The organism is Brevundimonas pishanensis, from assembly GCF_022750635.1.
In the GTDB taxonomy this organism is placed as follows: domain Bacteria; phylum Pseudomonadota; class Alphaproteobacteria; order Caulobacterales; family Caulobacteraceae; genus Brevundimonas; species Brevundimonas pishanensis.
This window is the reverse complement of record NZ_JAJKBG010000004.1, coordinates 1-56,193: the sequence shown is the minus strand read 5'-3', so window position 1 is coordinate 56,193 and position 56,193 is coordinate 1. Positions and strand designations below refer to the sequence as shown.

50 protein-coding genes (1 of these 50 only partly in view) are annotated in these 56,193 nt (G+C 61.9%); 18 read left to right on the top strand and 32 right to left on the bottom strand.

The genetic code is table 11. From position 1 onward, the window contains the following. From alr to rpsF, 7 genes are all read right to left on the bottom strand, one after another. Positions 1-1,037 carry the 5' portion of an alanine racemase gene (alr, locus tag LOX95_RS08870; RefSeq protein WP_242914127.1) on the bottom strand. Its footprint begins 4 nt before the window's first position, so only the first 1,037 of its 1,041 coding nucleotides appear in the window; the start codon lies at positions 1,035-1,037; the stop codon falls past the left edge of the window. A gap of 61 nt (positions 1,038-1,098) precedes the next feature. Beyond that, a complete protein-coding gene (locus LOX95_RS08865) occupies positions 1,099-2,589 on the bottom strand; it encodes a replicative DNA helicase (RefSeq protein ID WP_242914126.1) in 1,491 nt (496 codons plus the stop codon). A 120-nt stretch (positions 2,590-2,709) separates the two neighbouring features. After that, complete coding sequence (locus LOX95_RS08860; protein WP_242914125.1) at positions 2,710-3,108, bottom strand: hypothetical protein; 399 nt, start codon at positions 3,106-3,108, stop codon at positions 2,710-2,712. A gap of 149 nt (positions 3,109-3,257) precedes the next feature. Next, positions 3,258-5,699 (bottom strand): TonB-dependent receptor plug domain-containing protein, encoded by a 2,442-nt coding sequence (locus LOX95_RS08855; protein ID WP_242914124.1) that lies wholly within the window; start codon positions 5,697-5,699, stop codon positions 3,258-3,260. 499 nt (positions 5,700-6,198) lie between these two features. Then, entirely contained in the window at positions 6,199-6,783 is a 585-nt protein-coding gene (gene rplI / locus LOX95_RS08850; RefSeq protein WP_242914123.1) for a 50S ribosomal protein L9, read from the bottom strand. A gap of 1 nt (position 6,784) precedes the next feature. Next, positions 6,785-7,060: a 30S ribosomal protein S18 gene (gene rpsR / locus LOX95_RS08845; RefSeq protein WP_003167100.1), complete on the bottom strand. Its 276-nt coding sequence runs from the start codon at positions 7,058-7,060 to the stop codon at positions 6,785-6,787. Positions 7,061-7,071: 11 nt separating this feature from the next. Further along, positions 7,072-7,449: a 30S ribosomal protein S6 gene (gene rpsF, locus LOX95_RS08840; RefSeq protein ID WP_242914392.1), complete on the bottom strand. Its 378-nt coding sequence runs from the start codon at positions 7,447-7,449 to the stop codon at positions 7,072-7,074. Between the two features lie 272 nt (positions 7,450-7,721). Between rpsF and LOX95_RS08835 the strand changes: the two genes are divergently transcribed. Then, entirely contained in the window at positions 7,722-9,014 is a 1,293-nt protein-coding gene (locus LOX95_RS08835; RefSeq protein ID WP_242914122.1) for an Nramp family divalent metal transporter, read from the top strand. 79 nt (positions 9,015-9,093) lie between these two features. Then, on the top strand, positions 9,094-10,038 hold the full coding sequence (gene fabD, locus LOX95_RS08830; protein WP_242914121.1) for an ACP S-malonyltransferase: 945 nt from the start codon (positions 9,094-9,096) through the stop codon (positions 10,036-10,038). A 58-nt stretch (positions 10,039-10,096) separates the two neighbouring features. Here fabD and LOX95_RS08825 read toward each other — a convergent pair whose 3' ends face one another. Continuing rightward, complete coding sequence (locus LOX95_RS08825) at positions 10,097-11,383, bottom strand: serine hydrolase domain-containing protein (protein WP_242914120.1); 1,287 nt, start codon at positions 11,381-11,383, stop codon at positions 10,097-10,099. An 87-nt stretch (positions 11,384-11,470) separates the two neighbouring features. Between LOX95_RS08825 and fabG the strand changes: the two genes are divergently transcribed. From fabG to gmk, 6 genes are all read left to right on the top strand, one after another. Continuing rightward, positions 11,471-12,211 (top strand): 3-oxoacyl-[acyl-carrier-protein] reductase, encoded by a 741-nt coding sequence (gene fabG, locus LOX95_RS08820; RefSeq protein ID WP_242914119.1) that lies wholly within the window; start codon positions 11,471-11,473, stop codon positions 12,209-12,211. A gap of 193 nt (positions 12,212-12,404) precedes the next feature. Further along, positions 12,405-12,644, top strand: a complete 240-nt coding sequence (locus LOX95_RS08815; protein ID WP_167177928.1) for an acyl carrier protein — start codon at positions 12,405-12,407, stop codon at positions 12,642-12,644. Between the two features lie 202 nt (positions 12,645-12,846). After that, positions 12,847-14,127 carry a beta-ketoacyl-ACP synthase II gene (gene fabF, locus LOX95_RS08810; RefSeq protein WP_242914118.1) on the top strand — a complete coding sequence of 427 codons (1,281 nt, stop codon included), beginning with the start codon at positions 12,847-12,849 and terminating at the stop codon, positions 14,125-14,127. A gap of 1 nt (position 14,128) precedes the next feature. Further along, on the top strand, positions 14,129-15,316 hold the full coding sequence (gene mltG, locus LOX95_RS08805; RefSeq protein ID WP_242914117.1) for an endolytic transglycosylase MltG: 1,188 nt from the start codon (positions 14,129-14,131) through the stop codon (positions 15,314-15,316). Then, positions 15,316-16,200, top strand: a complete 885-nt coding sequence (locus LOX95_RS08800) for a YicC/YloC family endoribonuclease (RefSeq protein ID WP_242914116.1) — start codon at positions 15,316-15,318, stop codon at positions 16,198-16,200. The genes mltG and LOX95_RS08800 overlap by 1 nt, the downstream gene beginning before the upstream one ends. 105 nt (positions 16,201-16,305) lie before the next feature. After that, on the top strand, positions 16,306-16,947 hold the full coding sequence (gmk, locus tag LOX95_RS08795) for a guanylate kinase (protein WP_242914115.1): 642 nt from the start codon (positions 16,306-16,308) through the stop codon (positions 16,945-16,947). A 6-nt stretch (positions 16,948-16,953) separates the two neighbouring features. On the opposite strand, the gene LOX95_RS08790 is transcribed toward gmk, so the two are convergent. The 8 genes from LOX95_RS08790 to LOX95_RS08755 form a co-directional block, all read right to left on the bottom strand. After that, positions 16,954-18,657, bottom strand: a complete 1,704-nt coding sequence (locus tag LOX95_RS08790; protein ID WP_242914114.1) for an MHYT domain-containing protein — start codon at positions 18,655-18,657, stop codon at positions 16,954-16,956. 69 nt (positions 18,658-18,726) lie between these two features. Continuing rightward, complete coding sequence (locus LOX95_RS08785) at positions 18,727-19,851, bottom strand: pyridoxal phosphate-dependent aminotransferase (protein ID WP_242914113.1); 1,125 nt, start codon at positions 19,849-19,851, stop codon at positions 18,727-18,729. Continuing rightward, complete coding sequence (gene rsmA / locus LOX95_RS08780; protein ID WP_242914112.1) at positions 19,852-20,661, bottom strand: 16S rRNA (adenine(1518)-N(6)/adenine(1519)-N(6))-dimethyltransferase RsmA; 810 nt, start codon at positions 20,659-20,661, stop codon at positions 19,852-19,854. Positions 20,662-20,671: 10 nt separating this feature from the next. Next, positions 20,672-21,709, bottom strand: coding sequence for a 4-hydroxythreonine-4-phosphate dehydrogenase PdxA (gene pdxA, locus LOX95_RS08775; RefSeq protein WP_242914111.1), 1,038 nt, complete (start codon positions 21,707-21,709; stop codon positions 20,672-20,674). Beyond that, positions 21,706-23,058: a peptidylprolyl isomerase gene (locus LOX95_RS08770; RefSeq protein ID WP_242914110.1), complete on the bottom strand. Its 1,353-nt coding sequence runs from the start codon at positions 23,056-23,058 to the stop codon at positions 21,706-21,708. Before LOX95_RS08770 ends, pdxA begins: the two co-directional genes overlap by 4 nt. 93 nt (positions 23,059-23,151) lie before the next feature. Beyond that, the gene (locus tag LOX95_RS08765) at positions 23,152-25,623 is read right to left on the bottom strand and encodes an LPS-assembly protein LptD (protein WP_242914109.1); all 2,472 of its coding nucleotides are present in this window, start codon (positions 25,621-25,623) and stop codon (positions 23,152-23,154) included. 48 nt (positions 25,624-25,671) lie between these two features. Continuing rightward, complete coding sequence (lptG, locus tag LOX95_RS08760; RefSeq protein WP_242914108.1) at positions 25,672-26,769, bottom strand: LPS export ABC transporter permease LptG; 1,098 nt, start codon at positions 26,767-26,769, stop codon at positions 25,672-25,674. Next, the gene (locus LOX95_RS08755; protein WP_242914107.1) at positions 26,769-27,899 is read right to left on the bottom strand and encodes an LptF/LptG family permease; all 1,131 of its coding nucleotides are present in this window, start codon (positions 27,897-27,899) and stop codon (positions 26,769-26,771) included. Before LOX95_RS08755 ends, lptG begins: the two co-directional genes overlap by 1 nt. A gap of 159 nt (positions 27,900-28,058) precedes the next feature. Between LOX95_RS08755 and LOX95_RS08750 the strand changes: the two genes are divergently transcribed. The 4 genes from LOX95_RS08750 to LOX95_RS08735 are packed head-to-tail and all read left to right on the top strand — an operon-like array spanning position 28,059 to position 30,762. After that, on the top strand, positions 28,059-29,534 hold the full coding sequence (locus LOX95_RS08750; RefSeq protein ID WP_242914106.1) for a leucyl aminopeptidase: 1,476 nt from the start codon (positions 28,059-28,061) through the stop codon (positions 29,532-29,534). 24 nt (positions 29,535-29,558) lie between these two features. Further along, complete coding sequence (locus LOX95_RS08745) at positions 29,559-30,020, top strand: DNA polymerase III subunit chi (RefSeq protein ID WP_242914105.1); 462 nt, start codon at positions 29,559-29,561, stop codon at positions 30,018-30,020. A gap of 44 nt (positions 30,021-30,064) precedes the next feature. Continuing rightward, entirely contained in the window at positions 30,065-30,427 is a 363-nt protein-coding gene (locus tag LOX95_RS08740; RefSeq protein ID WP_242914104.1) for a hypothetical protein, read from the top strand. A gap of 23 nt (positions 30,428-30,450) precedes the next feature. After that, complete coding sequence (locus LOX95_RS08735; RefSeq protein WP_242914103.1) at positions 30,451-30,762, top strand: hemolysin; 312 nt, start codon at positions 30,451-30,453, stop codon at positions 30,760-30,762. 45 nt (positions 30,763-30,807) lie between these two features. Here LOX95_RS08735 and LOX95_RS08730 read toward each other — a convergent pair whose 3' ends face one another. Next, the gene (locus tag LOX95_RS08730; RefSeq protein ID WP_242914102.1) at positions 30,808-31,047 is read right to left on the bottom strand and encodes a DUF2164 domain-containing protein; all 240 of its coding nucleotides are present in this window, start codon (positions 31,045-31,047) and stop codon (positions 30,808-30,810) included. Continuing rightward, entirely contained in the window at positions 31,047-32,945 is a 1,899-nt protein-coding gene (locus LOX95_RS08725; protein ID WP_242914101.1) for an ABC-F family ATP-binding cassette domain-containing protein, read from the bottom strand. The genes LOX95_RS08730 and LOX95_RS08725 overlap by 1 nt, the downstream gene beginning before the upstream one ends. Before the next feature lie 136 nt (positions 32,946-33,081). Between LOX95_RS08725 and ndk the strand changes: the two genes are divergently transcribed. Continuing rightward, a complete protein-coding gene (gene ndk / locus LOX95_RS08720; protein WP_242914100.1) occupies positions 33,082-33,501 on the top strand; it encodes a nucleoside-diphosphate kinase in 420 nt (139 codons plus the stop codon). Positions 33,502-33,628: 127 nt separating this feature from the next. On the opposite strand, the gene LOX95_RS08715 is transcribed toward ndk, so the two are convergent. Both LOX95_RS08715 and purN read right to left on the bottom strand, forming a co-directional pair. Beyond that, positions 33,629-35,665, bottom strand: a complete 2,037-nt coding sequence (locus tag LOX95_RS08715; RefSeq protein ID WP_242914099.1) for a M13 family metallopeptidase — start codon at positions 35,663-35,665, stop codon at positions 33,629-33,631. Positions 35,666-35,770: 105 nt separating this feature from the next. Further along, positions 35,771-36,388, bottom strand: a complete 618-nt coding sequence (gene purN, locus LOX95_RS08710; RefSeq protein WP_242914098.1) for a phosphoribosylglycinamide formyltransferase — start codon at positions 36,386-36,388, stop codon at positions 35,771-35,773. A gap of 183 nt (positions 36,389-36,571) precedes the next feature. Here purN and LOX95_RS08705 point away from each other — a divergent pair, with 183 nt between their 5' ends. Then, entirely contained in the window at positions 36,572-38,143 is a 1,572-nt protein-coding gene (locus LOX95_RS08705) for a S10 family peptidase (protein ID WP_242914096.1), read from the top strand. A 60-nt stretch (positions 38,144-38,203) separates the two neighbouring features. Here LOX95_RS08705 and purM read toward each other — a convergent pair whose 3' ends face one another. After that, positions 38,204-39,241: a phosphoribosylformylglycinamidine cyclo-ligase gene (gene purM / locus LOX95_RS08700; RefSeq protein ID WP_242914095.1), complete on the bottom strand. Its 1,038-nt coding sequence runs from the start codon at positions 39,239-39,241 to the stop codon at positions 38,204-38,206. A gap of 79 nt (positions 39,242-39,320) precedes the next feature. Between purM and rnd the strand changes: the two genes are divergently transcribed. Beyond that, positions 39,321-40,475 carry a ribonuclease D gene (rnd, locus tag LOX95_RS08695; protein ID WP_242914094.1) on the top strand — a complete coding sequence of 385 codons (1,155 nt, stop codon included), beginning with the start codon at positions 39,321-39,323 and terminating at the stop codon, positions 40,473-40,475. 68 nt (positions 40,476-40,543) lie between these two features. Here the strand turns inward: rnd and LOX95_RS08690 are convergent, their stop codons facing one another. Genes LOX95_RS08690 through LOX95_RS08675 form a run of 4 tightly spaced genes read right to left on the bottom strand, consistent with a single transcriptional unit; the run spans position 40,544 to position 45,508 of the window. Then, positions 40,544-41,035, bottom strand: coding sequence for a hypothetical protein (locus LOX95_RS08690; RefSeq protein ID WP_242914093.1), 492 nt, complete (start codon positions 41,033-41,035; stop codon positions 40,544-40,546). 22 nt (positions 41,036-41,057) lie between these two features. Next, complete coding sequence (locus tag LOX95_RS08685) at positions 41,058-42,542, bottom strand: Ppx/GppA phosphatase family protein (RefSeq protein ID WP_242914092.1); 1,485 nt, start codon at positions 42,540-42,542, stop codon at positions 41,058-41,060. Continuing rightward, on the bottom strand, positions 42,542-44,770 hold the full coding sequence (locus tag LOX95_RS08680) for an RNA degradosome polyphosphate kinase (RefSeq protein ID WP_242914091.1): 2,229 nt from the start codon (positions 44,768-44,770) through the stop codon (positions 42,542-42,544). Before LOX95_RS08680 ends, LOX95_RS08685 begins: the two co-directional genes overlap by 1 nt. Positions 44,771-44,824: 54 nt before the next feature. Then, positions 44,825-45,508, bottom strand: coding sequence for a P-loop NTPase family protein (locus tag LOX95_RS08675; protein ID WP_242914090.1), 684 nt, complete (start codon positions 45,506-45,508; stop codon positions 44,825-44,827). Between the two features lie 330 nt (positions 45,509-45,838). Here LOX95_RS08675 and aspS point away from each other — a divergent pair, with 330 nt between their 5' ends. After that, positions 45,839-47,674 (top strand): aspartate--tRNA ligase, encoded by a 1,836-nt coding sequence (gene aspS / locus LOX95_RS08670; RefSeq protein WP_242914089.1) that lies wholly within the window; start codon positions 45,839-45,841, stop codon positions 47,672-47,674. 78 nt (positions 47,675-47,752) lie between these two features. Here aspS and LOX95_RS08665 read toward each other — a convergent pair whose 3' ends face one another. From LOX95_RS08665 to LOX95_RS08655, 3 genes are all read right to left on the bottom strand, one after another. After that, on the bottom strand, positions 47,753-48,526 hold the full coding sequence (locus LOX95_RS08665) for a pentapeptide repeat-containing protein (protein ID WP_242914088.1): 774 nt from the start codon (positions 48,524-48,526) through the stop codon (positions 47,753-47,755). 85 nt (positions 48,527-48,611) lie between these two features. Beyond that, on the bottom strand, positions 48,612-49,112 hold the full coding sequence (locus LOX95_RS08660) for a pentapeptide repeat-containing protein (protein ID WP_242914087.1): 501 nt from the start codon (positions 49,110-49,112) through the stop codon (positions 48,612-48,614). Between the two features lie 56 nt (positions 49,113-49,168). Further along, positions 49,169-51,670 (bottom strand): TSCPD domain-containing protein, encoded by a 2,502-nt coding sequence (locus LOX95_RS08655; protein ID WP_242914086.1) that lies wholly within the window; start codon positions 51,668-51,670, stop codon positions 49,169-49,171. 207 nt (positions 51,671-51,877) lie between these two features. Here LOX95_RS08655 and LOX95_RS08650 point away from each other — a divergent pair, with 207 nt between their 5' ends. Beyond that, entirely contained in the window at positions 51,878-52,270 is a 393-nt protein-coding gene (locus LOX95_RS08650; RefSeq protein WP_242914085.1) for an NADH:ubiquinone oxidoreductase subunit NDUFA12, read from the top strand. Next, positions 52,267-52,926, top strand: coding sequence for a DUF2155 domain-containing protein (locus LOX95_RS08645; RefSeq protein WP_242914084.1), 660 nt, complete (start codon positions 52,267-52,269; stop codon positions 52,924-52,926). Before LOX95_RS08650 ends, LOX95_RS08645 begins: the two co-directional genes overlap by 4 nt. Here the strand turns inward: LOX95_RS08645 and aat are convergent. From aat to aroQ, 4 genes are read right to left on the bottom strand one after another with little or no spacing between them, the layout of a single operon-like run. Further along, a complete protein-coding gene (aat, locus tag LOX95_RS08640) occupies positions 52,868-53,605 on the bottom strand; it encodes a leucyl/phenylalanyl-tRNA--protein transferase (RefSeq protein WP_345791445.1) in 738 nt (245 codons plus the stop codon). The two genes, LOX95_RS08645 and aat, sit on opposite strands and share 59 nt — an antisense overlap. A 4-nt stretch (positions 53,606-53,609) precedes the next feature. Then, the gene (accC, locus tag LOX95_RS08635; RefSeq protein ID WP_242914083.1) at positions 53,610-54,962 is read right to left on the bottom strand and encodes an acetyl-CoA carboxylase biotin carboxylase subunit; all 1,353 of its coding nucleotides are present in this window, start codon (positions 54,960-54,962) and stop codon (positions 53,610-53,612) included. 8 nt (positions 54,963-54,970) lie between these two features. Continuing rightward, positions 54,971-55,453 carry an acetyl-CoA carboxylase biotin carboxyl carrier protein gene (gene accB / locus LOX95_RS08630; protein WP_242914082.1) on the bottom strand — a complete coding sequence of 161 codons (483 nt, stop codon included), beginning with the start codon at positions 55,451-55,453 and terminating at the stop codon, positions 54,971-54,973. 37 nt (positions 55,454-55,490) lie between these two features. Then, positions 55,491-55,934 (bottom strand): type II 3-dehydroquinate dehydratase, encoded by a 444-nt coding sequence (aroQ, locus tag LOX95_RS08625; RefSeq protein WP_242914081.1) that lies wholly within the window; start codon positions 55,932-55,934, stop codon positions 55,491-55,493. Positions 55,935-56,193: the final 259 nt, after the last annotated feature.

Here is a 56,193-nt window from a genome sequence, read left to right as displayed (position 1 = left end):
CCGACGTAGAGGCGCGGCACGCGCGGGGTGATCGAAGTCAGCAGCTCATAGCTGATGGTGCCAGCCGCTGTTGCGGCTTCATCGATATTGCGGTTGGTACCGAAGATTTCGACGCTGTCGCCCGCCTTCACGTCCAGACCTGTTACGTCCACGGCCAGAACGTCCATGGACACGCGTCCAATGATCGGGCGCAGGCCGCCGTTGATCCAGACCTGACCTTTGGGCGAATAGGAGCGCAGCACGCCGTCGGCGTAGCCTGCGCCGCAGGTGGCAACCGTAACGGGCGTTTCGACCTTGAAGCCTTGGGAATAGCCGACCGTTTCGCCAACGGGCACATCGCGTACCTGCATGACCTGAGCGGTCAGCGTGGCAACGGGCGCGATCTTGTCATGCGGTTTGCCCTCGGGGCCACCGCCGTAGAGGCAGATGCCCGGACGCACGACGTCAAAGCCGAAATCCTCACCGAGGAAGCAGCCGCCTGAGTTGGCAAAGCTGCGGGTGACGCCCGGATACTTCTGGCTAACCGCATCAAAGGCGTCGCGCTGTTGGCGGTTCAAAGGATTGGACGGCTCATCGGCGCAGGCGAGGTGGGTCATCACCAGTTCGAGACCCTCGAACGGTTCAGGGGCGTTCTCGACGCGATAGCCGAGGCGGTTCATGGCCGTGTCGATCTGAAGACCGCACGCGCCGCCGCCGGAAGACAGCCAGTTCTCGACCTGCACCGGCTGGTTGAGCACCGGGCGAAGGTTGGCCGCCCGGATCAGGCCGACGTTTTCCCCATGGGCACCGTCCAGCACATAGATGGTTGGCTCTGCACCCAGCGCATCACGCAGGATCACGCCCTCGGCGGCCCGTGCGACAAAGAAGGTTCGCGCGCCCTCAGCCATCAATCGCTTGGCCACCGCTATCGCGCCGAGGCCATAGCCGTCGGCCTTCACGACCGGATTCACCGGACGACCGGTCAGGGCTTCCAGCGTGTGATAGTTGCGGGCCAAAGCGCCCAGATCAACGGTTAGGGTGGCAGGCAGGGAGGACATGGGGCGAATGTTTACGCCCCCATATCCATGACTTCCAGCCCGTAAAGGGCAGGAAATGCCCTTATTCCGGAATATCGGCGAACGAGCCGCCGTAGCGGCCGTCGTGGGCAAGGTTGCCGAAGCGGGTAGTGTTCGCGTCGAACGCCAGCTTCACGATACCAATGGGGCCGTGACGCTGCTTGCCGATGACGACTTCGGCCTGATGCTGCAGGCGGTCCATGTCTTCCTGCCACTTCAGGTGTTCTTCAGTGCCTTCACGAGGCTCCGCACGGCCGAGGTAGTAGCTTTCGCGGTACACGAACATCACGCAGTCGGCGTCCTGCTCAATCGAGCCCGATTCACGAAGGTCGGACAATTGCGGGCGTTTGTCTTCGCGCTGTTCGACCTGACGAGAGAGCTGCGACAGGGCGATGATCGGAACGTTTAGTTCCTTGGCCAGTGCCTTCAGGCCGCCGGTGATTTCGGAGACTTCCTGCACGCGGTTCTTGCCGCTGCCTTCGCCGACGGTGACCAGCTGAAGGTAGTCGACCACGATGAGGTCGAGGCCATGTTCCATACGGGCAAGGCGTCTAGCGCGCGCGGCCAGTTTGGAAATGGAGATACCACCGGTGGCGTCGATGTAGAGCGGGCTTTCGCCGATTTCGATGGCGGCTTCGCGCAGCTTGCCAAAGTCGCTGGCGTCGATCTCGCCCTTACGCAGCTTGTCCGAAGACACGCCCGAGGCATCGGCCAGAATACGCATCGCCAACTGTTCGGCGCTCATTTCCAGCGAGTAGAAGGCCACGACGCCGCCATCGACGGTTTTGCGGCCACCGTCCGGGGTCGGCTCCCACTTGTAGTTACGGGCGACGTTGAAGGCGATGTTGGTCGCCAGCGCTGTTTTACCCATCGACGGACGACCTGCGAGGATCAGCAAGTCGGACGGGTGCAAGCCACCGAGCTTCTGGTCGAGGTCATCGAGGCGAGTGGCCAGACCAGCCAGCTTGCCTTCGCGTTGATAGGCTTCGCCCGCCATCTCCACTGCACCCGCGAGGGCGTGAGAGAAGGAGACGAAGCCCGACGACGGCTTGCCCGTTTCGGCCAGCGAATAGAGGGTCTGTTCGGCCTGTTCGATCTGGTCTTCGGCAGGGCGCTCGGGATCGGGGGCTTCCTTGGCGATCTGGCCACCGATGCGGATCAGTTCGCGGCGCAGGGCCAGATCATAGATGACGCGGGCATAGTCCGGCGCATTAGCCGCGGGCGGAGCACGATCCACCAGATCGGCGAGGTAGCGCAGGCCGCCGAACTCGGCGAAGGCCGGATCCTGCTTGAAACGTTCCATCAGGATGGTCGGCTCGGCCAGCAGGCCCTGACGGATGTGCTCTTCGATGGCCTTGTACAGGCGCTGGTGGAAGGGTTCGTAGAAGTGGATATCGCGCAGGCGATCGCTGAGGCGTTCGAACACCCCGTTGTCGAACATCAGCGCCCCCAGAAGCGCCTGCTCGGCTTCCAGGTTGTGAGGCATGGCGGTGACGGAAACAGAGGTGTCGGGAGCCGAAGCGAGGTAATTCATGAGGCCAGTCAAACAGAGGAAGCCGACCCATGGACAGGGCCGGCTCCTATAAACCTTGGACCGTCCACAACGGCTGTTGTCCACAGCCTGTTAAGAACGGGGATAGCGTGGAGGGGTGGCTTAGCCGCGGCAGGGGTAACGTTCAACCATCCAATCGCGGATGGCTTGGGTTACCGTCACATTTCTGCGTCCGGCAGGCATGGCTTCGAAGCGCGCCACCAGAGTTTCCGGGGTGATGCCCGTGCCGGTGGAAGGGATGCAGTGGTTGGGGCGTCGACCTGCGCGCTCGGCGGCGGCTTGCTCGGCCTTGATCTGGTTCACGGCACCGGTCGCTACACGCACCAGACGACGCGTGTCGGAGCGCAGCATCGCGGCGGCGCGATTGCGAGGGATGTCACGCCCGTCCTCGAGGAACTGGGCCACGGTCATCTGCGACTGGGCCAGCGCGGGCAGGCTGGAGCAAACAACTGCCAGAGCGGCAGAAAGGCCGAGGGCCTTCACAGCGATGCGGTGGGTCATGCGGCGGGAATGCTCCGATGAGGGTCTGGATGCAAGACGCGTATATAAGATGCTGCTTGGACTAAGGTCCACTGCCTGAACGGTTGCTGAATATGAAAAAGGGCGTCCCCGCAGGAACGCCCTTTCATTAGTTTAGCCGTTACTGTGACTTACCACTTCAGGCTCAAACGGCCGTAAACGTAGCGGCCGTTGAAGCCATAGGGCGAGAAGTTCGAGAACGGGAAAGCACCCGTCGTGTTGTTCTCGCGCAGGCTTTGACGCGGGTACTGGTCCAGAATGTTGTCAGCACCCACCGACAGGGTAACATTGTCGGTGAAGCGATAGCGGGCTTCGACGTCCGCGATCAGGGCATTGCCCAGTTCCAGATCGGTCGCCTCGGTGGCACCTGCGGCCAATACGTCACCATAGCCGGTCAGGCGGAAGGTGCCGCCCAGCTTCTGGGCTTCCCAGTCGGTCTGGAAGACGACCTTCCACGGCGGCGTACCTTCTTCAAAGCGGGCCACGGCCTGACGTCCGAACAGCGAGGTCGGGGTCGGCAGGACGCCACTCTCGGTTACCGGTGTCTTGGTGACCTTGAAGTCGTTGACGTTACCGGCCAGCGTGAAGTCGAGGCGGTTGCCCGCTGCGGTCTCGGAACGGTAGCGCGCGACAACATCCAGACCCGTGGTCTCGGTATCCACGCCGTTGATGAAGAAGCGGGCTGCGGATGCACCGTAAGGAGCCAACAGGTCGAAGATGGTGCGGGCATTGGTGCCGGGCGCTGCCGTGGCCGTGCCAGTCAGGGTTTCCGACAGGATGATGCGGTCGCTGATGTCGATACGATAGGCATCTGCCGTCAACTCGAACGGACCCGAGCGGGCGACAAAGCCCAGCGAATAGTTCACCGACTCCTCGGCCTGAAGTGGCGATCCGCCCAGCGCCTCGCCCACTTCGCTCACGGACGGATAGGTGCCCGTCTCATAGGCGATGTTGTTGATGTAGAGGATCGAGGTCTGGGTGTAATACTGCTGTTGCAGGCTGGGCGCGCGGAAGCCGGTCGAGACCGCGCCACGGATGGCGAAGTTCGGATTGAAGTCATAGCGAGCAGCCAGCTTGCCCGAGACGTTGTCGCCAAAGTCCGAATAGTTTTCGTAGCGGACTGCGCCCGACAGGGTCAGGCCCTCGGTCACTTCGCCTTCCAGATCGAGATAGACGCCGACGTTACTGCGGTCCTCGTCGACCTCGTTGCTCGGGGTAAAGCCGGTGAAACCGCGCGAGCCGAAGGTGAGGGTGTTGCCTCCTGCGACCAGTACCGGACCGCGCGCGTAGGAAGCCTCTTCGCCCGCGCCGATCTTGTAGTTCTCGCGGCGAGCCTCGAGGCCGACAGCGACGTTCAGCGGGCCGTGCCAGCCAAGGTCGTATTCGCGGCTGGCGTCCACGCCGAGGACCAGTTGGCTGTATTCCAGCGAACCGGCGTAAAACTCGGTCGGGCCGCTCAGGCCATAGGTCGGGTTCATGGTGTTCTCGGCACCGAACTCGATCTTGTTGGAGCCGTAGCCCAGATTGATGTCCAGACCCCATTCGCCCACGTTGCCGCGGATACCGCCCGCAGCCGTCCAGTCGGTCGTCTCGGTCAGGATAAGGGGCAGGTAGCCGTCCGGATATTTACGGCCGTTACCATAGTCGGGGTTTTGGGTCGCGTCGGTCGGGGTGCGGTAGAAAGCGGCTGCCGAAGCATCGCGCTTCTGATAGCCGGCCCAGCCATAGGCTTCCCAACCTTGGGACAGCGGGATGCCCGCATTAAGATAAACCGACAGATCTTCGGCCTGCGCGTCGCCCTGACCGCCGGTGATACGGCCCAGGGTTGGGTTGATGTCCGAGCGGTTGGTGCGGTCGCGGTCACGATACTCGACCGACGCGGTCAGGAAGCCCTCGTCGCCGAGAGCAAAACCTTGCCATCCCGAAACGGTCAGGGTGTCGCCATCGCGGATCTTGTCGTCGCGACCATAGAAGCCGGTGAAGTCGGTGATGTACTGGCCATAGGTGAGAGTGGCTCCACCACCTTCGCGGGCTTCGCGAAGGCGCAGGTTGAGCACGCCAGCAATCGCGTCAGACCCGTATTGGGCGGCCGCGCCGTCGCGCAGCACTTCAATGCGATCAACCGCCGAGGATGGAATGGCATTCAGGTCCACAGCGGACGAACCACGGCCAACCGAGCCGTTCAGGTTCACCAGCGCCGTCTGGTGGCGGCGCACGCCGTTGACCAGCACCAGCGTCTGGTCAGGCCCCTGACCGCGCAGGGTGGCCGGGCGGATGGAGTCGGTACCATCGGTGGCCGACGGGCGCGGGAAGTTCAGGGCCGGAACGGTCGCGGCCAGCTGGGTGGCCAGTTCGGTCGAGCCGCGTTGCTCAAGGGTCTCGGCGGTAACCACATCGACCGGTGCGACGGTGTCGAGGCGCGAGCGGTTGGCGACGCGGGTACCGGTGACGACGATATCGTCCACACTGGTGGCGTCCTGGGCCTCCTGTGCGCTGGCGGCACCGGCGATCAGCAGCACGGAGGCGGAAGCCGCAGCAAACAGGGACGAGCGATAGGCGAATTCACGGATCATCTTGAAATCAGGCTTTCTGGTGTGGCCCGTCCGGAGGAGGGACGCGCCGTCATCCGCGGCAGGCGCGGACAGGTCAGGTTTCAGCTGGGTTATGAAAAGGCGTCAGGCCGGCTTGCGGCCGAGACAACTCGGGATCCGCCACTCCGGATCGTGACCGTGTTTCGGCATCTCATATCTCCCCACGTAGTAGCCCCCGTCGGACGGAGCCTGCCTGAGAGGGAGGAAGCATGCGTCGGCGGAAAGGGCACATGGAGAAGGTGCCTTTTGGCACCGCCCCCACAGACTGAACCGCAGCACCCTGCGGCGCTTCATTTCAAAGCGATATCGAGATTATCTGAATTAACGTGAAGAGAAACTAAATTCTAATTTAGAGGATAATATGCGTCGCAAATGGACGATCTTACCGCCACGCTTGGTTTGGACTAAAGAAAAAGGGCACCACCCGAAGGTGATGCCCTGATCCTTGATCGCTTGGTCAGCGAAGGACGGTTTGGAAGCTTTAGGCTTCTTCGCCGAAGCCTTCTTGCTGGCCAGCGCCGCCTTCGATGAGCTCTTGAGCAGCTTCTTCAGCCGCTGCACGCTCGTCGTCGAACTGAGCGCGGATGACATCCTCGCCCTTCGCTTGACGCTCGGCTTCATCAGCCGAACGAGCGATGTTCATCTTGACGGTGGCCGACACTTCAGCGTGCAGGCGAACCAGCACTTCGTGAACGCCCAGGGTCTTGATGGCGGTGTTCAGAACAACCTGCGAACGGGTCACGTTGCCGCCTTCAGCCTTGATGGCTTCAGCGACGTCGCGGCCTGCAACCGAACCGTACAGTTGGCCGGTTTCGCCAGCCTGACGGATCATGATGTAGGTTTGACCGTCGATCTTGTCGGCGATGACCTGAGCGTCAGCCTTGTTCTTGTCGTTACGGGCAACGATAGCTGCACGTTCGATTTCGAAGGTCTTCAGGTTGGCTTCGGTAGCGCGGCGAGCCTTGTCGCGCGGAAGCAGGTAGTTACGAGCGAAGCCGTCCTTAACGGTGACGACGTCGCCGATGGCGCCGAGGTTCTCGACGCGTTCCAGCAGAACGACCTTCATCTTACTTCACCACGTACGGCAGCAGAGCCAGGTAGCGAGCGCGCTTGATGGCCTTGGCCAGTTCGCGTTGCTTCTTGGCGGAAACGGCGGTGATGCGCGAAGGCACGATCTTGCCGCGTTCGGAAACGTAACGCTGCAGCAGCTTCACGTCCTTGTAGTCGATCTTCGGCGCGTTGGCACCCGAGAACGGGCAGACCTTACGACGACGGTAGAACGGACGACGGGCCGGGCCGGAGCCAGCCGGAGCGCCCGGGATCGGAGCGGTGGTATCGGTCATCAATACGGTCCTTATTCCGAAGCCGCAGCGTCTTCGCTGCGGTTGCTGCTGCGATCGCGTTCGCGTTCACGGCGTGCCAGCAGCGGCGACAGCTCGAGGTCGAGCTCTTCGACGCGGATGGTCAGCCAACGCAGCACGTCTTCGTTGATCGACAGTTGGCGCTCAACTTCGGCCATAGCGGCCGGCGGTGCGTCAACGGCGAGCAGGGAATAGTGAGCCTTGCGGTTCTTCTTCACGCGGTAGGTAAGGTTGCGCAGACCCCAGTACTCGATCTTGGCGACAGAGCCGCCTTGTTCTTCGATCAGAGCCTTGATGGTGTCGTTCAGCGCTTCGGCCTGTTGCGCCGAGATATCTTGGCGCGTCATGACCGTGTGCTCGTAAAGAGCCATGCGGTATTCTCCCTTGGTGGACATCGGCGCAGGCGAACCGGGTAGTTCGTCTACGATGGCTCCTGATGTGGCGGACGGGAGTTTCCCGACACCTTGACGATCCACAGCAGGACCGAAGCCCTGGAAAGGGGCGGCCTATACGGGAAAAACGCTGAAAGGGCAAGGGACGGGGCTTTTGCGGACGGGTGTACGGTCAGTGCATCCATAATACCGAACTTGGTGTTGAGTACGAACAGCGCAAACATGGCCGCAGTTTCGGAGCGGGAGGCTCAATGTCCGACATCAATCCCAACGCTGGGTTAGTGCCCAAGAACAAATGGTCCTTGATCGGGCCAGGCATTGTTGTGGCAGCAACGGGCGTGGGTGCGGGGGACCTTGTCGCCACCCTGATCGCAGGTTCCAAGTTCGGCTATGCGCTGCTTTGGGCCGCGATCATCGGCACCATCCTGAAGATCGCGCTGGCCGAGGCGGTCGGGCGTTGGACGCTGGCGGGCGAGCGCACTATTTTTCAGGGCTGGTCCAGCCTCGGGAAGGGCTTCTTCGGTTCACCGATCAACTGGGCGGGGGCGTATTTCGGCATCTATGTCGTGATCTGGGGCTTTGTTTACGGCGCGGCGGCCATGACGTCCTCGGCTCTGCCCTTGGCCGCGCTGTTTCCTGTGCTGGATATCAAAGTCTGGGGCATCCTTAGTGGCATCGCGGGCCTGGCCTTTGTCTGGTTCGGCGGATACGGCCTGTTCGAGAAGGTGATGACCTTCTCGGTAGGGGTGATGTTCGTCACCGTAATCGGGTTGGCCATTATCGTGGCACCTGACATTCCAAACCTGCTTACCGGCCTTTGGCCGAGCCTGCCGGAAGGCTCGGTCTTCTATACGCTGGGTCTGATCGGCGGTGTGGGCGGCACGATCACTATGGCCGCCTATGGCTATTGGCTGAACGCCAAGGGCTGGAGCGGTCCGTCGTGGATGAAGGTCATGCGACTGGATAATCAGGTCGCCTATGTCGTGACCGGCGTCTTCGTCGTGGCCATGCTGATCGTCGGGGCCGAGTTGCTCTATAGTGCGGGCATTGCGCTTCAGGGTGGCGATCGTGGGTTGCTGGATCTTGGCGAAGTGCTGCGCCAGCGGTTCGGTCAGCCCGTCGCCATTGTGTTCCTGATCGGCTTCTGGGCCACCAGCTTCTCATCTTTGCTGGGTGTCTGGCAGGGGGTGAGCCTGATGTTTGCCGACTTTATCGCCCACGTGCGCGGCAAGAGCGATGATCCCCACGCTCGCGGCGACAAGTCCACCGCTTTCCGCCTGTTTGCCCTGTGGCTGACGTTCCCGCCGATCATGCTGCTGTTTATGGACAATCCGTTCGGCCTCATCGTTGCCTATGGCGTGCTGGGCAGCCTGTTCATGCCGTTCCTCGCGGGGACACTGCTGTGGCTGCTGAACTCGTCGCGGGTTCCGCCCGAGTGGCGCAGTCAATGGCTGTCGAACCTGATGCTGGCGGCAGCGACCATATTGTTCGGCGTGTTGGCTGTGCGCGAGATCATTACCCAGATCGGCAAGCTGATCGCATGATGCCTTTCTCTTGCCGCGAGGTCAGGTTTGGCCTACGCCTCGCGGCCTGAGTTTAACGAGAAAAACGGACGAAACGCTGATGAGCCTCGCGCTTCTCTTCCCCGGTCAGGGTAGCCAGTCGGTCGGTATGGGCGTGGCCCTGGCCGAAGCTTTTGCCAGCGCACGCGAAGTGTTTGCCGAAGTCGACGACGCTCTGAACCAGAAGCTGTCGGCCCTGATGAAGGATGGCCCCGAAGGCGATCTGACGCTGACGGAAAATGCCCAACCGGCCCTGATGGCTGTCTCGGTCGCCACCGCCCGCGTTCTGAAGAACGAGTTCGGCGTCGACGTTTCCAGCGCCGCCTTCGTGGCTGGTCACTCGCTGGGTGAATATTCGGCTCTGGCGGCTGCGGGTTCGATCTCGCTGGCCGACACCGCTCGTCTGCTGAAGCTGCGCGGTCAGGCCATGCAGCGCGCTGTGCCGGTGGGCAAGGGCGCGATGGCCTCGCTGATTGGTCCGAAAACCGATCTGGCTCTGGCTGAAGAAGCCGCCAAGGCAGGTTCGGCGGCGGGCGTCTGCGTCGTCGCCAACGACAACAACAAGGGCAATGTCGTCATCTCGGGCGACAAGGCTGCCGTCGATCTGGCCATCGAAAAGGCCAAGGAACTGGGCGCACGCGCGATTCCGCTGAACGTTTCGGCACCGTTCCACTGCCCGCTGATGGCTCCGGCTGCGGACGAAATGGCCGCAGCTCTGGCTGACGCCAAGATCGTGGCGCCGTCGGCTCCCGTGGTTGCCAACATCACCGCCCGTCCGGAAGTCGATCCGGAGACCATCCGCCGCCTGCTGGTCGAGCAAGTCACCGGCCGCGTCCGGTGGCGCGAGAGCATGGAGTGGATGGCCACCGAGGGCGGCGTAACCCGCTTCGTCGAAGTCGGCGCGGGCAAGGTCCTGACCGGCATGGCCAAGCGCATCGCCGCCGACGCCGAGGCTCTGGCGCTGAACACGCCGGAAGAACTGGAAGCCTTCGCCAAGTCGCTGTGAGCGCGGGCTTAAGCTGAAATGCCAGAGGGCGGGAGAGTTAATCTCCCGCCTTTTTTCTTTATCGGCTGATACCCAAATCCGCATCCAGTACGGGGCGCAGTTCGTCCAGCACATTGACCGAGCGATAGGGCAGGGCCTGCATCATCAGGACGGCGGCGAAGTTGTGGGCGGGGTCTATCCATGCCTGTGTCGAAGCATTCCCGCTCCAGCCGAACTCTCCGGCACGTTTGTGGCCCACACGCGCTACCCAGCCACCGAAGCCATGCCCGCCGCCATTGGCTGTCAGGCCTTCGGGCAGGATGTCCGAGCGCAGCAGTCGTGCTGTTTCGGGCTTCATAATCCGGCGTCGTCCGCCTGCGCCGTCGTTGAGCAGCATCGTCAGGAAATCGATATAGTCCGATGCCGTGGATAACAGGCCCGATCCGGCGAACGGTATGGGAACGGGGCGCGACAGGTCGGCAGCGGACGTGTTGGGCACCGGCTGGCGCGGCCCTGTGCCGTTGCTTCCATAGTTATAGAGCGCGGCTAAACGCTGGGCATCGCCCTCTCTCAAGCGCCAGACTGTGTCCTGCATGGCGAGGGGATCTAGGATGCGCCGCTGAACAAACGCGCCGAACGGCATGCCTGCCGCGCGCTCGATCACGACGGCCAATACGTCGATGGAAATGCCGTATTCATATTTCGTGCCCGGCTCGAACATCAGCGGGATGTCTGCCAGTCGGGTGATCAGTTCGTCATAGCTGGCGGGCAGGGGCGCGTCGCCTCGCGAACTGGTCGCCATGAATGCTCCCTGTTTCGCGTATTCCCGCTGGATGGCGTTGTTGCCTGTGTGGGCATAGGTAAAGCCAGCCGTATGGGTCAGCAGGTGACGGATCGTCATTGTATTTACAGCGGGTCGGCCTGCCAGTCCGCGCGCCGGATTGGTCGCAACCTTGAGTGAGGCGAACTCCGGTATGAGGTCAGCCACCGGCGTGTCCAGACCGAACCGGCCTTCTTCCATCAGAATGGCCGCTGCTGCCCCTGTGATGAGCTTCGTCATCGAATAGATTCGGAACAGGGTGTCCCGATCCGCTCGTGTAAAGCTGCCAAAATCGAGGGTTCCGGCCTGAACAAAGGCCTTCCCGCCCTCCGGCAATGCCACCCCGACAGCAAGACCGGGAAGGCGGCCAGCCGCGACGAACCGGTTCAAAACGTCCTGCGTCAAAGGCAGTCGATCCAGACCGAGGGGCGTGGCTTCCGCCGAAGAACCCACGCTTGCACAAGCACTAAGGCCCAGAGGAAGCGACAGCGCCCCCATGCCGAACAGAAGGGCGCGTCGGTCGAAATGGGGGCGTTCAATGATCATCGAAACTTTCCGTTGCGGCACCTTCCTCTGGCGAAGCAGCTTCGCATCGGATAGGAGCGGGTGAAAGATTTGGCGGAGCTAACCTTAATGTTCAACCTTGAAGGCAAGACCGCGCTGGTTACGGGCGCGACCGGTGGCATTGGCGGCGCTGTGGCGCGTGCCCTGCACGCACAGGGCGCACACGTTGTTCTGTCCGGTACCCGCGAGGCTGTGCTGGCAGAGCTGCAAGCCGAGCTGGGCGAGCGTTCGTCGTTTGCTGTGGCCAACCTGTCGGATCCGGATTCGGTTGACGGTCTGGTCGCGGCGGCCGAAGCGGCTGCCGGCAACCCGCTGGACATTCTTGTCGCCAACGCAGGTATCACCAAAGACGGCCTGCTGATGCGCATGAAGGACGAGGATTTCCAGTCGGTTATCCAGATTAACCTTGAGTCCTACTTCCGCCTGACCCGCGCCGCGATGAAGGGCATGATGAAGCGCCGTTCGGGCCGCATCATCGGCGTGACCTCGGTTGTCGGCGTCACCGGCAATCCGGGCCAAACCAACTATTCGGCTTCCAAGGCGGGCATGATCGGCTTCTCCAAGTCGCTCGCTCAGGAAGTGGGTTCGCGCGGTATCACCGTGAACTGCATCGCGCCGGGCTTCATCGCCTCGCCGATGACCGATGTACTGAATGACCAGCAGCGCGAAGCGATTCTCGGCCGTATTCCGGCAGGTCGCCTCGGTACGGGCGATGAAATTGCTGCTGCTGCCGTCTATCTTTCGTCGAACGAAGCCGCTTACGTGACGGGCCAAACCCTGCACGTAAATGGCGGTATGGCGATGATCTGACCCCTCGGGATGTGATCACAATCCGATCACACCCCGCAACAAACTGTTTCCTAACCCCAAGGCTGTGCTAAAGGGCGGAAACGCTCGCGGTGTTTTGAGTCCTCGGACTTGCGACATCATAGGCTGCCGTGAACCGGCGACTACATCAAACCCCGCCATCACGGCGACAACGAAACAGGCAAGAGAGACACTCATGTCCGATACCCTCGAACGCGTCCGCAAGATCGTCATCGAACAACTGGACGCCGACCCGGACAAGGTCACCGAAAAGGCTTCCTTCATCGACGATCTGGGCGCTGACTCGCTCGACACCGTCGAGCTGGTTATGGCCTTCGAAGAAGAATTCGACGTCGAAATCCCGGACGATGCTGCTGAGCACATCCAAACCGTCGGCGACGCCGTGAAGTTCATCGACGAGAAGCTGGGCGCCTAATATCGGCCCCTGCGATTTTGTCGCAGACTTCAAGCTAATGGCCGCCGTGACGGAACCCTAGCGGGACCGTCCGGCGGCCATTAGTGTTTCTGGATATGAATCAGTCATCAGACTGATTCACGACCTCGTATCCGGGCGCCCCGCGTGGCGACCGTCTGGCTTTCAAAGCCGTCGTACTGTCAAAATCTAAGGAGCGCGAACCATGCGCCGCGTTGTCATCACGGGCCTCGGCCTAGTCACTCCGTTGGGCACTGGCGTCGAGCACGTCTGGAAGAACCTGCTGGATGGCCAGTCGGGTATCCGTCCGATCACGAATTTCGACACCGAAGGCTATGGCTGCACCATCGCGGGCGAAGTGCCTGCTGTTGATGGTCGCGGTGGCGGTGCGCCGGACCAGCCTGGCGTATTCGACTTCGACAGCATCGTGACCCCCAAGGAACGCAAGCGCGTGGACGACTTCATCGTCTTCGCCATGGCGGCTGCCGACGAGGCGCTGGCCGACGCGAATTGGAAGCCGGGAACCGACGAAGACCAGGAAGCGACCGGCGTCATGGTGGGCGCCGGAATTGGCGGCCTTGGCCCCATCGCTGACACTGCAATCATTCTGAAAGAGCAGGGCCCGCGCCGCGTCAGCCCGTTCTTCATCCCATCGGCGCTGATCAATCTGGCGTCGGGCCAGATTTCGATCCGCCACGGCCTGAAAGGCCCGAACCACTCGGTCGTTACCGCCTGCGCCACCGGCGCACACGCCATCGGCGACGCTGCACGCATGATCGCTCTGGGCGATGCCGACGTCATGCTGGCCGGCGGTGCCGAAAGCTCGATTGTGCCGATCGGCATCGCGGGATTCCTCGCCTGTAAGGCGCTGTGCACCGCCTATAACGACACGCCAGAAAAGGCCTCGCGTCCTTATGACCGTGGTCACGCCGGCTTCATCATGGGCGAAGGCGCGGGCATCATGGTTCTGGAAGAATACGAACACGCCAAGGCGCGCGGCGCGAAAATCTACGCCGAAGTTGTTGGTTACGGCATGAGCGGCGACGCCTATCACATCACCGCTCCTTCGGAAGACGGCGACGGTGGTCTGCGCGCGATGAAGGCTGCGCTCAAGCGTGCTGGACTTCAGCCGCAGGACCTCGATTACATCAACACCCATGGCACCTCGACCATGGCCGACTGGATCGAACTAAAGGCCATCGAGCGTCTGGTCGGTGACCACGCCAAGAATGTTGCCGTGTCTTCGACCAAGTCGATGACGGGCCACCTTCTGGGGGCCGCAGGTGCAATTGAAAGCGTCTTCTCGGTTCTGGCTATTCGCGACCAGAAGGTCCCGCCGACGATCAACCTCGATGATCCGGAACACGAAACCGAAATCGACCTTGTCGCGCATAAGGGCAAGGATAAGGCTATCAATGTCGTTATGTCGAACTCGTTCGGCTTTGGCGGCACCAACGCAGCTGTGATCTTCAAGAAGGTCGACTGACTTGGCCAAGGCTCCGACGCGCCGCCCAGCGGCTAAAAAGACCCCGTCGCGCGGAAATGGCCCGAAGGGGTCGCGTTCGAGCCTTGGTATCGGCCTGCTGACGGCGGGCGGCACCTTGGGACTGTTCCTGATCGCCGCCCTTATCGCGCTGTGGGCTGTCTATTGGGGACCGGGGCCGAAGGCCGCGAACGGCGATTATACGATCGTTACAGTTCAGAGCGGCACCGGCGTCCCCGCCATTGCGGCCACTCTCAAACGTGAAGGCGTTATCCGCTCGACCGATCTGTTCAAGGCGGCCATGAGCCTGAGCGGGGCCGACCGCAAGGTCCGGGCTGGCGAGTATGAAGTGCCGTCTGGCGCGTCGTTGTCCAAGATCGTGCACATGCTGGCCAACGGTAAGGGCGTGCGTCACTTCGTGACCCTGCCGGAAGGCCGCTCGTCCGCTCAGGCTGTCGAAATCCTCATGCGTAATCCCGTTCTGGTGGGCGAGATTACCGAAGTCCCCGAGGAAGGCTCTCTGTGGCCGGAAACCTATGAGGTGACCCGCGGCGAGACCCGTCAGGCCGTGATCGCGCGGATGCAGCGCATGGCCAAGCAGAAGATGGATGCCCTGTGGCCCACGCGAGGGCCGAACTCGGTCGCTCGCACGCCGCACGAAGCGCTAGTGCTGGCATCAGTCGTCGAAAAAGAAACTGGCATCGCTTCGGAGCGTCCGGTCGTCGCCGCTGTATTCTCCAACCGTCTGCGTGTCGGAATGCGCCTCGAGAGCGATCCGACCATTATCTACGGCATCACCAAGGGCCGTCCGCTGGGGCGTGGTCTGAAGCTGTCGGAGATCCGCGCCAACACGCCGTGGAACACCTACGTCATCAACGGGCTTCCGCCCACGCCGATTGCCAATCCGGGCGAGGCGTCGATCAAGGCGGTTCTGAACCCGCCGAAGTCCGACTATCTGTTCTTCGTTGCCGACGGCACTGGTGGCCACGTCTTCGCCAGCACCTATCAGGAACATCTGTTGAACGTCGCCCGCTGGCGCGACGTCGAGCGTCGCCGCGCCGCTATTGAGCGGGGAGAGACCCTTGAGGATACTCTGCCGTCGTCGGTTGAGGACTCAGGTCCGCGCATTCTGACGCCGGATCAAATCCCTGTGGGCGCGCAGGTCATCCGCGTCCCTGAGGATGCCCGCTAATGCCGCTTATCTCGGGAATGACGGGTTTTGGCCGTGCTGATGGTGCGCTGAACGGCTGGGTCTGGACCGTCGAGGCTCGCTCCGTAAACGGGCGCAGCCTCGAGGTACGCTATCGGGGCCCGCACGGGTTTGAATCGCTTGAGCGCGCGGCGAAGTCGGCGGCTCAGGGCCGACTGCATCGCGGGCAGGTTTCGATTGGCCTCCAGGCGCGCCGCGATGGCGCGGGCGAGGGCACGATCAAAATCAACGAAGGGATCTTGGGCCGCTATACCGAACTGGCGCGCGGCTTGATGGATCAGGGTATGGCTCCGGCTTCGGCTGACGGCATTCTGGCCCTGCGGGGCGTTATCGAAGCCAGCGAAGAGGGCGAGGATCCGGACGCCCGCGCTGCGGTCGAAACGGCTATGGTGGAAACGATAGAGGCCGCACTTGACGCCCTGAAGGTTTCGCGCGGGCAGGAAGGGGCAGCGCTGCTCCCCGTCGTCAGCGGATTTGTCGACCACATCGAAAGCCTTGTGGCCAAGGCCGAAACCGAAGCCGATGCACAGGTCCAGGCGATCCGCGGGCGCTATACCCGCCGTATCAGCGAACTGGCGGGTGAGGTTGTCGGACTGGAGGAGCGCATCTTCCTCGAAGCAGCCGCCCTCGCAACCAAGGCCGATGTGCGCGAGGAACTGGATCGTCTGGTGGCGCATATTGCGTCTGCGCGCGCGCTTTTGGGCTCGCCACCTGCAGGTCGCAAGCTGGACTTCCTGATGCAGGAGTTCATGCGCGAGGCGAACACCCTGTGCTCCAAATCCGCGACGACCGATCTGACCGCGGTGGGTCTGGAACTGAAGGCCGTAATCGAGCAGCTGCGCGAGCAGGTCCAGAACGTCGAATAAGTCACACGACGAATGGAGAGTGCTCTAAAATGGCCTGATACCTTGCGGTACGGGTCGGGCAGTTTTATGCACCCACGCTTCCTACAGAGTCGTTGAAAGCCAGTCATGACGAACGCGCGTACCCCTCGCCGGGGTGTTCTCCTCATCGTCGCCAGCCCTTCGGGCGCGGGCAAAACCAGCCTGTGCCGCCGCTTGATGTCGGACCACAAGGGTTTGGAGCTTTCAGTTTCTATGACGACCCGTGGCATCCGTCCCGGTGAAGTCGATGGTCGCGACTATAACTTCGTCTCGCGCGAAGAGTTCGAGCGCCTGATCTCCGCCGATGCCTTCCTCGAATGGGCAGACGTTCACGGCAATCTGTACGGCACCCCGCGTGCACCGGTGGAACGCGCTTTGGCCGAAGGCCGTGACGTGCTGTTCGACATCGACTGGCAAGGTGCCCGCGACGTAGCCGAGAAATGCCCCGGTGATGCAGTGCGGGTCTTCATCCTGCCGCCGTCGCTGGAAGAACTGCGCCGCCGTCTGGTGACCCGCTCGCAGGATTCCGACGAGGTAATCGAGCGCCGCGTCGCCAATGCCAAGGGCGAGATCGAGCACTGCGACGAGTTCGACTACGTGCTGGTCAATCAGGACTTTGACCGCTCTTACGCCGAACTGGCCCACATCTATCACGCAGAACGTAGCTGCCGCACTCGCAACCTGTGGGTCGAAAACTACAAGCAAGCCCTGCTCAAAGAAGTGGTCTGACCGTCGTCAGACCACAGGTTTGATGACTTTCACCTTCGCCGGTGACCTGACTGTTGGCGGGGCATCGGCGGTGGTGAACTGAAGTGACACTTTCAGGCCGGTCTGTAGATATTCCAGATCGGCCGTGCCCTGCAGCGACCCTTCGATGCTGTTTTTGATCAGCCGTGAGCCAAACCCCTTGCGCGTGGGGACATTGGCCGGAGGGCCGCCCATTTCGCGCCATTCCAGACGTACTCGCCCGGTCTTGTCGGGCAGGGTCCAGCGCACGCGGATCGTGCCGTTGGGGCTTCTGAGCGCGCCATGCTTTGCGGCATTGGTCGTCAGCTCGTGAGCGATTAGGCCCATAGCCAGCGCACGCTTGGGATCCAGCAACAGCGAGGGGCCGTCGATTACCGCCTGCTGGGTGTAGGGGCGCAACTCCTGCAGGAATATCGCGGCAATGTCGGCGCTCTCCCAGCCCGTATTGGTCAGCAGGGTCTGGGTGTTTGACAGCGCCAGAAGTCGCGATTGGAAGGTATCGATAAAGGTCGGCAGATCGGGGCTGCGCCGCGCGGTCAGGGCGGCAATGGACTGGATGCTGGCGAAGTTGTTCTTGAGACGGTGGTTCAGCTCGTTAAGCAGCAACTTCTGACGGGCGTCGCTGACCTCCAGCGCCGTGCGGATCGAATGGGCCTCGGTGATGTCGATCAGGATGCCAGCCATTTTGATGTGGTGTTGACGACGCATCATCATCATACGCCCGCGCACCGCAACCCAGCGGTTGCCCAGCTGGATTTCCATTTCCTTGCTATGGGTGGTGTTGGCCGTACGCATCGCCTTCTTGGCCATGGCGATGGCGGCATCGACAAGGGCGGGGGAGTGGTCCTTCAGCACGGTCTTGCCGTCTTCCTCGACCGGTCGGACCAATAGGTTGCGCGCATGGGGCGACAGCCACACCTGACGACTGGGCAGGCGGACCTCCCAATAGCCGATGTCCCCTGCGTCCAGAACCGACAATAGCTTGATGCGCCTATCCAGGTGTGCCGTGACTATGGTCGCGACCAGCAGGGTGACGGTCAGCAAGGCGGTAATGAGCGCCAGCGTCAGGCCGCTGGTGCCGTGGGCTTCGCTGATGTGGGCCGCTGTGCCGGTGGTGACTTCGGTTCCGGCCATGGCGATGTGGTGCATGGCCGAGACTGCCACAGCCAGAAACACCGACCCGAGTGCTTTCTGGCGGTTCGAAAGGTCCGAGCGCACCAGCATCATGGCCCCGAACGAGGCCACTATGCCTGCGCCAAGGGCGGCAAAGATGTAAGGCGGTGCGTATTCCAGCCTTGCCGAGGTGCGGATGGCTGCCATGCCGACATAGTGCATCAGGGCAATGGCAAGACCCATCGCCGCTCCGGAGGCAGCGAGGTGTGGCACGCGCGCCTGAGGCTTGGCCGCTATCCAGAAGGCGACGCTTGTGCCCAAAAAGGCCAACAGCAGCGACAGGGCCGTAAGAGGTATGTCGTAGGTAACGGGGGTGCCGGTCGAGAAGCCCTGCATGGCGATGAAATGCATCGACCAAATGCCGCCACCCATGGCCGCAGCGGTTGCGGCCAGCCATGCCAGACGCCGGACTTCAAGATTGGCGCGGACGCGTTCAAGCAGGCTTAGCGCTGTCCACGACGCTAGAATAGCGACGGCGAAAGATAGCGCGATATAAACCGTATCGTGGCTATGGCCCAAGTTGCACTCCGCGACTGCGACTGACGTTCTGGAACAGGTCAGTCAACGCTTTGGCATACTATTGTTACATCAAGGGTTGAAAAAGGGTATGATCCTCGCAATCGCGTCTTTGACCTCATCCGTCGAGACGGCGAAACTGAAACGGATAAAGCGATGTCCGTCCACGGGATCGAAGTCCACACCCGGAGCCGTCGCCACGCCGGTCGCCCGCAACAGACGCTCGCAGAAGTCGATGCTGTTGTCGGTCAGATGGCTGATGTCGGCATAGATGTAGAAGGCACCGTCAGGCGGGGCGATGGTCGCCAGACCCAGTTGGGGCAGGGCCTCTAGCATCAGGCGACGGTTTTCGCGGTACACATCGACATAGCTTTCCAGCACATCCTCGCAGTCCATGGCGACCAGTGCGGCGCGCTGGCTGAGGGTGGCGGGGGTGAGGAACATATTCCCCATGCGGGCGCGGGTCTGATCGACCAATTCGGCGGGTAGAATAACCCAGCCCAGTCGCCAGCCCGGCATGGACCAGTATTTGGAGAAGCTGTTCACCACCACAGCGTCCGGCGCATACTCCAGCATGCAGGGCGCGCGGCCTTCGTAGATCAGCCCGTGGTAGATTTCGTCCGAGATGATCTTGATGTTCTTGCGGGCGCAGACCTCAGCGATGGCCTTAAGCTCTGCCTCGGGGATCAATGAGCCGGTCGGGTTGGCGGGGCTGGCCAGAATGACGCCCTTGGGGGCGGGCTCGATGGCATCGAGGGCCGCTGCCGTCATCTGGTAGCCGACCTCGGGGCCACAACCGATCTCGACACACTCCATGTGCATCGCCTTCAGCGTGTTGCGGTAGGCGACGTAACCGGGGCGGGCGGTAGCCACGACATCACCCGGCTGGAACAGTACCGACAGAGCAACGACCAGAGCCGGAGACGCGCCTGCCGTCAGAACGATGCACCAGGGATCAACCGTCACGCCGTAGCGGTCGGCATACAGTTTGGCGATCCGCTCGCGCAGCTTGGGGTCTTCCCAATAGCCGCCCGCCTCGGAATCCAGACGCGCGTGGGCCTCGGCAATCGCCTTGGGCGGTGCGCCCGTCGACGGCTGGCCGAATTCCATGTGGATCACCGAACGGCCCTGAGCCTTTAACTCATGGGCGATGCGGGAGATGCTGATGGCGCGGAAAGGATCAATCTGTACAGTCATTTAGAGAGCATCTGCCAAACGCAAGAAACCTGCAACGTCGATGGTTTCGGCGCGGGCTTCGGGGGAAATACCGGCGGCTTCGCAAAGCGCGGCACCGCCGAGTTGTTTAAGTGAAGAGCGCAGCATTTTACGGCGCTGGCCAAAGGCAGCCGCCGTAACGCGTTCCAGCTTCTTCAAACGTTCTGGCGAAGGGCGCACGGCGTGCGGGACCAGATGGACCACGGCAGAGGCAACTTTGGGCGGAGGGGTAAAGGCAGCAGCGGGCAAGTGCATCACAATGCGAGCCTCGCACACGGTCTGAGAGATGACGGCCAGACGGCCATAGGCGTCTTCGTCGGGCTGAGCCACCACACGCTCGGCGACTTCCTTCTGGAACATCAGCGTCAGAGCATGCGGAAGCCACGGCCCCGTCAGCCATTTGATCAGCAGCGGCGTACCGACGTTATAGGGCAGGTTCGACACCAGATGGGTCGGGCCGTCCGAGAGCTCGGCTTCCTTGACCTTGAGCGCGTCGGCCTCGTGGATCGTCAGGCGGCCCGAGCCGTCGTCGAGTTCGGACAGCAGCGGGATGAAGCGCGGGTCTTTCTCGACCAGAATAACCTTGCCCGCGTCGCTTTCGATTAGGGCGCGGGTCAGGCCACCGGGGCCGGGGCCGACCTCGATGACATTTCGGCCGTCAAACGGGCCGGCATAGCGCACGATCTTGCGGGTAACATTGAGGTCCAGCAGGAAATGCTGGCCAAAGCTCTTCTTCGCCGACAGGCCGTGGGCGTCGAGCGTTTCGCGGAGGGTGGGAAGGTGGTCGGTCACGACGCAGTTGTTAGCGCGTTGCGCGCTTGGCCGCCATGTCTGAAGCCAGTTTTACCGCCGCAATAAAGCTGTCGGCGCGAGCAATGCCGCGACCCGCGATATCGAACCCTGTGCCGTGATCGGGCGAGGTACGCACAATGGGCAGCCCCAGAGTGGCGTTGACGCCGCCCCAGAAGTCCAGCGTCTTTACCGGAATAAGAGCCTGATCGTGATAGAGGCAGATATGGGCGTCGTAACGCTTGCGTGCCTCTTCGTGGAACAAGGTGTCTGCGGGCAGGGGATCGGTGATGTCGATGCCTTCGCCGCGCAACTGTTCGGCGGCGGGGCGCAGGATGGTGACTTCCTGAAGACCGATTGATCCGCCTTCGCCTGCGTGGGGGTTCAGACCCGCCATGGCCAGACGCGGCTTGGCAATGCCGAAATCGCGCTTCATCGACTCATGGACGACGCGGGCAATGCGGGTCACACGGTCGGGGGTCACCAGTTCAGGCAACTGGTCGATGGGAACGTGGATGGTTACGAGACAAGCGCGCAGGTCTTGTGCCGTCAGCATCATCACAGGACCGCGCGTGCCGACGAAGGGCATGTCAGCGGTCAGTTCAGCGATGAACTCGGTATGGCCGGGGAAGCGGAAGCCCGCTGCATACATCGGGGCCTTGGCGATAGGCGCGGTCACCATGCCCGCAGCCTCGCCCGACAGGATCAAATCGACCGCACGCTCGATCCAGTCGGCAACCATTGGCGCATTGGCCGGATCGGGCTGGCCAGCAACGACCTTGGTGGGAACGGGCTGGTCGATGACCGGAATGGCGCGGTTGAAGACCTGAAACGCCTCGGAGGCGCTGTAAACGGCTTCGACCGGCGCGCCCTGCTTGGCCAGAATGGCGGCATCGCCGATGACAGCGAAGGGCAGGGGCGCAGGTGCAAGGATGGACTGGCGCTGTGTTTTCAGCGCCTGCCATCCCTTGGCGATGATTTCAGGGCCGACGCCAGCGGGGTCGCCCATGGTCACGACCAATGGGCGCGGTCCGGTCGGCCCTTCGATCATTGCTTGATTTCGATCAGAGCATCTTCACGCAGGTCGCGCAGATAGCGACGGCCCAGCATTGCGAAGTTCTGACCCTGCAGGCGGTTTTCAACTTGCTGGCGGGACGGCACTTCCGGACCACCGACGCGACGGTCACAGACGGCCAGCAGGTGCAGACCCAGCGGCGAGCGCACAGGATCGCTGACCGAGCCAACGGATGCCGAACGCGCCACTTGCTGGAACTGCGGCAACAGGTTGGAGATGTCAGCTTCACCCAGATCAGAGCCCAGAAGGCCCTCTTCCGAGCGGGCGCGCTCCAGGATGTTGTCGCAGGTCAGCTGACCGCGGATGCCGTTAAGGCGGGCGGTCGCCGCGGCGACTTCGGCCTCGGTGGCAGTTTCCGGCAGTTCGATCATGACCTGCTTCAGCGAGACGTGGCTGGTGGCCGCGCCTGCACGTTTGTCACGCATATAAACGATATAGACGCCGCCTTCGACGACGATCGGGTTCGAAAGCTGGCCAACTTCGAGCACGTCAAATGAGGCTTGCAGCGCCGGTTGCACGCTGCCCTGAACAACCCAGCCTGCGTCACCGCCACGGGCAGCCGAAGGTGCCGACGAGAACTGGCGAGCCACGTTCTGGAACGGCGCGCCTTGAACCATTTGTGCGATAAGTTGGCGTGCACCATTCACGGCTTCCTGCATACCGCCAACGCGTGCCGCGTCGAGGTAGATTTCGCCGATCAGATATTGGGGCTTGGTCGCCGATTCCGTGATCTGGCGCAGAGCCTGATCCACCTGGCTGCGGCTGACCTTTGCACGGTCGCGGAAACGACCCACCGTCAGATCGCTCCAACCCAGACGGGTGCGGATGCTCTCGCGGAAGGGGGTAAGCTGAATGCCGCCCTGTTGGACAAAGCGCAGATATTCCTGAACCGAGACGCCAGCTTCACGAGCCATTTGCTCGATTTCCTTGTCGACTTCTTCGTCGGAAATCTTGAGCTGCTCGAACTTGGCGATCTCCTGCGCTTGCAAGCGCTCGTCGATCAGGTCGTTCAGAGCCTGTTGTTGCAGGGCCGGCAGGGTTTCCTGCGTCGGCTGAACCTGCGACATCATGATGGTCAGCAGCATACGCTGGCGCAGGTCGAAGCCGGTGATGATGCGGTCGTTGACTGTCGCCACGACGCCGTCGGCCATCTGGAAGCGCGCTTCCGGAGCGGGACGAACCGGGGCTTCTTCCGCAGCGGGATTAAGCGTGCCAGCAGCCTGGGGTTCCTGCGTCGGCGCAACCTGCGCGACGGCGGGAGCCAAGGTGGCTGACGTCAGAAGGGCGGCAATCGCCGTACCCGTAGTGAAACGCTTGAAACCCATAGTGAGTCCTGATTCCCTTTGGCGGTCGGTCTTCTCGGTCACAGACCCAGTCCTTGGGCTGTGTATCGCATGCATGCCATCGACGCGATATCCCTACCGTAATTCAGTGTGATCATATCCGTTACCGCCAAATGTGACGAGGTTTAGGCGGATAAATACGCCTTCGCTGGGGCCGGTGGGGCGGACGCGGGTGTTATCGCGTCTCCAGCCGAACTCCAGACGGAAGCAGTCGTCGTCGTACAACAGGCCGACTTCGGAGCGGGTGATGATATCGCGTTCTAGATCGGCGATGCCGCGAACGGTAACGCCCCAGTTGCGATAGACGAACTGTTGAGCCGCCAACTGGACGAACTCGTAGTTGCGGTTGAGCGGTCCGGCCAGCGGGTTCGACGAGTCGACGATATAGCTGAGGGCACCCGAGTTGCGACGGCCCCAGTCGCCGCTGATGGTGGCTTCGGCGCGGCGCAGGGTGCCTTCGCCGTCCATCACAGCGTGGAACCAGCCGCGAACTCGGTCGGACGGATCGAACGTGCCCTGAACAACCCAGTCGGAGTTGCGACGGGCCAGACCCGACGGGTCGTAAAGTTCGGTAGGCGAATCCGGTACCGGCACGAGGAATGCGCGTTCGCTTTCATCACGGAACGAGCGACCGATAAACAGGCTAGCCGAGCGACCATCGGCCCAGTTCACGGTTGCACGACCACCGGCGGTGAAGCGCAAGCCGCCTTCCAGTAGGTCATACCCGGGGAAGCGGTCGGTGCTGAACAGGGAGATGTGGTCCAGTTCCAGCGTCTGGCTGCCCTCGATCGGAATCAGGCGGTCCATGTCCGCTTCGTTCGAGATCGACAGTTGCGCCATCGGCTCAAGCACGATGGAGCCGTTGCCAGCGAACGGGCGATAGAGCGGATAGGAAACATCAACGCCAGCGGTGGTGCGGGCGCGGGTAATGGTTTCGCTGTCCAGACCGAGGAACGGCGGCAGGTCCGACACCGAATAGATGTCGCCGCGAAGATCCACGAACGGCTCGATGCGCATACCCGGACGGGTGATGAAGACGCGGCGCCAGTCCACCTGACCGGTGATGCGGCGGCTATCGATGCCGGGCAGGTCTGCCGTCACGGTCGGCGGGACAATCTCGGGACGCAGGGTCGGATAGCCGACATACGCGTCGCGGGTCAGTGCCACAGCCGAGCCACGCAGGCGCAGACGGCCGCCCAGAATGGGGCCTTCCGGTTCCCAGCGGGCGTCGATGATTGGCGCTACCAGCGGCAGGGTGTTGTCCGACTCAAACTCGTTCAGAGCAGGCGTGAGCGGGCTGAACTCCGAGACGCGCAGGCTCTGGATGCTGAATGCCGCAACCGACAGATAGGATCGCTCGGTCTGGCGCTCGGCATAGAGCTGGCTGATCAGACGGCGGCGGTCACCGTAATACAGGCCGTTGTCCTGATAGGGGTTCTGGACGTCATAGCGGTCGAACAGGGTTTTGTCCGACACGCGCTCGGCGGTGAAGCCCCAGCGCCACGGACCCTGCAGGTCGAACTCGCCGTGAGCCAGAATGTAGGAGCGGCTGGTGCGGTCGCCAAAGTTGACGTTCGATTCGGCCTTGCCGTCGTTATCGAGGTCGAAGTCCCCGAAGTTCTTGGCATAGGTGTAGCCACCACGCGCGACAATAGTGCCGCTGTTGAAACGGCGGCGCCATTGGGCGTTGAGGAACGGCGGAACGCTGGTGTTTAGGCGCGGGCTGAGCAGCCAGTCCTCGGATTTGGACACGACGTGCAAATAGGGCACCTCGACCGAAAGGCCGCGAGCCTCGTCATAGTCAAAGCGCGGGAAGAGGAAGCCCGAGGCGCGATCCACCGTCGGATCAGGGTGCGCCAGATACGGGGTGTAGAACACCGGCACATCGCCAAAGCGGACAACGACGTTGCGATAGGTGATGGCGCGGAGGTTCTCGTCCTGAACTGCCTTCTCCGCCGTCAGACTAAGACCCGGCTTGGCCTTGGGGTCGTTTTCGCAGACGGGGCAGGGCAGGAAATAGACGCGGTTAAGTTCGGATACGTTTTCCGAACGACGCACAGCAGAGGCCGCCATCAGCGTTGCGCCCTGTGGGGTGCGGGTCGCCAGATCGGTGGCGATGCCGGTCTTCATGTCCTTGTCCAATTGGATTTCGGAAGCATGCAGGACCGTGCCATCGGGCGCGATCAGTTCGACCTGACCTGCGGCCGTGGAGATACCGGTTTTCAAATCGTACTGAACGTCTTCGGCGCGCAGGGTATAGTCCTGATAGCGCGAGAACACGCGATCATCGGCCTCGCCACCCTTGGCGGTGACGATGTCGCCCTGACGTTCTGCCTGATCGGCTTCGACATAGAGACTGCCGGGGACCAGGCCATCCTCACCGCGTTGGGGCGCGGTCGCCTGAGTGGTCGTGGTGGCTTGCGGCTGGGTTTGGCTTTGCGCCTCCGCCAGATCGGCAATCCCCCAAATGGGCAGCGCGCACAGTGCCGCGCCAGCCATCAGCTTCAGGCGCAGGGCTCCTGTTTTGGGGTGATGGCGGTCACGCATACGGTCATCCATTAGGCAGTAAAATCAGGCAGGTGCCTGATCGGTCGATTAGCCGTCTTCGGTATAGAACAGCAAGGTGAGGGCGGCGAGTGCCGTAAGTATGGCAGGCAACCATGCCGCTAGGAACGGCGGAATGACCTCTGCCGATCCCATCGCTGCCGAAAACTGGTTGATAAAGAAGAAGCCAAAGCCCAGCACCACTGCCGATACAGCCATTCTGGCCATGTCGCCGAGGCGCATCAGGCGCAGCGAAAACGCTGCCGCCAGAATGGACATGGCTGCAAACATCAGTGGCGTCGCCAGCAGTTGCTGGAACCGCAGCGTATAGGCCGTCGAGGCGAAACCAGCGCTTTCAATACGGTGGGTCTGAGCCGGAAGCGACCAGACCGACAGCGATTGCGGGCGTTCGAACTGTTGGAAGGCTTCTTCATCGGCCAGCGAGGAGGGCAGGTCCAGCGTGGCATAGCGCACTGCCTGTTGGCCGCCTTGGCCGCCCAACACGTCCGTCAGGCGCCAGCGCCCCGCTGTCAGGGTGGCGGTCTTGGCGTCAACGCGCTCGGTGAAGCGGCGCTCGCCTTCCGGCGTGATCGAGTAGATGAAGAAGGTCGCGTCCAGCAGTTGGCCGGTGTTGCGGTTCTGGCGCTCGCCGCGAATGATCATCTGGCGCGCCTCGTCGCCTTCGCGCAGCCATACAGGCACGGCCTCGTCCTCGACCGTGCCGCCGCCGCCGATGCGTTTGCGCTCGGCCTGCCAGTGGGCATCACCCATGGCGGCCAGGGGGCCGATGGCCGTGACCGTCACAATGCCCAGCACAAAGGCGCAGGCAGCGGCTGGCAACACAAATCGCCATGCCGAAACACCTGCTGCACGCATGGCAATCAGTTCGCTGCGGCGGTTTAGGCTGACGAAGGCACCCAGCGTGCCGAACAGGAAAACAAACGGCAGCAACTGCACGATCACCGCCGGAGATTTCACTCCGATCAGGCTCAGCACCTTGAAGCCCGAAAGCTCGCCGTCCGAGTTCAAACCACGCGACACTTCAACGAAGTCGATCAGCATCACCAGAGCGGCGATGATAGCCAAGGCTACGCCCAGCGCCTTTAGCTGCTGGCCCAGCACATAACGTTCAATACGGCCCAGACGCATTATGCAGCCCTCGACGTGAGGCGGCGCACAAGCCCCGCACGGCGGCGTGGCTTAAGCGCGCGGAACAGGTGGCGCACGGCCAGAAGGGTCGCGCCCAAGGGTACGACATACTGAAGAATATTGAGCCAGCCATTCCACGCAGCGGCGGCAACCAGACCGTAGCCAATCACGCGCACGACAAGGAACAGACCCGCAGCACGGGCGATGCGCCCCGTATATCCGGTGCGGCTGAAGGCTCCGCCCAGAATGGCCGACAGGGCAAAGCCCATAGCGACCAGCGCATAAAGCGGCGAGGCGATACGGCTATGCCCTTCGGCAGCCAACTCACCGCGCGAGCCCGCCATTTTGACGATGTCATCGGTCGGGTTGAACAACTGGTGCAGCCACAGGTCCGAGGCCTTGAAGCGGATCTTCTGGTCGGTCCCGCGCGAATAGGGCGTCAGGTCGATGGCATAGTTGTCAAACGACAGATGGTTCAGCACCTCGCGCGAGGAATAGCGCTGCATTGAACCGTTTTGCATCGTTAGTACCGGAATGCCGTCAATGCGGGTAAAGCGGGCCGTCTCGGCGTCCCAGCTCGTAACCGTCTTGCCGTCGTCGATATAGACGAACAGGTTCCGCATAAGACCGTTCTGCTCGATCTGCTGGACATAGACAGCTAGACCGTCGGGCCCTTGCACAAAGCGACCCTCCTCGACCAGCAGCGCGGCAAGGTCGGTGCGAATAGCGAAAGCCTCACGACGGCTCTGCTGTTGACCCCAGGGTTGCAGGACGGTTGTCGTCAGAAGTCCGACCAGTGTCACGATCAGGGCCAGCGCCATCGCTGGACGGATCAGACCCATACGACTCATCCCTGCAGCATAGGCGGCAGTCAGTTCCTGATCGCGTTGCAGGCGGGTGAGGGCAATCAGGGCACCGACAAACAGGCCAATTGGCAGAATAACTGCCAGTAGTTGCGGCAGGGCCAAAAGTGTCAGTTTTGTCATGACCCAAAGGCTCTGACCCCGCTCGACAATCACCTCGAGTTGCTCGAGGCTTTGACTTAGCAGGCCAATTCCGACGAGTGCGCCAATTGCGGCCAAAATTGGCAGGCCGATCTGGCGGAACAGATACCGTTGGATAAGGGTCATACAGTGAAATTTTTGCGCGATAGGGGTGCCTGATTGTGTTGCAGGCAAAGACGATGCGGCCCATGTAATACACGTCCGAGTGCGACGGTGGAACCGCTGGCGCGCTCTTGTTGAAATCAAACGCCACCGGGGAAGCTTTTCTCCGGCCGGAGATGTTTTATGCAAATTCAGTTCGTAGCTTCCGCCGAACAGTCACAGATTCTCGCTGTGATGGTTCAGGAAGATCGCCAACTTACGGGTCTTGGTGCGGATCTGGACGCGAAGTCGTCCGGCGCTCTTGCAAAAGCCATGGCGTCGGGCCGTTTCAAGGGCGGCGCGAACTCCACCCTGAACGTGCTGGCACCGGCAGGTGTCGACGCCAATGCCGTGCTGCTGGTCGGTGCAGGCGCTGCCGATAAGTTCGACGACCTGGCCGTAGAAACCTACGCCGGCGCGGCCTATGCCGCTGTTAAGCTGTCGGGCGCTGATACCCTGACCATCGACGCGACCCACCTGACGCCGGAGCAGGCCGCGCGCGCTGCGTTTGCCGCCCGTCTGGCTTCGTATCGTTTCGACAAATACCTGACCAAGCAAAAGCCGGAGAAGGTGCCGTCGATCAAGTCGGTCCGCATCATCACGGAAAATCCGGTTGCTGCCGAAGCTGCCTTTGGGCCGCTGTCGGCTGTGGCTGACGCGGTCTTCTTCTCGCGTGATCTGGTCTCGGAGCCGGCCAACATCCTGTACCCGGCCGAGTTCGCTCGCCGCGTGAAGGAGTTGGAGAAGCTGGGTGCCAAGGTCGAGATTCTCGGTGAAGCCGAGATGGAAAAACTCGGCATGGGTTCGCTGCTGGGCGTGGGCCAAGGTTCGGTCCGTGAAAGCCAACTGGCTGTCATTCAATGGAACGGCGGCAAGCAAGACGAGCAACCGATCGCCTTCGTCGGTAAGGGCGTCTGCTTCGACACCGGCGGCATCAGCCTGAAGCCGGCCGACGGCATGGAAGAAATGAAGTGGGACATGGGTGGCGCTGCTGCCGTGGCCGGCCTCATGCACGCTCTGGCTGGCCGTAAGGCCAAGGTGAACGCCGTCGGCGTTCTGGGCCTCGTCGAGAACATGCCTGACGGTAACGCCCAGCGTCCGGGTGACGTGGTCACCTCCATGTCGGGTCAGACCATCGAGGTTCTGAACACCGACGCCGAAGGCCGTCTCGTCCTGGCTGATGCGCTTTGGTACACCCAAGACCGCTTCAATCCGAAGTTCATGATCGATCTGGCCACCCTGACCGGCGCGATCATCATTTCGCTGGGTCTGGAATACGCTGGCGTGTTCACCAACTCGGACGAAATCGCCGAGGGTCTGGCTGCGGCTGGTCCGAAGGTTGGCGAGAAGACCTGGCGCATGCCGATTCCGGCGGAATACGACCGCCACATCGACAGCCCGATTGCCGATATGAAGAACATGGGCAATGGCCGCGCCGGTGGTTCGATCACTGCGGCTCTGTTCCTGCAACGTCACACCAACGGCGTGCCGTGGGCCCACATCGACATCGCCTCGACCGCATGGGTCAAGGGCTCGACCAACCCGACCGTGCCGGATGGTGCTGTGGGTTACGGCGTGCGCCTGCTCGACCAACTGGTCGCGGACAAGTACGAAGCCTAATCGCTTCAAAAGGGGGTAGGACCGGTGTCCGACACTAAAACGGAAATCTGGTTCTACCACCTCGAGCGCTCGACGCTCGATCAGGTGTTGCCGGGCCTGTTGGAGAAAACTCTCCAGCGGGGCTGGCGCGCTCTGGTGCGCGTTAAAGACGCCGCCGACATCGATGAAATCGATGAACTTTTGTGGACCTATCGTCCCGACAGCTTTCTGCCGCATGGCCGTGCGGATGCGGAACATGCCAACCGCCAACCTGTGTTACTCACCGAATCAGGTGAGAACCTGAACTCTGCTCAGACGCTATTCATTGTCGATGAGTCAGAGCTGGGGGACACGGAGGATTACGCGCGGTGTTTCATTATATTCGACGGACGCAACGAGAGTTCTGTTCAGCACGCCCGCAATCGCTGGCGCGACCTGAAGGGCGGCAAGGCCGAGCTTCAGTACTGGAAACAGGACGAAGAGGGGCGCTGGGCGCGTGCAGCCTGATACTGGCCCTCGGGCTGTGGAGCTGTGGCTCCAGCCCCGAACCCATGCCTACGCGAGCCGCACCACCGGCGACGGTCCCTTATGCGCGAACGCCGGCACCCGCTCTGCCGTCCACGACCGAGCGCCCGTATTATTCAAATGATCCGGCACCGTCGGGCCGTGCCTATCAGCAGTCCAACTCTACTGACACACCGCCGCCCAACGCTACACCGGGTGACCAGTGCGGTGCCCGTGACCTTCAATGGCTGGTCGGGCGGTCGCGCACGGAGATTCCGGTGCCGGTCGATGTTTCCCGCCGTCGGGTCACCTGCACCACCTGCCCGATTACCGAAGATCATGCGCCCTATCGCTTGAACATCTTCTATGACCGCCAGTCCGGTCGTGTTGAATCTGTGCGTTGCGGCTGAACAAAATCAAAAGGATAGCCGAAATGTCTAAACTGGTTTCGATAGTTTTGGGTGGGGCTGGCCTGGCCATGGCCGCCTGTGCGCCGATGCCCGCTACCCAACATGCACCCGTCGACGACCCCGTCGTTCGCGATGTGAGCGGGCCGGTTCAGTGTAATTTGCAGGACTGGCAGTCCTATGTGGGCAAACCTCGTCAGTCGCTGCCCGCCGCGCCGCAGGGCCTGCGTTTCCGCGTGCTGTGCAAGGATTGCATGGCGACGATGGATTTCCGCACCGACCGGGTGAACTTCACCTATGACAACAAGGACATCATCACCCGCGTCACCTGCGGTTGATGGCCAAGGAAAAGGCCGCTCCGGAAGGGGCGGCCTTTTTCATGCTCAGCGTTCCATGCCGTAGAGGGCGTCAGCGACATCCTCAACCTTGGCGCGGATCAGGGTTTCCGCGTCGCGAAGACCCTGATTGTAATAGAGCCGCCCCATATGCTGTTCGATAAACTCGACCAGCATTTCGCCGGGTAGCCGCCCCAGTTCCAAATCCTGTTCTGTGCTCAGCCACTCACGGATCTTGTGGGCGGCTTCGTCGCGTTGTTCAGGGGACAGGAGCGGCTTTTGTGCCATCAGCTTACCTCGGCCAGTTCTTCTTCGGCAGCGACCCATGCGGCTTCAGCGGCCTCAAGGTCGGTTTGAAGCTTGGCACGCTTGCGGCTCAGGGTTTCGAACTTTTTCGGGTCCTTGGCCGCAGCGACAGCCATTTCCTCATCGGTCTTGGCGATGTCGGCAGCGATGACATTCATCGCTTCTTCGGCCTTCTTCACAGCGTGACGGAGCGTCGAAGGGGACTTGCCCTTTTTCTTCTGTTTGCCGCTATCGCTGCCGCCACGGGCGTCCGCTACTTGAGCGGCGTCCTTTTTGGCTTCTTCCTTCTTCACCTGCGAGGGCTTCATGCCTTGCTTGGCGCGTTCAAGGACGAACTTGGTGTAGTCATCCATATCACCTTCAAACGGCTTCACCGTGCCGTCAGCGGCCAGCCACAGGCGGTCTGCCACCAACTCCATCAGCGAGCGGTCGTGGGTGATCAGGATGACGGCACCGGTATATTCGTTCAGCGCATCCAGCAGGGCGCGACGGCTGTCGATATCAAGGTGGTTGGTCGGCTCATCGAGGATCAGGATGTGCGGTGCATCCATAGCCACGAGGTTCAGCAACAGACGTGCGCGCTCGCCACCCGACAGGGCGGCAACCTTGGTGTCCTGCTTGTTGAACGGCAGACCCCATTGGGCCAGGCGCGAACGGCGGCTGTTCTCTGAAGCCTCCGGCATCTGGCGCAGGATGATCTGAAGGGGGGTGTCCTCGGGGTCCATCGCTTCGATCTGGTGCTGGTGGAACCAGCCCACGCGCATCTTGCCGTCACGGTGGAATTCGCCCGACTGTACGGTCAGAGCCTTGGCGATCAGCTTGGCAAAGGTGGACTTACCCGCACCGTTGACGCCCAGCAGGCCAATGCGGTCGTCAAGGTCCATTCGCAGGTTCAGGTTGCGCAGGATCGGCTTGCCGTCTTCGTAGCCAACGTTCGCGCCTTCCAGACGGATAAGCGGCGGCGGCAGCGGACGTTCCGGCGAGGGCAGGATGAACGGAGCGACGCGCTCTTCCGGCGGCAATTCGATTCGCTCGAGCTTTTCGAGCTTCTTGACGCGCGACTGGGCCTGAGTGGCCTTCGATGCCTTGGCTTTAAAGCGGTCGATGAACTTTTGCAGGTGGGCGCGTTCGACTTCCTGCTTGGCCTGATTGGCGGCCATCAGGCGCAGCTTTTCAGAGCGCGTCTTTTCGAAGGTGTCGTAGTTGCCGGTGTACAGGTCCAGCTTGCGGTTCGACAGGTGGAGGATGTGCGTGCACACCGAGTTCAACAGGTCGCGGTCGTGCGAAATTAGCAGGGCGGTGTGCGGATAACGCTTCAGGCGCTGCTCCAGCCAGACCACGCCTTCAAGGTCGAGATAGTTGGTCGGTTCGTCCAGCAGCAGCAGGTCGGGCTCGGCAAACAGAGCCGCCGCCAGTGCCACACGCATACGCCAACCACCCGAGAAGTGGGACATCGGGCGTTGGATGTCTTCCTGACTAAAGCCAAGACCCACAAGGATTTCCGAGGCGCGGGCAGGGGCGCTGTCGGCGTCGATCTCGATCAGGCGCATCCAGATTTCGCCCATCTCTTCGGGCTCGGCTGTTTCCAGACGGGTCAGAAGTTCGTGGCGTTCCTTGTCGGCCTCAAGGATGGTTTCCAGCACGCTGACGGGCGTGGCGGGGTGTTCCTGATCGACCGAGGCGACACGCGCGCTCTTCGGGATGGAAACCTCGTCACCGTTGGCGGCCAGACCACCCAGAATAATTTTGAACAGCGTCGACTTGCCGATGCCGTTGCGGCCGACAAGGCCGACCTTGGAACCGGGCGGCAGGCTGACTGAGGCGTCGTCAAGAAACTGGCGGCCCCAGGAGCTGAAGGTCAGATTGGTAATTTGAAGCATGTCGCTCGGAACTGTTCGTGTCGCGGGCGGCGATCCACAGGGGAGGAATGCGGCGCGAAATCGTTAAGGTTGGAAAGGTCGAAGCGGAACGCTATAAGCCCGCGACCCATTCTTTCCAAACTAAGAAGTCACCACCATGACCGAACGTACTTTCTCGATCATCAAGCCGGACGCCACCCGTCGTAACCTGACTGGTGCAATCAACGCTGTGATCGAAAACGCTGGCCTGCGCATCGTCGCTCAGCGCCGCATCAAGCTGACCGAAGCTCAAGCCAAGAAATTCTACGAAGTTCACGCAGAACGTCCGTTCTACGGCGAACTGGTTTCGCAAATGATCGCCGAGCCGGTCGTTGTCCAAGTTCTGGAAGCCGAAGGCGCTGTTGCCAAGTACCGCGAAGTGATGGGTGCAACCAACCCGAACGACGCTGCTGAAGGCACCATCCGCAAGCAGTTCGCTCTGTCGATCGGTGAAAACTCGGTCCACGGTTCGGACTCGATCGAAAACGCTGGCATCGAAATCGCCCAGTTCTTCACCGACGCCGACATCGTTGGCTAATCGCTGAAGTCCTTCGGGATTTGAAAAGGCCCCGCTGGTGAAAACCGGCGGGGCTTTTTTGTGCTTGGAGACAAAGGAAAAGGCCCGCAGCAGAGCGCTGCGGGCCTCTCTTTTGGTCTAAGTCCGCTTACCAGATGCGGACGCGGTCTTCCGGCTTCAGATATTGCTTCTGATCTGCCGTGATACCGAAGGCGTCATACCAGGCGTCGATGTTGCGCGGCGGGGTGGCGGCGCGGGCCGAACCCGGCGAGTGCGGGTCGGTGGCCAGATATTCGCGCAGCGTCTCGTCTCGGATCTTGTCACGCCACACCTGTGCCCAGCCATAGAACAGGCGCTGCTCTGCAGTGACGCCATCCAGCACGGGAGCCGGCTGGCCGTTCAGGCTGCGGTTATAGGCGGCATGTGCCAGAACCAGACCGCCCAGATCGGCGATGTTCTCGCCCATGGTCAGTTCCGGATTGATCGACACGCCTTCCAGCGGCTGCTGTGCGGCGTAGAGTGCGCCCAGCTTCTTGGCCTCCACGTCGAAGCGGGCGGCGTCTTCCGCCGTCCACCAGTCGCGCAGTTGGCCCTTGGCGTCGGTCTTGCGACCCTGATCGTCAAAGCCGTGCATGATTTCGTGACCGATGACGGCACCGATGCCACCATAGTTCACGGCCGCATCGGCATTCGGATCAAAGAACGGAGGCTGCAGGATAGCGGCAGGGAAAACGATCTCGTTACGCAGAGGGTGGTAGTATGCGTTCACTGTTTGCGGCGACATACCCCATTCTTCCGGATCAACGGCCTGACCGATCTTGCCGCGCTCATAGGCCCAGTCGAAGGCCGAGATGGCTTCGAGATTGCCGTAGAGGTCGTTGGCTTTGACCTCGAGCCCCTCATAGGAGCGCCACTTGGTCGGATAGCCGATCTTGGGACGGAAGCTGTCCAGCTTGGCCAAGGCTTCGGCCTTGGTGGCCGGCGTCATCCATTCAAGATTTTGCAGGCGGTCACGCATGGTCGCGATCAGGTTGGCGACCAATTCATCCATCTGGGCCTTGGAGGCGGCGGGGAAATGGCGGGTGACGTATTCCTGACCCAGCACTTCGGCCAGACTTCCGTCCACCAGAGCAACGCCACGGTTCCAGCGCGGGCGGATTTCCTGCTGACCACGCAGGGCCTTGTTGCGGAAGTTGAAGCGAGCGTCGACGAACTCTTTCGAGAGATACGGTGCGGCACCGTCGGCGATATTGAACGCCTGCCACGCCTTCAGGGTCTCGATGTCGGTCTCGCCAAATACCTGCGCCATGCCCGGCAATGCGGTGTTCTCGGTCATGACGACCTGGGCGACGTCTCCGACCTTGGCACCTTGCAGATAGGCAGCCCAATCAAAGCCCGGGGCATAGATTGAGAGTTCTGACGCTGCGATCGGGTTGTACAGCTTGTCCAGTTGACGGCGATCGGCGATGGGCCAGTGCTTCTGTGCCACCTTCGTTTCGAAGGCGAGAATGTCTGCGGCGGCCTTGGACGGGTTTTCCCAGCCGATCAGAGTCAGCATCTGGATGACGTAGGCGTGGTACGCCTCGCGCTGGGCCGCAAAGCTGTTGCTGAGGTAGTATTCGCGTTCCGGCAGGCCCAGCGAGCCGATGCCCAGATAAAGCGAGTTAACCGAAGAGTTCTTCATGTCTTCCATGACGGAGACATCGAAGATGCTGCTGCCGAACTTGTCTTTGCTTGCGCCCATCAGGCGGGCAATGTCGGCGTGGGTGCGCGCCGCGCGCACAGCAGCCAGATCATTGGCCATCGGGCGGGCACCCAGACGCTCAAGTGCTGCCTCGTCCATGAAGCTGGCGTACAGGGCACCGACCTTGCGGGCATTGTCGGTGGTGGGGTTAGCTGCAGATTCTTCGATGATCGCGCGCAGTTGCCCCTGCGCGGTCTCATAGAGCATGTCGAACGGACCGAACCGGGTCTTGTCGGCAGGAATCTCGATGCTGGCCAGATAGTTGCCGTTGGCGAACTGGTTGAAGTCGTCACCCGGACGGACACTCATGTCGCGGCCGGCAAGGTCGAAGCCCCACGGTTGGTAGTGGGCACCATGGCCGGTATGCGACTGGGCACTGGCCACGCAAGGCGCAGCGATACAGGCCGAGAGAGCGACGGCGCACATAAGGTGCTTTTTCATTCAGGCGATCCTTCAGGATTTCAGCATTGGGGCGGATTTGAACGCGCCTCAGGTCACGAAATCAAGCTTTGCGCTCGAACCTCCGGTTGCGGGAGTTAAATTAAGTTAACCTGCTAACTGTCGGCAGAACCGGTCCAGAACCTCGGGGTAAAGCGTGTGCTCGACGCCCTTTACGCGCTCGGCCAAAACCTCGGCACTATCGTCTGGCAAAACCGGAACACGGGCCTGTCCCAGCACAGGGCCTTCGTCCATGCCCTCGGTGACGATGTGGATCGTGCAGCCGGCCTCTGCGTCACCGGCCGCAATGGCGCGGGCGTGGGTGTCCAGCCCCGGATAGAGCGGCAGAAGGGACGGGTGGATATTGATCATCCGGCCTTCCCATTCGCGCACCAGATAGGGCGTCAGGATGCGCATATAGCCCGCCAGAGCGACAACCTCGATCTGAGCCTCGGCCAACAGCTTTTGCACGGCGCGCTCGTGCGCCTCGCGGTCTTTTCCAAAATCGCGGTGGGGAAGGGCGATGGCCTCTACGCCAAGGGCACGCGCCTTCTCAAGGCCGGCGGCGTCCTGGATATTGGAGACGACTAGCCCAACTTCGTAAGCCGCTTCGGCCCGTTGTCCCGCCTTGATCAAGGAGACCATATTGGTGCCGGAACCGGAGATCAGCACCGCGACGCGGGTCTTGGTGCGTGGAGGGTTCGAAACGGTGTCGGCAGCGGTCATCGGGCACTCGAACGAGGCTACGTAAGATGCGCGGACCCATGAAGCGCGCCGCCCCTAAACGCAATAGGGATGTGCCGTTTCATCGTCAGGTGGCGGAGGCTTCACGTTACAACATAACGACGGTGTTGATGCTGTCCTATGGCCGTGCTTAGGCTGCGTCCATTGTATTTAGGGGGAGTACCTATGCGTCATCTTATCGTCGCGGCCTGCGCCGCAACCCTGCTGGCTGCGCCATTGGCAGCGAACGCGCAGGAGGGGGGGCGTTCGGCGGCCGAGCGCAACCGCAATGCTGTCGCAGAGGACATCGAAAAGAACTGGGTGCGCCCCTCGGCCGAAGAGCGCGAAGTCACCACCAGCCACACGATGCAGGCTCACGGCAAGACCCTGCGCTACAAGGCAACTGCGGGCACGCTGACGGTCCGCACCGACGCGGGCCAACCGACGGCTAGCGTGTTTTACGTCGCCTATACGCTGGACGGCCAGCCGCTGGGTTCGCGCCCGATCACCTATATGTTCAACGGCGGTCCGGGCTCGCCAACCATGTGGTTGCACATGGGGGCCTTTGGTCCGACACGCGTCCCGACCGACAATCCGGTCTATGAGCGCCCGGCGCCGTTGCGTCTGGAAGCCAACGACATGACGCTGTTGGACAAGACCGATCTTGTCTTCATCGACATGGTAGGGGCAGGCTATTCGCGCCCGCTGGGTGATGCGGCGGGTTCGACCTTCTGGGGCGTGGATGCGGATGCGGACACCTTCGCCCGCGCGATCCTGCGCTACACCACCAAGAACAACCGCTGGGCCAGCCCGAAATACATCCTGGGCGAAAGCTACGGCACGCTGCGCGCGGGTGCGCTTTCCTATCAGTTGCACGACCGCGGCCTGCAGTTGAATGGCGTGATCCTGCTGTCGTCGATCATGAACTATGGCGTGCGCCAGCCGGGCTTCCCGCAGAACTACGTCAGCCTGCTGCCGACCTATGCCGCGACGGCTTGGTATCACAATGCCATCAACCGCAACGGCGTGACGCTGGAGCAGCATGTCCAACGCGCGCGCGAGTTCGCCGAGGGGCCGTACACGGCCGCACTGAACAAGGGTCACTCGATCTCGGACCAGGAAAAGGCCGCTATCGCCCAGCAGATGAGCGCCCTGATCGGCCTCGACCCGTCCTTTATTCAAGCCGCCGATCTTCGTGTCGAGCTTAGCCCGTTCCGCAAGGAACTGCTGCGCGACCGCCGTCAGACGGTGGGGCGTCTGGACAGCCGCTATATCGGTCTGGACGCCAGTCAGGTGACGGGTGGACCGGAGGAAGATCCGGCTTCCAGCGCGGTCACGGGGGCCTATTACGGCCTGTTCCAGGACTATATCGCCAACACACTGAACTACCGGACCGATCTGGAGTACCGTCAGTCGGCGCGTGGCCTGCCGGGCTTTGACTGGAACTGGTCGCACCGTCCGCCGGTCGGTGGTCCGCAAACCACCCCGAATACCGCGGTCGATCTGGCCACTGTCATGCGCCGCAACCCGCATATGAAGGTTCTTGCGCTGAACGGTTATTACGATGCGGCCACGCCGTTCTTCGGCACCGAGTATGATCTGAACCAGATGATGCTGGAGCCGCACCTGCGCAAAAACGTCGAGTTCACCTACTATGAAGGCGGACACATGATGTACACCAGCCGCGAGCCGCTGGTTCAACTGTATCGCGATCTGGCGAAGTACTACGACGAGACGTCCAACGGCGGCGTCCGCTGACAAAGAAAGGCCCCGCAGAGCGATCTGCGGGGCCGATTTCTATTAGCGGGCAGGGAAGCTTTAGGCTTCGACCAACTGACCGCAGATGAAGGCTTCTTCGCCAGCGTTCAGTAGGGCAGCCAGGATCGGCTCTGCGTTTTCCGGCTTGGCGATCAGGATGAAGCCCACGCCGCAGTTGAAGGTGCGGCGCATTTCGTGGGCGTCGATCTCGCCGACTTCAGCCAGCCATTGGAAGACCGGCGGCAGTTCCCATGCGTTCCAGTCGAACTCGGCTTTGAGGCCCTCGGCAATGCAGCGCGGTGGGTTTTCAATGAGGCCGCCACCCGTGATGTGGGCACCAGCGTTGACCAGACCCGACTTCATCAGCGGCAGGACCGACTTGATGTAGATACGGGTCGGCTCCATCAGAGCCTCGGCGAGGGTCTTGCCCTCTGCGAACGGCGCAGCACCGTTCCAGCCCAGACCCGACTTCTCGACGACCTTGCGTACCAGCGAATAGCCGTTCGAGTGCGGACCCGACGAGCCGATGCCGATGATGACGTCGCCACCTTTTTGCTGGTCGAGGTACGGCAACACCTGACCGCGCTCGACTGCACCGATCGAGAAACCGGCGAGGTCATAGTCCGAACCTTCGTACATGCCCGGCATTTCGGCGGTTTCACCACCGACCAGTGCCGAACCCGACTGGCGGCAGCCCTCGGCGATTCCGGCGACGACGCGCTTGGCGGCGTCTACGTCCAGTTTGCCGGTGGCATAGTAGTCGAGGAACATCAGCGGCTCTGCGCCTTGGGCCAGCAGGTCGTTGACGCACATGGCGACCAGATCGATGCCGACGCCGTCGTGCATGCCGGTTTCGATGGCGATCTTCAGCTTGGTGCCCACACCGTCAGTGGTCGAGACGATCAGCGGATCGTTGAAACCGGCGGCTTTCAGGTCGAACAGGGCACCAAAGCCACCGAGCGAAGCCTCTGCACCGGGGCGGCGCGTGGACTTTGCCAGAGGTTTGATGGCGTCGACCAGACGCTCGCCGGCGTCAATATCTACGCCAGCAGAGGCGTAAGTCAGGCCGGTTTTAGGGGCTGCGGAGGTGTCGCTCATCGGTCACGGCTCAAAAACAGGGACAAAAAAGTGCCGTAGCCTCTTGCCACGACGCTGTCGTGCGGGGCTATAGACCGGAATGACGCCAATCACCACCAATGACGCGCTGATCGCTTTCTGTGATCGCTTGGCCAAGGCCCCGTTTGTGACCGTTGATACGGAATTCATGCGGGAAACGACCTACTGGCCGAAGTTGTGCCTGATTCAGGCTGCCGCGTCCCCGACCGACGCCGCGATCATCGACCCGATGGCCGAAGGTCTGGATCTGGAGCCGTTCCTGGCCATCCTGCGCGACGAATCGATTCTCAAGGTTTTCCACGCCGCTCGTCAGGACGTTGAAATCTTCAACCGTCTCGGCGCGATGCCGCGCCCGATGTTCGACACGCAGGTCGCCGCCATGGCCGCCGGTTTCGGCGATCAGGTTTCCTATGAAGCTCTGGTCCGCCAGATGCTGCGTCAGGAACTGGACAAGGGCAGCCGCTTCACCGACTGGGCACGCCGCCCGCTGTCGGAAGCGCAACTGACCTATGCTCTAGGTGACGTGACCCACCTTGCGGCCCTGTACCCCAAGCTGCGTGACCGCCTGCAAAAGGAAGGTCGTCTGGAGTGGGTCATGGGCGAAATGGATGCCCTGATCGATCCGGCCCTGTACGACACCACGCCGGAGAATGCGTGGAAGCGCCTGAAGCCGAAGAAGTTCAACGCCAAATATCTGGCCGCTTTCGTGGCGACCGCCGTATGGCGCGAACGTACCGCTCAGGAACGCGACCAGCCGCGCGGCCGTATCCTCAAGGACGAGGGTATCGACGAAATCGCGGTCCAGGCCCCGACCGATCCGGATGCCTTCAACCGTCTGCGCTCCGTGCCCAAGGGCTTTGGCGCGTCGCGCATGGGTCTGGAGCTGGCTGCCGAACTCAAGCGCGTTCTGGCCGATCCCGAAGCCCACGCACCCAAGCTTGAACGCCCCAGTGCCCACCAGCCGGCCCCGCCGTCGGTGGTTGAACTGCTGAAGGTTCTGCTGAAGGCCAAGAGCGACAACGAAGGCGTGGCTTCCAAGCTTATCGCCACCGTATCCGATCTGGAAAAGATCGCTTTGGACGACAACGCCGACATCGAAGCCATGAAGGGCTGGCGTCGCAAGATGTTCGGCGAAGACGCGCTGAAACTGAAGCGCGGCGAGATCGCATTGGTCCTGAACGGATCGCGCGTCGAGATCGTCGAGATCGAAGACTGAGTTCACAGTCTTGCTGACAAAAAAGGGACCGCAGCCACACGCTGCGGTCCCTTTTGTTTATGGCCCGATTACGCGCCTAGGGCGTTGGCGCGCCGAGTGCGGGCGATAAGCATCATTATCAGTGCAAAAGCCGACGGCCACAGCGCGAGCTCGAATACGAAGAGTTGCTCGACCCGTTGAGGTGCCGTGACGGCAAAACTGACTGGACCGACTTCATTGATCGCCGTCTGGACGGCGATTTCCTGATAGCCATTGATCACAACGCTGAGGCCAATCAGTGCGAATACGCCCAGCCAGATTACTGGCTCGATTGGCGATGACGGGCGCTGATCCTTGGCCGACCTGCCGATAAATAATGCAATGACAGCCGCCAGACACAGCAGGCTGCCCAGCGCCAAAAGTAACAGCATTCCCAGCTTGCTGACCGGATGGGCGATCATAAACAGGCCGATGTTGCTAAGCTGTGAACCGATATAGCGGTCGATGATGATGCCTTTTGCGATCCACGTTCCGATCGCGGCAATCAGGGTTACAAGGCCAGCGATCCTTAAAGTCCACATCGTCCGCCCCTCCGGCGTGGTTTTAAAACTCCGCCAGTTCCAAATTCATCGCATCGGCCAAGGCCTTGGCGCGGCGGCGGGTCTGGCTGCCGAGCAGCATTGATCCGTAACCTTTGACGGCGGTGACGCGCAGGGTGCCCTTGCTGATGGAAATGGCGGCGTTGGACAGGAGCTGTGGCGAGCGGCCTGACAGGTCGCAGGCCAGGCGCATGGCCAGCCCCAAGGCACGGGCGCGTTTCTGGCCTGCAGAGGAGAGCAGGCGATCCACGACGGCGGGCTTGTGCACCGCATTGGTGCCGCCATAGCGGGCGTACATGGCCAGTGCGAGGAAGGCCCGCTCGGCATGGTTCTGTCCGGCGATGGGCGACCACAGCACCTGATCGAAAACCAGTTCCGGTCGGTGATCGGGGTGCAGGCGCGCACCTATGTCGGCCAATCGGCAGACCGACGACATCAACAAGGCGTCACGCGCTTCGCCGAAGACGTCGGGCAGGGCCGAGGCGATAGGCTGTAGCCATCCATCCAGCGCGCGAGGCAGGGCAGGGTCTACACCCTGACGGCCACCCCATGCCGAGCATCCGGCCAGAAGCGGATCGATGGCGCGTTCCCGGTCGTCCATCTCCGCATGCAGCAGGCCTTCGCGTACACCCCATGCCGAGAAGTGGATCGTCTCGATACCCAGACGATCAATCAGGCCCTTAAGGTTTAGCGCCGCATAGGGCAGGGTCTCGGCGCGGCGTTTGGAGACGCCGGGGTGTTTTTCCAAAGACGCGCGCGACTGGGCCGCGACGTAGTCGGCCAGTTCGTTCGCTTCGTCCGCGGTCATAGAATACTGGTGAACGATGCGTAGGGGATGGTCTTTCATCTCCATGTGCATCTGCGCCAGTGTGCGCCACGCACCGCCGACCGCATTGAAAGTCTTGCAACGATAGTCGTCGGGGATGGCGGCAAGAACCTTGGCGATGCGGTTCTGGACGCGCTTGGCCTCAAAGCTTTTGCCAGCCTCCAGAACGAACGGACCCAGTGGCAGGGTGATACCGGGGCCCTTGGCCCCGAGGCGGTTCAGCTCAAGGCTGGCCCCGCCTAGATCGCCCACGACCCCGTGAGCCGTCGGGTCGCCTGCCCGCACACCGAGAGCGGCATAGCGGGCCTCTTCCTCGCCACTCAGGACACGGATATCGAGGCCGGTCAGGTCGAACACCTGCTGACAGAAGGCGGGGCCGTCGCTGGCTTCGCGCACTGCGGCTGTGGCGGCGGTCAGCACCATGTCGGGCTGGACGCCTTCGATGACTGCTGCGAACCGACGCAGCGCCACCAGCGCCATCTCCACGCCCGGCCCGTACAGGGTTCCGGTGACCGAGATGTCGCGGCCCAGACCCGCCAAAACCTTTTCGTTGAACATGGTCCAGACGGCACGGCCTTCCAGTCGGTACAACACGAGGCGAACCGAGTTGGAACCGATGTCGATGACGGCAATCTGGCGGGACGGATATTCGATCTCTGGCATTAAAGTGCCTTTTGACCTTTCGCGCCGCCATAGGACAGCGTGCTAGGCAAGGTCTTCACCTTGCGGCCACGCCCGGACAGGCTGGGGTTGGTCATGAAGTATTTGTGCGCCGAGAACGGACGCTCGCTGCCCGCCGGAACGACGCGGCTGTAAGTACCATCGGGACGAAGGGTCCATGACTGGGTGTCATCCTTCAGGTTGGCCACCATGATCTGGTCCAGCACCTGATCGTGGACGGTGGGATTGATGATCGGAGTCATCAGCTCAACCCGTCGATTGAGGTTGCGCGGCATCCAGTCCGCCGAGGAGATGAACAGTCTGGCCTTGTTGCTGGGCAGGTCGTGACCATTCGCAAAGGCCACAATGCGGCTGTGCTCGAGGAAGCGTCCGACGATGGATTTGACGCGGATATTCTCCGACAGACCCTTTACCCCCGGACGCAGGCAGCAGATGCCGCGCACCACCAATTCGATACGCACGCCCCACTGGCTGGCTTTGTAGAGCGCATCAATGATCTCGGGGTCCACGACCGAGTTCATCTTGGCCCAGATGGCGGCGGGCTTGCCCATGGCGGCGGCCGACATTTCCTTGCCGATCATTTCCAGAAGGGTGGCCTTCATATTGATCGGGGAAACGACCAGAGCTTCCAACTCATCCGGCTCGGCATAGCCGGTGATGTAGTTGAACACGCGCGTTGCATCACGGCCCAGCTTGGCCTCGCAGGTGAACAGGCTGAGGTCGGTGTAAATCTTGGCCGTCGTCGGGTGATAGTTGCCGGTGCCAAAGTGGCAATAGGTGCGCAGGGCATCGCCTTCGCGGCGCACGACGACGCTGAGCTTGGCGTGGGTTTTGTACTCGACGAAGCCGAACACGACGTGGACGCCTGCACGTTCCATCTGGCGGGCCCAGCGCAAGTTGGCCTCTTCGTCGAAGCGTGCCTTCAGCTCGATCAGGGCGGTGACGTTCTTGCCGCTTTCGGCGGCCTCGATCAGTGCCGCGACGATGGGGCTGTCTTTGGACGTGCGGTACAGGGTCTGTTTGATGGCGATGACGTTCGGGTCACGCGCGGCCTGACGCAGGAACTGGACTACCACGTCGAAGCTTTCGAACGGGTGGTGGATCAGCATGTCCTTTTCGCGGATCGCTGCGAACACATCGCCACCGTTATCGCGCACCCGCTCGGGATAGCGCGGCTCATAGCCTTTGAACTTCAGTTCAGGATGGCCCGGCGGGATAAGCTCGGACAGTTGGGCCAAGCCCAACATCCCATCGACGATAACCACGTCCTGAGGCTGGGCATGCAGTTCGCCGACGATGAATTCTCTAAGGTCATCAGGCATTTCGGCCTGGATCTTGATGCGGACCACAGAGCCCATGCGGCGCTGCTTCAGCGCTTCTTCGAACTCCATCACAAGGTCTTCGGCCTCTTCCTCGATCTCGATATCGGAATCGCGGATCAGGCGGAAAAGACCCTTCTCCAGCACTTCACAGCCGGGGAAGAGATGGTCGATGAAGGTCAACAACAGGCCTTCCAGCGGAACGTAGCGCGTCTTGCCGAGGGTAGAGCGGCCATCGGTCGGCAGGGCCCAGAAACGGCGCACCTGTGTTGGCACAGGCACCAGTGCATAGAGCACGCGATTGTCGCTGTTGCGGCGAAGTTTGAGCGCCAGCGAGAAGCCGAGGTTGGGCAGGAAGGGGAAGGGGTGCGCCGGATCAATCGCCATCGGCGTCAGAATCGCGAACAGCCGGTTCAGAAACTCCGGCTCCAGACGTTCGCGCTCGGTCTTGGTGATTTTGGAAGGCTCGACGATTTCGATGCCCGCATGCGCCATCTCGCGCTTTAGCACACGCCACTGGCGCTGTTGCTCGGCCATCAGGCTACCGGCGGCGGCGTTGACCTTTTCCAATTGCTCTGCGGGCGTCAGGCCATCGGGCGACACCACGCGAACATGTTCGCGGACCTGACCCTTCAGGCCCGCCACGCGCGTCATAAAGAATTCGTCGAGGTTATTGGCCGAGATCGACAGGAACCGGACACGCTCCAGCAAGGGGTGCGCTTCGTTTGCCGCTTCTTCCAGAACGCGACCGTTAAACGCCAGCCAGGACAGCTCGCGGTTGATAAACCGCTCGGGCGATGTCAGCAGGCTCTGGTCAAGCTCAAGCTGGGGCGCACGCGACGAGGGAACGTCCTCGCCAGCCTTGGTCGTGGTGGGGTTGAAATCGGTCATACCGATTAGTCGCTCGCGAGTGTGACGTTCGCAAGCGCGTTTGGACTGAAAACCTTAGGAAAGTCCTGCGGTAAAATCGCCTTCAAGCACCTGACGGGCCAGAACTCGCGTCACGGGGCGATGGAACATGTCCAGACGATCGACGATGATCTCCGCCGACTGGGCCGAGCGGTCGATGCGGCGAACCAGATATTCGATGACACCTTCACCGGGCACGATGTTACGCGCCGCGAAGGCCCGTTTCAGCATGGCCGCCAGAATAACGTCGTCCGGTACCTCGACCGCAATGGTGCGGATGGCATTGAGGCGTGAGCGCAGATCGGGCAGGCGGGTCATCCATGCCGAGGGGGGATCGCGCGACACCATGAGCAAAGCGCCGCCACCGGACTGGGTCAGGTTGATGAGGTGGAAAAGAGCCTCGTCATCGGCCCCTTCTGCTTCTTCCAGCAGGACGGGGCGGCCTTCCAGTTCCAGCGGGTCGCACCATGCCGCCTCTTCGCCATGTAAGGCGATTGCACCGACCCGCTCGACCCAGGCGGCGGCCATGTGGCTTTTGCCGCTGCCGGTAGGACCATAGAGCGCCATGACCGAGCCCGGTTCAGAGGGCCAGTCTTCGAGGGCCTCTGCGGCGACGGCGTTGGAGGTAGAGACCTCCAAATCCGACGCACGGCGCGACGTCTCCTGTTTGAGCGGGAGGCGAAGCTGCATCTGGGCCATATGAGCGCGATCTGCGGACATGACCTTTTCATACCAAGGTGTGATCGGGCCGTAAGGGGGCGCCTACTGTTGGGACCGTGGACGGAAGCTCGGGAATTGTGGATCAAACCTTCCCCTGTGGGCGGTTCTGGAGACGCCCTGTGGGAAAAATCACCGCCGCTGTGGTCGGATGGGGAAGAACTGGCGTGACGGCGTTGGGTGATCGGGAGGCGCGGAATCGCCTGCCGCGCAAAAACACTGAGAATGACCTTCTATATAGGGCGCTGAAAACTTGACATTCGGGGGCAATAATGCGCCCTACGCCTTCAATTTTCCGCCGCGCGCGCGGCGCTTCCTGTCTGATCGATTCATATGCACGCCTACCGCTCCCATACCTGCGGCGCGCTCCGCGCCTCTGATGCTGGTTCTTCCGTCCGTCTGTCGGGCTGGGTTCACCGTAAGCGTGACCACGGCGGTCTGCTGTTCATCGACCTTCGCGACCACTACGGCCTGACGCAGCTCGTTCTGCACCCGGAAACGCCGGGCTTTGAAGCTGTCGAGCGCCTGCGCGCCGAAAGCGTCATCAAGATCGACGGCGAAGTCATTGCCCGCTCGGCCGAGACTACCAACGCCAATCTGCCGACCGGCGAGATCGAAGTTCGCGTCCAGTCGGTTGAAGTCCTGTCGGAAGCTGCTGAACTGCCGCTGCCGGTCTTCGGCGAGCCGGAATATCCGGAAGAAATCCGCCTGAAAAACCGCTTCCTCGACCTGCGTCGCGAGACCCTGCACAAGAACATCGTGCTGCGCTCGAAGGTGATCCATTCGATCCGCCAGCGCATGGTGGAGCAGGGCTTCCTTGAGTACCAAACCCCGATCCTGACGGCCTCGTCGCCGGAAGGCGCACGCGACTTCCTCGTGCCGTCGCGTATGCACCCGGGCAAGTTCTACGCGCTGCCGCAGGCTCCGCAGCAGTTCAAGCAGCTGCTGATGGTTTCGGGCTTCGACCGTTACTTCCAGATCGCGCCGTGCTTCCGCGACGAAGACCTTCGCGCCGATCGTTCGCTCGAGTTCTACCAACTCGACGTGGAAATGAGCTTCGTCACGCAGGAAGACGTCTTCCAAGTCATCGAACCGCTGATGAACGGCATCTTCACCGAGTTCGGTGAAGGCAAGCCGGTGTCTCCGATCGATCAGACCCACACCTTCACCAACGACTTCGGTGAGACGTTCGAGCACAAGGGCTTCGAGCGTCTGACCTACGCCCAGTCGATGAAGTGGTACGGCTCGGACAAGCCGGACCTGCGTAACCCGATCAAGATGCAGGACGTTTCGGAACACTTCCGCGACGGTGGCTTCGGTCTGTTCGCCAAGATTCTCGGCGCTGATGCCAAGAACGCTGTCTGGGCCATTCCTGCCCCGACCGGTGGCTCGCGCGCCTTCTGCGACCGTATGAACTCTTGGGCTCAAGGCGAAGGCCAACCGGGCCTCGGCTACATCTTCTGGTCCGACGACCAGCAAGCATGGGGCGGCCCGATCGCCAAGAACCTCGGTCAGGAGCCTACCGAAGCCCTGATGGCTTCGTTGGGTCTGGGCAAGGGCGACGCCGCCTTCTTCACCGCCGGTGATCCGGCTGTGTTCGCCAAGTTCGCTGGCCTGGCCCGTACCCGCGTGGGTACCGAACTGAAGCTGGTTGACGAAGAGCAGTTCAAATTCTGCTGGATCGTCGACTTCCCGATGTTCGAATGGTCGGAAGAAGAGAAGAAGGTCGACTTCTCGCACAACCCGTTCTCGATGCCGCAAGGTGGCCTTGAGGCTCTTGAGAACCAAGACCCGCTCACCATCCGCGCCTATCAGTACGACATCGTCTGCAACGGTTATGAGCTGTGCTCGGGCGCGATCCGTAACCACAAGGCCGAGATCATGCTCAAGGCCTTCGAGATCGCTGGCTACGACGCCTCGGTCGTTGAAGAGCAGTTCGGCGGCATGCTGACCGCCTTCCGTTACGGGGCACCGCCGCACGGTGGTCTGGCTCCGGGCATCGACCGCATCGTGATGCTGCTGGCTGGCGAAACCGCCATCCGCGAGGTCATTGCCTTCCCGCTGAACCAGCAAGGTCAGGACCTGCTGATGAACGCTCCGGCAGAAGCCGAAGAGCGTCAGATGAAGGAACTGTCGATCCGCACCCAACTGCCGCTTAAGTCTGCTTAAGCGGCAGGCCGGTCGGTCGCTGACAAAAAAGAAGGGGCGCTCCGGTCGGAGCGCCCCTTTTTTGGGGTCTGAAACTTGTTAGCAGGTACGCACGGTGAGGCCTCGCGGCAGGGACGTGGTACGATCCCCGCACGCCTGATTGACCTGTTCCTGCGTCAGGTTGCGTGCGCGAGACAGGTCCGCGCCACGGATGTCGGTGCGGCGCATCGAGGCATCTTTAAAGTTCGCGCCCTGGAAATTGCTGCTGCGGAGGCGCGACATGTCCAGATTGGCGTCGGAAAAATCGGCGTTGGTAAAGTCGCTGCTCGTCAGGTTCGAGGCCGTGATCTGGGCATCCCGGAAGGTCGCGCGCGAGGCGCTGACCTGGCGCATGGTGACGCCGAACATGATGCTGTCGTTGGCGTTCATACGGTCCATCATGGCCGCAGTGAAATTGGCCCCGTTGGCCTCACTATCGGACAGATTGGCGCGGGTCAGATTGGCCTTCGTAAACCCCGATCCGTTGGCGGAAGCGCCGGACAGGTTCACACGCTCCATATTGGCCTCGGTGAAGACCGAACCTGCCAATTGGGCCCCGCGCATGTCAGCGTCGCGGAAACTGGAACCCTGAAAGACCGAGCCGATCATGCTGGCACCCCGAAGATTCGCGCCGATCAGCGTAGAGTTGCGGAAGCTTGCACCGGTCATCGTCGCGCCCGAGAGGTCGCGGCCCGACAATTCGCAGCGGTTGCATGTACCGCCCAGCGAAATCACCCGCGCCACGTCCCGTTCCTGAAGCGTGACAGCGGCTGCCGGTAATGCAAATGCGCTGCACGCGCCCGCAAAAGCGAGGGCGGCGGCGACAGACTGCATTCTGATCCAAGCCTTTTCCATACTCGGAAGATGCCCCCTAATGCACTGAAACCCTACTTAAATCGCGGTAACAGTCGGGGCCTAATCAGCAAGACGCAATGGCCAAACCGTGGGGAAGTTGTGTCAAAGCGTCGCCGCAAGCGCGGTTTAGTTGTGTTTGGGTGAGACCTCTCGCTTGGGATAGGTCGGCCCCCGAGAAATTGGTGCCTTCCAGCTTTGCGCCTGTGAAATCAGAACCGCGTAGCGAAGTGCCGACAAACGATGCGTTTCCCAAGTCGGCCCCCGCAAAGCTGGCCCCCGACATGACCGCTCCAAAGGCGTTCACATCGCGCAAGTCGGCGTTGCCAAAGCGGGCACGGTTCAGAACAGAGAGTGACATATCCGCCTGGCGCAGGCGTGCGCCGGACAGGTTGATCGCCCGTACCTGAAGTCCGCCCAATTCCGCCTGAAACAGATTGCAGCGCGGGCAGGACACGCCATTGCGCACAGTCGCGATCTGGCTGTGGTTCTGGGCCATTGCGGTCGTGGGTGAGAGCGGCAGCAGGGCCAGCACCACGACTGGCAGGTGGGAAAAGCGTATTCTCATGGCACAAACCTGTCCTGTGGCCGGGCGATTGTCCGGATCACAGCAAGTCGCGTGCCTTACCCCTGCATCTGGGGCGACACGCCACAGCTATCGCAGACCCAGCCACCGCCACGGTTCTGTAGGGCAAAGTCACCACAGGCGGGGCAGGCCGTGGCATCGGGAGAAACCGCCGCCGGAGCAGGCGAGGCGGGCTTTTTGCCGAACGGCACCACGACCAGATTGTCAGGGGTGGCACCGCGCGCGAAGCCCTTAGAGATAAAGCGCGTGGCCGGCACGGTTTCAGGCTCGCCCTCGGCGCTGTCCAGGCCATCGCCTGCGGTGGGTGCGGCATTCGCCAGTTCCGTGCGGTCCAGATAGGACACGCCCAGTTCGCGAAAGATGTAGTCGAGGATCGAGGTCGCCGAACGGATGGAATCATTGCCCGTCACGCGCCCAGCGGGCTCGAAGCGGGTGAAGACGAAGGCATCGACGAACTCGTCCAGCGGCACGCCGTATTGCAGACCAATGCTGATGGCGATGGCGAAGTTGTTCATCAGACTGCGGAAGGCGGCACCTTCCTTGTGCATGTCGATGAAGATTTCACCCAGCTCGCCGTCTTCGTATTCGCCGGTATGGATATAGACCTTGTGGCCCGCCACCGCGGCCTTCTGGATATAGCCTTTGCGACGGTCCGGAAGTTTGCGGCGGGTGCGGTCGCGCTCCACCACGCGCTCGATCACACGCGGACTGGATGGAGCCTCTTCGACGACGGCCGTGCGCACAGGCGCATCGGCAACGGCGTCGAAATCAAAGGCGAGGTCAGCGGGCGGCGAGGCGCGACGAAGCGTCAAAGCGCGAACACCTTCAAGCGCGGCATGGGAAATGGCGCGCGAGCCATCCAGCAGCGTCTCGTCCCAGTCCAATTCAATGACCAGAGGGGTTGGCGTGTCGCTGGAGCCATCGATGGCGCTGACCAGTTCGTCCGTCACATCGGCGGGCGACATGGAGAGCCAATCGGCCAGTCCGGCCGGCGCGTCCCAGGTCGAAAGGTCGCCATGACCCAGAACCTGCGCCTGTGTTTCGGCAATATCGTCGGCGCTGAAGCCCAGCAGAGGCAGGATGGAGCCAGCCTCGGCATCCAGCCCGAGTACATCGTGGATGAAACCGGCATCCAGAACTGGGCTGCGGAACGCCTCATCGAGCGGGTCGATGTGGGCGAGGGACATCTCGAGGCCCTCCAGCTCCAGTTCGGTGAAGCCCAGTTCATGCAGGGCCTCGTGATTGACCGGTGTGTCGCCTGCAAGGGTGCGCGTACCGAACAGATGACGCTCGGCGCTTTCCAGATCGCCACCCTTGCGGGAAATGGCCTTGGCCAGTGCGGGACGCAGACGCGGCGCTTCCTCGCCATCCTCGGTCTGATAACGGTCGATATGGGTAAAGCTGCCTAGCCCAAGGCGCAGCGCGGGCTCCGGCTCGCTCAGGAACAGGCGAAGTCCGGCGTGATGGGTCTGGACGTCGTCTGCGTGGCCCAGATGTTTGGCCAGTGCGGTCGATGCCGAAATATAAGCGGTGCGGACGGTCTCGGCGACCTGTCGCGCGAGTTCGGACGGGTTTTCAAGCCCCAGCCGTAGAGCCGTGTCAGCCAGTCCCCCCAGTCCAAATGCCATGCGCGGCTGAGGGTGTGCTGTCAGAGCAGCCAGAATGGTCCACACGCGCGCAATGTCGGAAAGGGCCGACGTGGCCTCGGTGCCGACCAGTGCGAGCACGGCCTCGACGTCCAACTGAACGCGCGCTTCCAGATCCGTCTGGCTGAGCGCAATCGCCTCGGCGTGGTCGAAGGCAATCAGCACTTCGCCCTCCACGGAGGTTTCGGCCAGTTGTTGCGCCAGCGATCCGCCGGCGGCCAGCAGATCGCGCTGGGCCTCGACGACCAGTCTCAGCGGCTCGGCATCCGCCACCGCGCCCAAGGGCTCGCCTTCGATGGCGCTGACGATATCGGCGTGGACGGCACCGCATCGGTGGGCCTGTGCGGCTGCGCGGGCGAGGGCAGGATTGGTTTGAGGCGAGGTACAGGCTTCGCGCGGACCTTCGCAGCGAATTACGGCATCGCGCACAGCCAGCAGGGCGTCGTCGATGGCAGCTAGGGCTGTGGATGCAAGACGTGCCCCGCGCGCCCGTCGCCGGAAGTCGTCCAGTCGCACCGTCGCGTCCGGCTCGCTCAGAAACAGGATGTCGAACGGGCGCGGGGCGGTGGGCAGGGCGGGGGCAGCCAAGCCAAGCTGCAAACTGGCCAAGGCCAGTGCGGCATCCGCCTCGCTCAAAACACCCAGTTCGCGTCCTTTGGTGATCAGCGGGGCGGCCCATTCGGCCAAGGCTTCGATGATGTTGCCAGAAGTATCGAGCCGTCGCGCCGATGCGGGATCGAGACGCGGTTCCAACCAGTCAAGCCACGCTTCGATGCGGGCATCGGTCCAGTCGGCGGGTGCAAGTACGGACGCGACGGTCGAGGCTCGCTCGATGCGCCGTGATTCCAACTTCAGATCGATAACGGCATTCGCAAAATCAAACGCGCCACTCATGGATCGCCTCCACGCTGCACCAATGTGACAGCCTAAGGCGTTGTTTCACGCTCGCTCAATAGATATTGCGGCCCTTGGTGCATTTACCCCCAAGATATTGGATCAAAGGTTTTTGCACGATCGCTGGACGTAGGCGCTTCAGGTTTCTATTATCGCCGCGCCGCTGACTGTCTCCTTGCGGCATGATTTTAGAATGAGTGCGACGACGTGCTGAGCAAGATCTTTACCTGGTGGAATGGCGCTACCATTGGCACCCTGTTCACCATTGGCAAGCGTGGCAGCCTGGTCGGCACGGACGAGTTTGGTAACCGCTATTACCAATCGCGCGACAACGTTTCCTATGACGGCCGCAAGCGCCGTTGGGTTGTCTATGAAGGTTATGCCGAAGCCACCAAGGTTCCGCCGGAATGGCAGGGCTGGCTGCGCTATACCTATGACGAGGCACCGAGCGAAAAGCCGCTGCCGCGCAAGGCGTTCGAAAAAGACCATCTGCCGAACCTGACGGGCACGCCTTATGCGCGCCGTCCGCAAGGCTCGCTGGCCGCTATCGGCCAACGTCCGGCTGCGACCGGCGACTATCAGGCCTGGACGCCGGAATGAGTTTCCGCGGGGCACTGCTGGGCGGCATCGTTGCCGCAGGTGTCGGTCTGTCGGGGGCAGGGGTGACCGCTGCCCTCATGGACGTGCCTCAAGATGCAGTCCCCGCATCTCAGGACCCGGTCGGTGATGCATTGAAGGCTGCGCAAAACCCGCAGCCCCAGACGCCGCCGACCCCGCCGGTTCAGGATATCCCTGCCGGCACAACCAGCATCACGGTTGTCGACCCGAACGCGCCGCTTCCTCAGGAAGAAGTGCCGACCGAAGAGACCGCCGAAGAAACCGCCGAAGAAGCTACCGAAGAGGTGGCAGAGGTCGTCGAGCCGACGGTGCGCCGTCGCCATCGCGTGGCCCTGATCCATGCCATCGACAAGACCACGGCCGAGAGCATGCAGTTCGAGGTCGAAGTCGGCGGACGTCCGGTCCGTTTCGCCCGCAGCCTGATCTTTAAGGTCCGCGCTTGCGAGGTAACCGGTGCCAACGAACTGACCGAAGACGCTATTGCTTATGTCGAAGCCGGCATTCAGCCGCGCGCCGAAAAGGCTCTGAATGAGGCGCGTCAAATCTTCAAGGGTTGGATGTTCGCATCCTCGCCCAGCCTCAACGGCATTGAACACCCCGTTTATGATGCGTGGGTGGTGGGCTGTAAGACCCGCTAAGCGCGGCTTGCGCCAGACTGACGGCGTCGGCACCTGACAACGGCAGGGCCAGCCCTCGCGTATCCCCTGATAATCTCAAGGCTACAGCCAGCTTGCGCAGATAGGCACGCTGGGGAATTTCCTGCGCGCCAAACTGTTTCAGATGATCGGTGATGAACTGGGCATCCAGCAGTGTGAACCCCGACCGTTTTAATCGCGCCACCAGATGAACCAGCGCGACCTTGGATGCATCGGTACGGCGGCTGAACATGCTTTCGCCGAAGAAGGCGCTGCCCAGCGATACGCCATAGAGGCCGCCTACGAGCACCTCGTCCTGCCAGCACTCGATAGAGTGGGCGTGCCCGCGTGCGTGGAGCTGGGTATAGAGGTGGCGGATCGGGTCGTTGATCCACGTATCCTCGCGACCGGGGGCCGACGCCGCACAGGCGTCTACAACAGCCAGAAAGGCCGTATTCACGCGAATGTCGAAGGGGGCGTTGCGTACCGTACGCCTCAGGCGCGACGGGATGTTGAACTGGTCCAGCGGAAAGATGCCCCGCTGATCCGGTTCAACGAGAAAGACGCGGGGATCATCCCGCGCCTCTCCCATTGGAAAGACCCCGTTTGCGTAGCAGCGAAGCAGGGCGTCGGCGTCAAACACCTCGCGCTCCACTGCGCTGAAATCAGGGTCCTCTTCGATCAAGTCAGGCTTTCGCCTTTTGGGCAGCCGCCCATTTTTCCAGCCAGTGGATGTCGTAGTCGCCCGACAGGATGTCCGGCTCCTGCAACAGCTTCTGGAACAGCGGGATGGTGGTATCGATACCGCCAACGACAGTCTCGCCCAGAGCGCGCTTGAGGCGGGCCAGAGCTTCTTCACGGTCGCGACCGTGAACGATCAGCTTGCCGATCAGGCTGTCGTAGTAAGGCGGGATCGAATAGCCCGAGAAGATTGCGCTATCGAGACGCACACCCAGACCGCCCGGAGCGTGGAAGTCGGTCACAGTGCCCGGCGACGGGGTGAACGTTTCGGCGTTCTCGGCGTTGATACGCACTTCGATCGCGTGACCTTTGAACTCGATGTCTTCCTGCTTGAAGGACAGCGGTAGGCCCGCAGCGATGCGGATCTGTTCGCGGACCAAATCGACGCCGGTGACCATTTCGGTGACCGGGTGTTCGACCTGCAGACGGGTGTTCATCTCGATGAAGAAGAACTCGCCGTCTTCCCACAGGAACTCGATGGTGCCGACGCCGAGGTAACCGATGGCGGCAATGGCCTTGTTGACCACTTCACCGATCTTGGCACGGCCTTCCGGCGACAGGGCCGGAGACGGGGCTTCTTCCAGAACCTTTTGGTGGCGGCGTTGCAGCGAGCAGTCACGTTCACCAAGGTGGACAACGTTACCGTGGCTGTCGGCGATGACCTGAATTTCGATGTGGCGCGGCTTCTGGAGGTAGCGTTCCATATAGACGGCACCGTTACCGAAGGCGGCCAGCGCCTCGGACTGTGCGGTCTGGACCGCTTCGACCAGATCATCGGCGGTCATAGCGACCTTCATGCCGCGACCGCCACCGCCAGCAGCAGCCTTGACGATCAGCGGGAAGCCGATGGTCTTGGACGCTTCGATAGCTTGCTCGACGGTTTCGACTTCGCCGTCGGAGCCCGGAACGACAGGGATGCCTGCGTCCTTGACGGTCTGCTTGGCCGTGATTTTGTCGCCCATCACGCGGATGTGGTCAGGCTTGGGACCGATGAAGGTCATGCCGTGGGCTTCGATGATTTCAGCGAAGCGGGCGTTTTCCGACAGGAAGCCATAGCCCGGGTGGATCGCCTGAGCGCCGGTGATTTCGGCAGCGGCGATGATCTGCGGGATGTTCAGATACGACTTAGCAGCCGGAGCCGGACCGATGCAGACGCTCTCGTCGGCCAGGCGCACCCACATGGCACCGCGGTCGGCTTCCGAGTGGATGGCCACCGTCGAGATGCCCATTTCCTTACAGGCGCGATGCACCCGAAGGGCGATTTCGCCGCGGTTGGCGATGAGAACCTTGGTGAACATGTTCAGGCTCAGGCTTCCAGAACGACCAGAGCTTCGCCGAACTCGACCGGCTGTGCGTCGCCGACGAGGATTTCGGCGACCACGCCGTCACGCGGGGCAACGATCGGGTTCATGGTCTTCATAGCTTCGATGATCAGCAGGGTCTGGCCCTTCTTGACCTTGGCACCAGCCGAAGCGAACGGCGCAGCGCCGGGAGCCGGTTGCAGGTAGGCGGTACCAACCATCGGCGACTTCACTTCTTCACCCGAACGGGCGGCCGGAGCGGCGGCAGCAGCCGGAGCAGCAGCGGCGGCAGGTGCAGCAGCCGGAGCAGCGGCGACCGGAGCCGGAGCGTATTGAACCGGAGCAGCCGCGACGGTGACTTCGCGCTTCACCTTGATCTTCAGATCGTCTTTCTCGACTTCGATCTCGGTCAGCTCGGTTTCGTTCAGGATGTTGGCGAGGGCGCGGACCAGATCAGCGTCGATGGCGGTGTGCTTGTTGTCGGACATAGGGTGTCTCTTCTCGTGTACTTAGCCGCAGAGCCGCTTAGGCCGAACGGATGAGGTTCAAGGCCGCCTTGACGGCCATTTCATACCCCTGAACGCCCAGGCCGGCGATCACGCCAGTGGCAGCCAGGGAAACATAGGAGTGGTGCCTGAAGGCCTCGCGCGCGGCGGGGTTCGACAGGTGGCACTCGATGACGGGAATGCTCAGGGTCTTCAGCGCGTCGTACAGCGCCACAGAAGTGTGGGTGTAGGCGGCTGGATTGATGATTAGTGCGGATGCCTTGGTGCGGGCTTCCTGAATCCAGTCGACCAGCTGGCCTTCGTGATTGGACTGCAGGAACACGACCTGTGCGCCGTCCGCCGCGGCTTCGCAGCGCTTCTGGACGTCGGCAAGGGTGTCACGCCCATAGATCTCGGGCTCACGCTCTCCGAGGAGATTGAGGTTAGGACCGTTCAGGACGTAGAGGACAGGCGCTTCGGGCATTCGCTCGTATTGGTGGTGCGCGAAAGGTTGCGCGGACTCGAGGACTTTCTAGCCTGACTTAGCATCCGACGCCAAGCATTCGCGCAAATTCTTGACGTTACGTCAGGCGAGGGCGTGTTAAATCAAGCTTATGCGGGTGGCAATGCGCTTACGGCACCTGTTTGCAGGTGCTGTTTGGGCATCGACACGTGTGTGGTGTGAGTCGAGGCCGTGTAAAAACGTTCTGGGCTGGTTTGACGCGCATCGGGCATTGAGGCGC

Excerpts from the sequence above, each read along its gene's own strand:
- LOX95_RS08865 (WP_242914126.1), bottom strand. The coding sequence starts at position 2,589 with ATGAATTACCTCGCTTCGGCTCCCGACACCTCTGTTTCCGTCACCGCC.
- LOX95_RS08860 (WP_242914125.1), bottom strand. The coding sequence starts at position 3,108 with ATGACCCACCGCATCGCTGTGAAGGCCCTCGGCCTTTCTGCCGCTCTG.
- LOX95_RS08855 (WP_242914124.1), bottom strand. The coding sequence starts at position 5,699 with ATGATCCGTGAATTCGCCTATCGCTCGTCCCTGTTTGCTGCGGCTTCC.
- rplI (WP_242914123.1), bottom strand. The coding sequence starts at position 6,783 with ATGAAGGTCGTTCTGCTGGAACGCGTCGAGAACCTCGGCGCCATCGGC.
- rpsR (WP_003167100.1), bottom strand. The coding sequence starts at position 7,060 with ATGACCGATACCACCGCTCCGATCCCGGGCGCTCCGGCTGGCTCCGGC.
- rpsF (WP_242914392.1), bottom strand. The coding sequence starts at position 7,449 with ATGGCTCTTTACGAGCACACGGTCATGACGCGCCAAGATATCTCGGCG.
- LOX95_RS08835 (WP_242914122.1), top strand. The coding sequence starts at position 7,722 with ATGTCCGACATCAATCCCAACGCTGGGTTAGTGCCCAAGAACAAATGG.
- fabD (WP_242914121.1), top strand. The coding sequence starts at position 9,094 with ATGAGCCTCGCGCTTCTCTTCCCCGGTCAGGGTAGCCAGTCGGTCGGT.
- LOX95_RS08825 (WP_242914120.1), bottom strand. The coding sequence starts at position 11,383 with ATGATCATTGAACGCCCCCATTTCGACCGACGCGCCCTTCTGTTCGGC.
- fabG (WP_242914119.1), top strand. The coding sequence starts at position 11,471 with ATGTTCAACCTTGAAGGCAAGACCGCGCTGGTTACGGGCGCGACCGGT.
- LOX95_RS08815 (WP_167177928.1), top strand. The coding sequence starts at position 12,405 with ATGTCCGATACCCTCGAACGCGTCCGCAAGATCGTCATCGAACAACTG.
- fabF (WP_242914118.1), top strand. The coding sequence starts at position 12,847 with ATGCGCCGCGTTGTCATCACGGGCCTCGGCCTAGTCACTCCGTTGGGC.
- LOX95_RS08800 (WP_242914116.1), top strand. The coding sequence starts at position 15,316 with ATGCCGCTTATCTCGGGAATGACGGGTTTTGGCCGTGCTGATGGTGCG.
- gmk (WP_242914115.1), top strand. The coding sequence starts at position 16,306 with ATGACGAACGCGCGTACCCCTCGCCGGGGTGTTCTCCTCATCGTCGCC.
- LOX95_RS08785 (WP_242914113.1), bottom strand. The coding sequence starts at position 19,851 with ATGACTGTACAGATTGATCCTTTCCGCGCCATCAGCATCTCCCGCATC.
- pdxA (WP_242914111.1), bottom strand. The coding sequence starts at position 21,709 with ATGATCGAAGGGCCGACCGGACCGCGCCCATTGGTCGTGACCATGGGC.
- LOX95_RS08770 (WP_242914110.1), bottom strand. The coding sequence starts at position 23,058 with ATGGGTTTCAAGCGTTTCACTACGGGTACGGCGATTGCCGCCCTTCTG.
- LOX95_RS08765 (WP_242914109.1), bottom strand. The coding sequence starts at position 25,623 with ATGCGTGACCGCCATCACCCCAAAACAGGAGCCCTGCGCCTGAAGCTG.
- lptG (WP_242914108.1), bottom strand. The coding sequence starts at position 26,769 with ATGCGTCTGGGCCGTATTGAACGTTATGTGCTGGGCCAGCAGCTAAAG.
- LOX95_RS08755 (WP_242914107.1), bottom strand. The coding sequence starts at position 27,899 with ATGACCCTTATCCAACGGTATCTGTTCCGCCAGATCGGCCTGCCAATT.
- LOX95_RS08750 (WP_242914106.1), top strand. The coding sequence starts at position 28,059 with ATGCAAATTCAGTTCGTAGCTTCCGCCGAACAGTCACAGATTCTCGCT.
- LOX95_RS08740 (WP_242914104.1), top strand. The coding sequence starts at position 30,065 with ATGCCTACGCGAGCCGCACCACCGGCGACGGTCCCTTATGCGCGAACG.
- LOX95_RS08735 (WP_242914103.1), top strand. The coding sequence starts at position 30,451 with ATGTCTAAACTGGTTTCGATAGTTTTGGGTGGGGCTGGCCTGGCCATG.
- LOX95_RS08730 (WP_242914102.1), bottom strand. The coding sequence starts at position 31,047 with ATGGCACAAAAGCCGCTCCTGTCCCCTGAACAACGCGACGAAGCCGCC.
- LOX95_RS08725 (WP_242914101.1), bottom strand. The coding sequence starts at position 32,945 with ATGCTTCAAATTACCAATCTGACCTTCAGCTCCTGGGGCCGCCAGTTT.
- ndk (WP_242914100.1), top strand. The coding sequence starts at position 33,082 with ATGACCGAACGTACTTTCTCGATCATCAAGCCGGACGCCACCCGTCGT.
- LOX95_RS08715 (WP_242914099.1), bottom strand. The coding sequence starts at position 35,665 with ATGAAAAAGCACCTTATGTGCGCCGTCGCTCTCTCGGCCTGTATCGCT.
- purN (WP_242914098.1), bottom strand. The coding sequence starts at position 36,388 with ATGACCGCTGCCGACACCGTTTCGAACCCTCCACGCACCAAGACCCGC.
- LOX95_RS08705 (WP_242914096.1), top strand. The coding sequence starts at position 36,572 with ATGCGTCATCTTATCGTCGCGGCCTGCGCCGCAACCCTGCTGGCTGCG.
- purM (WP_242914095.1), bottom strand. The coding sequence starts at position 39,241 with ATGAGCGACACCTCCGCAGCCCCTAAAACCGGCCTGACTTACGCCTCT.
- rnd (WP_242914094.1), top strand. The coding sequence starts at position 39,321 with ATGACGCCAATCACCACCAATGACGCGCTGATCGCTTTCTGTGATCGC.
- LOX95_RS08690 (WP_242914093.1), bottom strand. The coding sequence starts at position 41,035 with ATGTGGACTTTAAGGATCGCTGGCCTTGTAACCCTGATTGCCGCGATC.
- LOX95_RS08685 (WP_242914092.1), bottom strand. The coding sequence starts at position 42,542 with ATGCCAGAGATCGAATATCCGTCCCGCCAGATTGCCGTCATCGACATC.
- LOX95_RS08680 (WP_242914091.1), bottom strand. The coding sequence starts at position 44,770 with ATGACCGATTTCAACCCCACCACGACCAAGGCTGGCGAGGACGTTCCC.
- LOX95_RS08675 (WP_242914090.1), bottom strand. The coding sequence starts at position 45,508 with ATGTCCGCAGATCGCGCTCATATGGCCCAGATGCAGCTTCGCCTCCCG.
- aspS (WP_242914089.1), top strand. The coding sequence starts at position 45,839 with ATGCACGCCTACCGCTCCCATACCTGCGGCGCGCTCCGCGCCTCTGAT.
- LOX95_RS08665 (WP_242914088.1), bottom strand. The coding sequence starts at position 48,526 with ATGCAGTCTGTCGCCGCCGCCCTCGCTTTTGCGGGCGCGTGCAGCGCA.
- LOX95_RS08660 (WP_242914087.1), bottom strand. The coding sequence starts at position 49,112 with ATGAGAATACGCTTTTCCCACCTGCCAGTCGTGGTGCTGGCCCTGCTG.
- LOX95_RS08655 (WP_242914086.1), bottom strand. The coding sequence starts at position 51,670 with ATGAGTGGCGCGTTTGATTTTGCGAATGCCGTTATCGATCTGAAGTTG.
- LOX95_RS08645 (WP_242914084.1), top strand. The coding sequence starts at position 52,267 with ATGAGTTTCCGCGGGGCACTGCTGGGCGGCATCGTTGCCGCAGGTGTC.
- accC (WP_242914083.1), bottom strand. The coding sequence starts at position 54,962 with ATGTTCACCAAGGTTCTCATCGCCAACCGCGGCGAAATCGCCCTTCGG.
- accB (WP_242914082.1), bottom strand. The coding sequence starts at position 55,453 with ATGTCCGACAACAAGCACACCGCCATCGACGCTGATCTGGTCCGCGCC.
- aroQ (WP_242914081.1), bottom strand. The coding sequence starts at position 55,934 with ATGCCCGAAGCGCCTGTCCTCTACGTCCTGAACGGTCCTAACCTCAAT.